A 57,671-nucleotide genomic window follows, 5' to 3' on the forward strand; every position below is an offset into this window, starting at 1 on the left:
CGAGCAGCCGCAGGTGACCGCCAGCGGCAAGCCGAGCAACGCACCGTCGACCGTCAAAGGCCAAGGGGAAAAAGTATGAGCCAGACCTATCGCCTCGCCAGCGGCGGTCGCATCGATCGCAGCAAGGTCCTGAACTTCACCTTCAACGGCAAGACCTACCAGGGCTATGCCGGTGACACCTTGGCCGCCGCATTGCTGGCCAACGGTGTCGACATCGTCGGCCGCAGCTTCAAGTACTCGCGTCCGCGCGGCATCATCGCCGCCGGTACCGAAGAGCCGAACGCCATCCTGCAGGTCGGCTCCAGCGAAGCCACCCAGATCCCCAACGTGCGTGCCACCCAACAGGCACTGTACGGAGGCCTGGTGGCCACCAGCACCAACGGCTGGCCGAACGTCAACAACGACGTCATGGGCATCATCGGCAAGGTCGGCGGCAGCATGATGCCGCCCGGGTTCTACTACAAGACCTTCATGTATCCCAAGTCGTTCTGGATGACCTACGAGAAGTACATCCGCAAGGCGGCAGGCCTGGGCCGTGCGCCGCTGCAGAACGATCCGGACAGCTACGACTACATGAACCAGCACTGCGACGTGCTGATCGTCGGTGCTGGCCCTGCCGGCCTGGCTGCCGCCCTGGCCGCGGCACGCAGCGGTGCCCGCGTGATCCTCGCCGACGAACAGGAAGAGTTCGGTGGCAGCCTGCTCGACAGCCGCGAGACCCTCGACGGCAAGCCTGCGGCCGAATGGGTGGCTGCGGTGGTCGCCGAGCTGGAAGGCCTGCCGGAAGTGACCCTGCTGCCGCGTGCCACGGTCAACGGTTACCACGACCACAACTTCCTGACCATCCACGAGCGCCTGACCGACCACCTCGGCGACCGCGCCCCGATCGGCCAGGTACGCCACCGCGTGCATCGCGTTCGCGCCAAGCGCGTGGTGCTGGCCGCCGGCGCCCACGAGCGTCCGCTGGTGTATGGCAACAACGATGTGCCGGGCAACATGCTGGCAGGCGCCGTTTCCACCTACGTGCGCCGCTATGGCGTGGCCCCGGGCCGCAAGCTGGTGCTGTCGACCAACAACGACCACGCCTACCGCGCCGCCCTGGACTGGCACGACGCCGGCCTGCAGGTGGTCGCCATCGCCGACGCCCGCCATAACCCACGTGGCTCGCTGGTCGAGGAAGCGCGTGCCAAGGGTATCCGCATCCTGACCTCCAGTGCGGTGATCGAGGCCCGTGGCAGCAAGCACGTGACCGGCGCCCGCGTGGCCGCCATCGACGTGCAGGCGCACAAGGTCACAAGCCCAGGCGAAGTGCTCGAGTGCGACCTGATCGCCACCTCCGGCGGCTACAGCCCGATCGTCCACTTGGCTTCGCACCTGGGCGGCCGCCCGGTGTGGCGTGAAGACATCCTCGGCTTCGTGCCGGGCGATGCACCGCAGAAACGTGTGTGTGTCGGCGGCGTCAATGGCGTCTACGCACTCGGCGACGTGATCGCCGATGGTTTCGAGGGTGGTGTCCAGGCGGCGACCGAGGCCGGCTTCAAGGCCACCGTCGGCACCCTGCCAAAAACCGTGGCGCGCAAGGAAGAGGCCACCGTGGCGCTGTTCCAGGTGCCCCACGACAAGGGCACCAACCGTGCGCCCAAGCAGTTCGTCGACCAACAGAACGACGTCACCGCCGCCGGTATCGAGCTGGCCACCCGCGAAGGCTTCGAGTCGGTCGAGCACGTCAAGCGCTACACCGCGCTGGGCTTCGGTACCGACCAGGGCAAGCTGGGCAACATCAACGGCCTGGCCATCGCCGCCCGTTCGCTGGGCATCAGCATCCCGGAAATGGGTACCACCATGTTCCGCCCCAACTACACGCCGGTGACCTTCGGCGCGGTAGCGGGCCGGCACTGCGGCCACCTGTTCGAGCCTGTGCGCTTCACCGCCCTGCATGCCTGGCACGTGAAGAACGGCGCCGAGTTCGAGGACGTCGGCCAGTGGAAGCGCCCGTGGTACTTCCCCAAGCCGGGCGAGGACATCCACGCCGCCGTGGCCCGCGAGTGCAAGGCCGTGCGTGACAGTGTCGGCCTGCTCGACGCCTCGACCCTGGGCAAGATCGACATCCAGGGCCCGGATGCCCGCGAGTTCCTCAACCGCGTGTACACCAACGCCTGGACCAAGCTCGACGTGGGCAAGGCCCGCTACGGCCTGATGTGCAAGGAAGACGGCATGGTCTTCGACGACGGCGTGACCGCCTGCGTCGGCGACAACCACTTCATCATGACCACCACCACCGGCGGCGCGGCTCGCGTGCTGCAGTGGCTGGAGCTGTACCACCAGACCGAATGGCCGGAACTGAAGGTGTACTTCACCTCGGTCACCGACCACTGGGCGACCATGACCCTGTCCGGCCCCAACAGCCGCAAGCTGCTGGCCGAGCTGACCGACATCGACCTGGACAAGGAAGCCTTCCCGTTCATGAGCTGGAAGGAAGGCCTGGTCGGCGGCGTGCCGGCGCGGGTGTTCCGTATCTCGTTCACCGGTGAGCTGTCGTACGAGATCAACGTGCAAGCCAACTACGCCATGGGCGTGCTGGAGCAGATCGTCGAGGCGGGCAAGCAGTACAACCTGACCCCGTACGGCACCGAGACCATGCACGTGCTGCGGGCCGAGAAGGGCTTCATCATCGTTGGCCAGGACACCGACGGCTCGATGACCCCGGACGACCTCAACATGAGCTGGTGCGTCGGGCGCAACAAGCCGTTCTCCTGGATCGGCCTGCGCGGCATGAACCGCGAGGACTGCGTGCGCGAGAACCGCAAGCAACTGGTGGGCCTCAAGCCGGTCGACCCGAACGTGTGGCTGCCCGAGGGTGCCCAGTTGGTGTTCGATCCGAAGCAGCCGATCCCGATGGACATGGTCGGCCACGTCACCTCCAGCTACAAGGCCAACTCCCTGGGCTATTCGTTCGCCATGGGCGTGGTCAAGGGCGGCCTCAAGCGCATGGGCGAGCGGGTGTACTCGCCGCAGGCAGACGGCAGCGTGATCGAGGCGGAGATCGTGTCTTCGGTGTTCTTCGATCCGAAGGGTGAGCGGCAGAACGTTTGACTCCGAGCCCTGTGGTGAGCCTGCTGGCCCCATCGCCGGCAAGCCGGCTCCCACAGGATCGATGCAGGCCGAGGGGCGATGCTGTACCTGTGGGCGCTGGCGTGCCAGCGATAGGGCCAGAGCATCCACCTCAGAGGCTCATCGTTTCGACGAACAAGAATTCAAGGCAGGTAAGAAATGAGCGCTATCAACGTCTTCCAGCAAAACCCCGGCGCCGACGCCCGGGCCGAGTCGCCACTGCACCACGCCGACCTGGCCAGCCTGGTCGGCAAGGGCCGCAAGAACGCAGGCGTGACCCTGCGCGAGAAGAAATTCCTCGGCCACCTGACCATTCGTGGCGATGGCCACGACCCGGCCTTCGCCAGCGGCGTGCACAAGGCCCTGGGCCTGGAGCTGCCGGTGGCCCTGACCGTGGTCGCCAACGAGCAGATGTCGTTGCAGTGGATGGGCCCGGACGAGTGGCTGCTGATCGTTCCCGGCGGCCAGGAGTTCGCCGTCGAGCAGAAACTGCGCGCGGCCCTCGAGGGCCAGCATGTCCAGGTGGTCAACGTCAGCGGCGGGCAGACCCTGCTCGAGCTGCGCGGTCCCAATGTGCGCGAGGTGCTGATGAAGTCCACCAGCTATGATGTGCACCCGAACAACTTCCCGGTCGGCAAGGCCGTCGGCACCGTGTTCGCCAAGTCGCAACTGGTGATCCGCCGCACAGCCGAAGACACCTGGGAGCTGGTGATCCGCCGCAGCTTCGCCGACTACTGGTGGCTGTGGCTGCAGGACGCTTCGGCCGAGTACGGCCTGGCGATCGAGGCATAAGGAGAATACGCATGAGTCGGGCACCGGACACCTGGATCCTCACCGCCGACTGCCCGAGCATGCTCGGCACCGTCGACGTGGTCACCCGCTACCTCTTCGAGCAGCGTTGCTACGTCACGGAGCATCACTCCTTCGACGACCGGCTGTCGGGGCGGTTCTTCATCCGCGTCGAGTTCCGCCAGCCGGACGACTTCGACGAGGCCGGTTTCCGTGCAGGCCTTGCCGAGCGCAGCGATGCGTTCGGCATGACGTTCGAGCTGACCGCGCCGAATCACCGCCCCAAGGTGGTGATCATGGTGTCCAAGGCTGACCATTGCTTGAACGACCTGCTGTACCGCCAGCGCATCGGCCAGCTGGCCATGGACGTGGTCGCGGTGATCTCCAACCACCCTGACCTCGAGCCCCTGGCCCACTGGCACAAGATTCCCTATTACCACTTCGCCCTCGACCCCAAGGACAAGCCCGCCCAGGAGCGCAAGGTGCTCCAGGTGATCGAGGAGACCGGCGCCGAGCTGGTGATCCTCGCCCGCTACATGCAGGTGCTTTCGCCCGAGCTGTGCCGGCGCCTGGATGGCTGGGCGATCAACATCCATCACTCCCTGCTGCCGGGCTTCAAGGGCGCCAAGCCCTACCACCAGGCTTACAACAAGGGTGTGAAGATGGTCGGCGCCACCGCCCACTACATCAACAACGACCTCGACGAAGGGCCGATCATCGCCCAGGGCGTCGAGACCGTGGACCACAGCCACTATCCCGAGGATTTGATCGCCAAGGGGCGGGACATCGAATGCCTGACCCTGGCGCGGGCGGTGGGGTATCACATCGAGCGGCGGGTGTTCCTGAACGCCAATCGGACCGTGGTGCTCTGACGATCCTGGGGCCGTAAAGCGGCCCCTGTTTTTTCCTGCCGTTAAAAGGCATATCCCTGTCGCATCCAGTCACCGCGACATCCCCCATCAGGCCCACAATTCCTCCCATTCCAGTAACACATGCCGCCCAAGGATGGCGGCGCTTTCCACCACCGCTGCATAAATACAAATCAAGCGAGGTAAGAGCATGTCTGGTAATCGTGGAGTGGTGTATCTCGGCGCCGGCAAGGTCGAGGTGCAGAAGATCGACTACCCCAAAATGCAGGACCCACGCGGCAAGAAGATCGAGCACGGCGTGATCCTCAAGGTGGTCTCCACCAATATCTGCGGCTCCGACCAGCACATGGTCCGTGGCCGCACCACCGCTCAGGTCGGCCTGGTCCTCGGCCACGAGATCACCGGCGAGGTGATCGAGAAGGGCCGTGACGTGGAACACCTGCAGATCGGTGACCTGGTCTCCGTGCCGTTCAACGTGGCCTGCGGCCGTTGCCGCTCCTGCAAGGAAATGCACACCGGCGTCTGCCTGACCGTCAACCCGGCCCGCGCCGGCGGTGCCTACGGCTATGTCGACATGGGCGACTGGACCGGTGGCCAGGCCGAGTACGTGCTGGTGCCGTACGCCGACTTCAACCTGCTGAAGCTGCCAAACCGTGACAAGGCCATGGAGAAGATCCGTGACCTGACCTGCCTCTCCGACATCCTGCCCACTGGCTACCACGGCGCTGTCACGGCGGGCGTTGGCCCGGGCAGCACCGTGTACGTCGCCGGTGCCGGCCCGGTCGGCCTGGCGGCGGCTGCCTCGGCTCGCCTGCTGGGCGCGGCCTGCGTCATCGTCGGCGACCTGAATCCGGCCCGCCTGGCCCATGCCAAGGCCCAGGGGTTCGAGGTGGTCGACCTGTCCAAGGACACCCCGCTGCACGAGCAGATCGCCGACCTGCTGGGCGAGCCGGAAGTGGACTGCGCGGTCGATGCGGTGGGCTTCGAGGCCCGTGGCCATGGCCATGAAGGTGCCAAGCACGAGGCGCCGGCCACCGTGCTCAACTCGCTGATGCAGGTGACCCGCGTGGCCGGCAAGATCGGTATTCCGGGGCTGTACGTCACCGAAGACCCGGGCGCGGTGGATGCGGCGGCCAAGATCGGCTCGCTGAGCATTCGCTTTGGCCTGGGTTGGGCGAAGTCGCATAGCTTCCACACTGGGCAAACCCCGGTGATGAAGTACAACCGCCAGCTGATGCAGGCGATCATGTGGGATCGCATCAATATCGCCGAGGTGGTCGGGGTGCAGGTGATCAGCCTGGATCAGGCGCCGGAAGGGTATGGCGAGTTCGATGCGGGTGTGCCGAAGAAGTTTGTGATCGATCCGCACAAGACGTTCAGTGCGGCTTGATGCCTAGGGCCGAGACAGGGACGGCGCCGCTGCCCCTGTCTCGGCTTGGTGTCGTGAAAGGGCTGCACCGCAGCCGATTTCCATATCAAGCAATGTGTATCACCATCGCTGGGAGAGCGCTTTAGCCCATTTATCCATGCATCATGGCACTGGTTTCGTCGGTTTAATTCGGGCTTCGAATCTGGCTAATAGTGTCTGAGTTGTAGAGTGAGTCAAAGCCTGTTGTTGGATGCTCCATTGGACCCGAAGGGATGCCGGTAGTTAGACCTAAAGGTTCTAACTTGTATTCAAGAGTCAAGAATTTAATTCGATTTTTATATACTTCGTGTAGGCGAAGTCTTTCTTTGAGGATTTCAGGTGGTACTGTTGTCAGGTCGTACGCTTTTGCTTCGGCTATGTCGCGCCTAACACGTCTGTGAAGATCAGCTCTCTCATGACGGGCCATACTCTGAATGAAAGGGTCTGGGGTGCGTTCACTATCAGTGCTCCGGTTATTTGGAGTGGCTGCTTGCGGCGGGCTCGACGTTGCCCTCTGTGACTTAGGTATTCTGCCAAAGAATCGCTTTTTAATGCCTTTGTAGAGGCTGCTCAACGGCTTGAGGAAAATCGGTACACGTCCTGATGGGTCAATTTTTCCAATGGGATCGCCATTGCAATACATGTATGAATTTATTCCGCCCGCAGCGAAAGGGCTCAGCTGGTCAGGGGAGTAGAAACGCATCAGGCTGGGATTGTAGATACGGTGCCCACTTCCGAGTAAATAGCTGTTCACCGAAGGTTCGATAGCTTCCCCGTTGAAGCCAAGCAGTGTCAGTAGCGCGGGAAGGGTTGAAGTTTGGCCATAGGGTGAATAGGTATGCGTTTCTTCATCATTGACGCTCTTGGCTCTGAGCACAGAACCTTTTTGGTCTGTCGCTAATAGCCCGTTGGTTGTCTTGTCAGTAAGTTGCTGCTCTACGAGTGGTAAATCAGGTGCTCGGAAGATCCTACGACTGTACTTATCTGTTCGTACGGAAGCGAGTTTGTCTTCCTGGTAGAAGCACAGAGTGATGATAGAGTTCTTTTTCATGGGCTGGTTCCCGTTCTCTGCCGAGGGGGAGGCAATTTCCCTACCGCAGAACCCAGTATCATGGCGATGCATTTTGTCGGCTACTGGCAGAAATGATAGGAGAACGCTACTGGAACGTTAGGCATGGCAGATTTCATACTCCTGTTGCCGAAATTTCCGACGTGCTGGCGCTGGTGCTTGCTGGTTCTAGGAAATACCCTACGAATTCTGTCGACTCCTATCTGATTGCCCCGGGAAACCTTGCTCTCTAGGCTCACTGGGTCGCTGAATCGTTCAGCGATCGGGTGTGGAAACCCGGTGGTACATGGAACTGCCTGTTACGGCGGCTGTGCGCGGGAGGTCTTCGGACCTACCGGGTTTGCCATGTGCCTGGTTTTCCACCCCGCGTACAGCTGCCACCCCTGATGTGTGGAAACGGAAGGGCGCAGCTCAGCCTACATGGTGCCGATATGAAAAAACTCGTCCCCGACCCACCCCACACCTTCGATCTGCCCAAGGGCACATCCCTCTCCCACGCCATCAACGACGGTATCGTTCCGATGGAGTTCGTGCTGATGAACGTCAGCCACTACTTGATGTTCGCCTACAGCGACAGCCGTCGTGCCCTTGAGCGCATCGAGGATGAAGAAACCCGGCAGTTATTGGCGCACGGCTTGCGGGCCATGCAGATTGCCTGGGGGCAGGCGGAGGCGCTGGCATTGGCGGTCGAAGGGCGCAGCAGCCCTCGATAGCTGGCCTGGAACAAAGCCCGATGTCGCCAGTCGAATGCCTCGTTTCCCGGCCATTCCGGCCGACGAGGTCCTTCCCGATGAAAGCATTCACCCTGGCAACCCTGATGACCCTGGCCGCAAGCCCGGCGTTCGCCTTCAACCTCAGCGATGCGGCCAATGCCGTGTCGGCGATGCAGAGCCAGCAGCAGGGCCAGGTGCAGGCGCCCGAGGCGTCGGCCAACCTGCTCAATACCCTGGGCAGCGAACTGAAGATCACCCCCGAACAGGCGGTGGGCGGGGCGGGTGCCATGCTGGGCCTGGCGCGCAACAACCTGAGCGACGCCGACTACGGCCAACTGACCAAGGCCGTGCCCGGCCTGGACCTGCTCGCTGGCGCCAACGCCCTGGGTGGGCTGAACGGCCTGGGTGAGTTGCTGGGCAAGAACAGCGAGAGCCAACCGGCGCTGAGCAATGCCTTGGGCAATGTCGAGAACCGCAACGACCTGGACAATGCCTTCAAGGCGCTGGGCATGGATACCGGCATGATCGGCCAGTTCGCCCCGCTGATCCTCCAGTACCTGGGCCAGCAGGGCATCGCCGGGTCGTTGTTGCAGAACCTGGGCAGCCTGTGGGCGACCCCGGCACCGTTGGCTCAACCCTCGGTCTGAAGGCCCCACACGCGCACCCTGTAAGCGCGTGTGCGGCGTTGGATCACGCGCTTTCCGAGAAGTCCACCAAGCGTACTGGGCGGCGGAAGCCGGCGGTCAGTACGGCCAGGTAAGCCAACCCCAGGGCGAACCAGCACAGGCCGATTACCAGGGTCAGCGCCGACAGGCTGGTCCACAGCCACAAGGTCAGGCTCAGGCCGACCAGCGGTACCAGGCCATAGCGCAGCAGGCCCTTGAGGTTGCGCTGGCTGGCATCGTGCATCAGGTGGGTTTTCACCACCGCCAGGTTCACCGCCGAGAACGCCACCAGTGCGCCGAAGCTGATCAGCGAGGCCAGGGTGGCCAGGTCGATCACCAGCGCCAGCAGGGAGAACGCCGACACCAGCAGGATGGCGAACACCGGCGTACCGAAGCGTGGCGACAGATAGCCGAAGCTGCGCTTGGGCAGCACCTTGTCGCGGCCCATGGTGAACAGGATGCGCGACACCGCCGCTTGAGAGGCCAGTGCCGAGCCCAGGCTGCCAGCGACGAACGCGGCGGTGAAGAAGTTGGCCAGGAACTGCCCACCCGCCTTGAACATCACCTCGTTGGCCGCCGCATCGGTATTGGCGAAGGTGCTGCCTGGCAGCACCAGCTGGCTGATGTAGGCCAGCACGGTGAACAGCAAGCCGGCAAACAGGGTGGTGAGGATGATCGCCCGCGGTACATCGCGGCGGGCGTCGCGGCACTCTTCGGCCAGGGTCGAGACCGCGTCGAAGCCCAGGAACGACAGGCACAGCACCGCTGCACCGGCCATCAGGGAACCGAAGCCTCGTGCGCTGCCATCGCCCACCAGCGGCGCGAGGAAGTCGACGGGCTGGCCGCTGCCCAGCGTCTGCCAGGACAGCGCCACGAACACCCCGATGAACACGATCTGCGCGCCGACGATCAGGTTGCTGGCCTTGGCCACCGAGTGGATGCCGATCACGTTGAGCACCGTCACCAGGGCGATCGAGGCCAGGACGATCGTCCATGCCGGGATGGCCGGGAAGGCGATGTTGAGGAACAGGCCGATGAGCAGGTAGTTGATCATCGGGATGAACAGGTAGTCGAGCAGCAACGACCAGCCTGCGAGAAAGCCGACATTGGGGCCGAAGGCGAGGTTGGTGTAGGAGTACGCCGAGCCCGCGACGGGGAAGCGCTTGACCATGAAGCTGTAGGACGTGGCGGTGAACAGCATCGCCAGCAGGGTGACGAGGTAGGCGCCGGCCGTGCGGCCGCCGGTGATTTCGGTGACGATGCCGTAGGTGGTGAAGATGGTCAGCGGGACCATGTACACCAGGCCGAAGAACACCAGGGCGGGCAGGCCCAGGACACGGCGGAGTTGGGCGGGTGCTGCCTCGGCAGCATTGCAAGGTTGATTTGCCATCGATCGATCCGGGCGTTTTGTAGTTGTTGATCGATTTTTATCCAGGTTGGAGGGTGATGACAAACAAAGATTTGTTTATCTCAATTATTAATGTGGATTTTAATCGGGCATCCGTGATGTTTTTTTGCGGGCCCATTCGCGCCGAACCGCCGCGAATGGGCCGTGCCAGGCAACGAAGACCTCAGCCCATCTGCGCCCGCAATGCCTCGATCCGCTGGTCCTTGTCCAGCCACAGCTGGTTCACCCAGTCCTGCACGGTCTGGCGAAACGCCGGGTCGTTCTCATAGTCGCCATTGCACAGCGCCGGATCCAGCTCGCGCACGCGGATGTCGATGATTACCCGGCTGATGTTGCCGCAGAGCAGGTCCCAGAACCCGGGGGCCTTGTCGCCGGGGTAGACGATGGTGACGTCCAGCAGGGCATCGAGCTGTTCGCCCAGCGCCGCCAGCACGAAGGCCACGCCGCCGGCCTTGGGCTTGAGCAGGTGGCGGTAGGGCGATTGCTGTGCTTCGCGCTTGGCTTCGGTGAAGCGGGTGCCTTCCAGGTAGTTGACCACGGTCACCGGCTGGCGCTTGAACAGCTCGCAGGCAGCCTTGGTGATCTCCAGGTCCTTGCCCTTGAGCTCCGGGTGCTTGTCCAGGAAGGCCTTGCTGTAGCGCTTCATGAACGGGTAGTCCAGCGCCCACCAGGCCAGGCCCAGCAGCGGCACCCAGATCAGTTCCTTCTTGAGGAAGAACTTGAAGAACGGCACCCGGCGGTTGAGGCTCTCGATCAAGGCGGGGATGTCGACCCAGCTCTGGTGGTTGCTCACGCACAGGTAGGAGGTGTCCTGGCGCAGTGTCTCGATGCCACGGATATCCCATTGGGTGGGGATGCACAGGGCGAAGATCGCCTTGTCGATTTCCGACCAGGTTTCGGCGATCCACATCACCGCCCAGGAGGCGTAGTCGCGGCCACGGCCCGGCAGTACCAGTTTGAGCAGGGCGAAGACCATCAGCGGGCCGATCAGCACCAGGGTGTTGAGCAGCAGCAGCAGGGTCGTGAGGATGCCGGTCAGCAGGCGACGCATAAGGGAACTCTTGTTGTGGGAATTAAGCGGGTGGCAATGATAAGCACGGCTTGGTCCTACGCCAAATTCGTTATGTAGCGGCAAGCTTCAAGCTGCAAGAAAAAGCGGGGCGGTGGGGGCTAATGCTGTTCACTTAAGCAATTGGGGCCGCTTTGCGGCCCTTCGCGGGCAAGCCCGCTCCCACAAGTACGCTGCAAGCCTCAAGGAATGCACGATCCTGTGGGAGCGGGCTTGCCCGCGAAGGGCTGCAAGGCAGCCCCTATCGATGTCACATCAGACTTAAGTGAACAGCATTAGGCGGTGGGGGCTGTGCTATCTGCCTTTACTTGCACTTCGTAGCTGGAGGAAACCTATCCTGCCCGAGTAGTCTAACCACTGTCCTCACTCAAGGAAGCGTAATCCGTGAAACCATTGCTTGCCCTGTTGTCACTGCTTGCACTGCCGGTCATGGCGGCTGAGCCGACTCTTTACGGCCGCTATGAGTACATCACCCTGCCGGAGATTGGCGAAACATTGAAGGCCAAGATGGATACTGGCGCCCTGACGGCTTCGTTGTCGGCCAGGGATATCGAGCGCTTTACCCGTGATGGCGAGCAATGGGTGCGTTTTCGCCTGGCGACCAAGGATGCCGATGGCAAGGTCTACGAGCACAAGCTGGCGCGTATCAGCAAGATCAAGGCCCGCTCCGACGAAGAGGACGACGAAGGCGAGACGCTGGAGGCTGCGCGCCGGCCGGTGGTCGAGCTGGAGCTGTGCCTGGGCGAGGTGAAGCGCACGGTGGAGGTCAACCTGGCTGACCGGAGTAACTTCAACTATCCACTGCTGATTGGCGCCAAGGCGCTGCGTGAGTTCAAGGCGGCGGTGAACCCGGCACGCAAGTTCACCGCAGGCAAGCCGGACTGCTGATTGGCCATTTGGGCCGCTTCGCGCCCCTTTCCGACCGGTATCGGGCCTGCCTGCGACAGCGCCTGTCAGGCCATCGGCACGGTAGCGACCATCGACGGTCGCTTGGCCACCTCGGCATACCAAGCTGCCAGCCCCGGTTGCCGCTCGCGCCAGCCGAACTGCGGCTGGCGCAGGTCCAGGTAGCCCAGCGCGCAGGCCACGCCGATAGCCGCGATATCGAAGGTCGAGGCCAGCTCGGCCAGGTGCGCCTGTTCCAGGTCGGCCAGGCTGCGGCGGATCTTGCCGGCCTGGGCCTGGACCCAGCCGTCCCAGCGCTTGTCCTCGGGGCGCAGGAAGGTCTCGTAGCGGGTCGAGACCGCCGCATCCATGATCGCATCGGCCTGCGACGCCAGCGTCAGCCGGCGCCAGCGCGCCGAACCCTCGCGGGGGACCAGCGGGTTGCCGACGTGCTGCAGGTCGAGGTACTCGCAAATCACCCGGCTATCATGCAGCACGGTGCCGTCCTCCAGGCGCAGGGCCGGGATCTTGCCGATCGGGTTGCCCTGGTTGAGCTGCTCGTCGTCGTTCACCGGGCTGATGTTGACCGCCTGCAAGGTCACGCGGTCGAGCTGCCCGGTTTCGTGCAGCACGACCATCACCTTGCGTACGAACGGCGAGAGCGGCGAGTGGAACAGGGTCATGGTCGCCATATGGCTGCCCTCAGTTGCCTTGCAGGCTGGGTGGCAGGCATACGCCAGTGCCACCGATGCCGCAGTAGCCGTCGGGGTTCTTGGCCAGGTACTGCTGGTGGTAGGCCTCGGCGAAGTACACGGTCGGCGCCTCGGCGATCTCGGTGGTGATCTCGCCGAAACCGGCCTTGGTCAGCTCGGCCTGGAACGCCTCGCGGCTGGCCTTGGCCTGCTCCAACTGCTCGGGGCTGGTGCAGTAGATCGCCGAACGGTACTGGGTGCCGATGTCGTTGCCTTGGCGCATGCCTTGGGTGGGGTTGTGCAGCTCCCAGAACATCGCCAGCAGCTCACGGTAGCTGACCTTGTCCTTGTCGAACACCACCAGCACCACTTCGGTATGGCCGGTCAGGCCCGAGCAGACTTCTTCGTAGGTTGGGTTGGGGGTGAAGCCGCCGGCGTAGCCGACCACGGTGCTGACCACGCCCTCGCGCTGCCAGAAGCGGCGCTCGGCGCCCCAGAAGCAGCCCAGGCCGAAGATGGCGAAATCGACGTTCTGGAAGAACGGACCCAGCAGTGGGGTGTCCTTGAACACGTAGTGCTTCTCGGGCAGGGCCATCGGGGTCTCGCGGCCAGGCAGGGCCTGCTCCGCAGTGGGCATGACGTTTTTGTTCACCAGGATTTCCGAACGCAGGACCATGGCCGCTCCTTGTGTTTATCAGTTGGATAGGTGGCGGAGCCATCGTCGGCAAGCCGGCGATAGGGCTCGAATGGGTTCTATAGTGCCCGAGGTTGGCGCCGCTGTCAGGCCAGAGGGCCACGTGGATAGCGCTTGAGCTTGTCGACCAGTTCGCGTCCGGGAATCGGCCGGTCGAACAGGTAGCCCTGGCCGACGTCGCAGCGGTGGCGGCGCAGGAACGCCAACTGCTCGGCGGTCTCGATGCCTTCGGCGACCACCTTGAGCTTCAGGTTATGGGCCATGGCCACCACCGCCGAGGTGATCTCCATATCGTCCTGGTTGTCGGGGATTTCGTTGATGAAGCTACGGTCGATCTTGATGATGTCGATCGGGAACTTCTTCAGGTAGCTCAGCGACGAGTAGCCGGTGCCGAAATCGTCCATGGCCAGGGTCAGGCCCAGGGCCTTGAGCTCGTCGAGCTGGCGGTGGGTGTCTTCGGTGGCTTCCAGCAGCAGGCCTTCGGTCAGCTCCAGCTCCAGCAGGTGTGGCGGCAGGGCTTCTTCCTCGAGGATGTTGCCGATCGACGACACCAGCTCCGGGTCGGAGAACTGCTTGGGCGAGAGGTTGATGGCCACGTGCAGGTTGCCCATGCCGGCTTCGCGCAACTGCTGGCTCATGCGGCACGACTGGCGCACCACCCATTTGCCGATGGGGATGATCAGGCCGGTTTCCTCGGCCACGCTGATGAACTGGTCGGGGCGGATCATGCCGCGCTCGGGGTGGTTCCAGCGCAGCAGCGCCTCCAGGCCGAGCAGGCGGCCGCTGCGCAGGCACAGCTTGGGCTGGTAGAACACCTCCAGCTCGTTCTGGGTCAGGGCGCGGCGCAGGTTGTTCTCGACGAACAGCTTGTAGCTGGCCTCGGCGTTGAGCACTTCGGTGAAGACCTGGACCTGGTGCTTGCCGTTGGCCTTGGCCTTGTGCAGGGCGAGCCCGGCGTTCTTCATCAGGGTCTGCGGGTCGCTGCCGTGCAAAGGTGCGCAGGCCAGGCCCACCGAGGCGGTGACGTTGATCAGTTGGTTGTCGACGAACATTGGCTTGTCGAGGGTGCGCAGCAATTGCTGGGCCACGCCCTGGCCATCTTCCAGGCTGGTGCCGTCGAGCAGCACGGCGAACTCGTTGCTGGCGAAGCGTGCCAGCTGGCCGCCGTTGTTCAAGCTGTTGCGCAGGCGCCGGGCCAGGCTGACCAGCAGCTTGTCGCCGGTCTGGTGGCCGAGGCTGTCGTTGATCCGCTTGAAGTTGTCGATGTCCACCAGCAGCAGGCAGGTTGGATGCTCGTCGTCGCGGGCGAAGCGCTCGTCGAGGTTGCGGATGAACGCCGGGCGGTTGCCCAGGTTGGTCAGGTTGTCGGTGTAGGCCAGGCGTTCGATGCGCTGCTGGGCCAGCTTGCTCTGGGTGATGTCTTCGTAGATGCCGATGTAGTGGGTCAGTTCGCGGTTGTCGCCATAGACCTTGGAGATCGACAGTTGGCCCCAGTAGGGCTCGAGGCTCTTGCGCCGGCTCTTGAACTCGCCTTGCCAGCTGTTGCCCATGGCCAGGCTGGATGGCGAGTCGAACAGCAGTTCGCTGAGGTTCTCCAGGGCTGGCAGTTCGGCCAGGTGGCGGCCTTGGACTTCCTCGGTGCTGTACTGGGTGATGGCGGCGAAGCTTGGGTTGACGTATTCCACCACCCCGTCGCGGTTGACCAGCAGGAAGGCGCTGGCGCTTTGCTCCACCGCGCGCTGGAACAGGTGCAGGGCGCTGGTGGCCGTGCGCCGGTTGTGGTTGGTGATGACCTGGGCGACCTGGTCGGCCAACTCGCCGGCGAAGGCGATCTCGTCGGACTGCCAGGCCCGGGGTGTGCCGGTCTGCTCCAGGCAGAGCACGCCCACCACCTGGCCGTCGACGCGGATGCTGGCATCGAGCATGGCGTTGTTGCCGCTGGGGTAGAGGCGCTGGACCATGTCGCGGGTGCGCGGGTCGTCGCTGGCATTGTGGGCGTCGATGGCGCGGCTGGCGTGCAGGGCGTCCAGGTAGTCGGGAAACTGGCTGGCGTCGATCGGCTCCGGCCTGTGGTGTCGCTGGTCGCGGTGATGCCAGGCGCTGATCGGTTCCAGGCGCTGGTCCTCGAGGTGCCAGATGCTGGCGCAATCGACCTTGTAGATCTCGCAGGCGCTGCGGGTGATCAGCTCGGCGGCTTCCTGCAGCGAGTTGCCGGCGCTGTAGCGCTGGCGTGCCAGGCGCAGGATCAGGTCCTGCTGGGCGCGTACCCGTTCCAGGTGTTCGAGTTGCTCCTGCTGGGCGCGCTGGTTCAGTTGCAGGGCCAGTTGCAGGCGACTGTTGCGCGACTCGAGGTCGTTGGCCGCCAGGTCCGGCCCGTCGTCCGGTTGCTCGTCGAGCACCGTGAGGTAGCCGCGCAGCAGTTGTCGGTTGTGCTGCTTGTAGGCTTCGCCGATCTCCAGCAAGCGCAGGGGCGCGGTGCTGGCGTGCAAGGTGTAGCGCACCCGGTAGTGGCTGCGTTGGGCCAGCTGCCGCTGGATCTCGTCGTGCAGTTGGTAGCGGGCCTCCGGCTCCATGAGGCTGGCATAGGGCGAGCCGACCAGGGCGCAGAGCTCGGCGGCGGGCAGGCCGAACTGGCGGTCGCAGGCCGGGTCGAGGTAGAGCATCGTCCAGCTGGCTTCGTTGAGCCTTTCGAAACGCAGCATGCCGAGCCGCGAAGGCACGGGAAGCTGCGTGACGACCTCGGCCGCCATACGGCTGGCGACATCGGGTTGGCTTTTCATCGAAGACTCGCTTGAAGAGGGCGGTTGGCGCGGCGGGCCACGGTCTATGCGGCGGTGCCTGGGGCAAGGTTGCATCATGTCCCAGGGGCTGGCAAGCCGCCATTGCTATGAGCAGGTTGTCGGCTGATCGGCGGGAATCTAAAGCTGCGAGCTTCGAGCTGATCGGCGCTGCTTGTCATGGCCGTGCTCGGCTCGCCAGGGCGCCGCCTGCTTTTTCTTGTCGCTTGTAGCTTGCAGCTTGCAGCTAAAAAAAGCCCCGCCAGAACGTGACGGGGTTGAGGTACGAGCGTGGCAGCTCGAAAGGGGGCCTGCCTCCCGTCGGGGAGGCAGGTAGCTGCGTTACAGCAGCAGGGTGCGGATGTCCGCCAGCAGGTCGCTCAGGCGCTTGGTGAAGCGCGCGGCGGCGGCGCCGTTGATCACGCGGTGATCGTAGGACAGCGACAGCGGCAGCATCAGGCGCGGCTGGAAGGCCTTGCCGTCCCAGACCGGCTGCATGGTGGCCTTGGACACACCCAGGATCGCCACCTCGGGCGCGTTGACGATCGGCGTGAAGCCGGTGCCGCCAATGTGGCCGAGGCTGGAGATGGTGAAGCAAGCGCCTTGCATGTCGTCGGCCGCCAGTTTCTTGGTGCGCGCCTTCTCGGCCAGGGCCGCAGCTTCGCCAGCCAGCTGCAGCAGGCTCTTCTGGTCGACGTTCTTGATCACCGGGACCAGCAGGCCGTCCGGGGTGTCCACGGCGAAGCCGATGTGCACGTACTTCTTGCGGATCACCGCCTTGCCGCTCGGCGCCAGGGAACTGTTGAAGTCCGGCAGTTCCTTGAGCAGGTGGGCACAGGCCTTGAGCAGCAGCGGCAGCACGGTCAGCTTGACGCCGGCCTTCTCGGCCACGGCCTTCTGCGCCACGCGGAAGGCTTCCAGCTCGGTGATGTCGGCGGAGTCGAACTGGGTCACGTGCGGCACGTTCAGCCAGCTGCGGTGCAGGTTGGCGGCACCGACCTGCATCAGGCGGGTCAGGGCGACTTCCTCGACTTCACCGAACTTGCTGAAGTCCACGGCCGGGATCGGCGGGATGCCGGCACCACCGGTCGCGCCGGCGCCTGCCGGAGCGTCCTTGGCCTTCTGCATCATGGCTTTGACGTAGACCTGCACGTCTTCCTTGAGGATACGGCCGTGTGGGCCGGTCGCGGCGACCGCGCCCAGGTCGACGCCGAACTCACGGGCCAGCATGCGCACGGCCGGGCCAGCGTGGACCTTGGCGTTGCTGCCGGCGGCAGGCGCGGTGGCCACAGGGGCCGCCGTGGCGGCCGGTGCAGCAGGCGCAGCGGCTGGAGCCGCTTCGGCCTTGGCTGGGGCAGGGGCGGCAGCGGCCGGAGCCGGGGCGGCAGCGGGGGCTGCGCCGGCGACTTCCAGCTTGAGGATCAGGTCACCGGTGCCGACTTCGTCGTCCAGCTTGGCGATCACTTCCTTCACCACGCCAGCGGCGGGCGAGGGGATTTCCATGGAGGCCTTGTCGGACTCCAGGGTAATCAGCGACTGGTCGGCTTCGACGGTATCGCCGGCCTTGACCAGGACCTCGATGATCTTGGCCTTGCCCGACGAGCCGATGTCCGGCACGTGGATGTCTTGCACGCTGGCGGCAGCCGGGGCTGCGGCAGGCGCCGGTGCGGCCTCGGCAGCCGCCGGTGCGGCGGCCGGTTGCTCTTCGGCGGCGGGGGCGGCCGGAGCCTCGGGCGCCGCGGCGGCGCCCTCGACTTCCAGGACCAGCAGCTCGTCGCCTTCCTTCAGGCGATCGCCCAGCTTGACCTTGAGCTCCTTGATCACGCCAGCCTTGGGCGCCGGGATCTCCATGGAGGCCTTATCGGACTCCAGGGTCAGCAGGCTCTGGTCGGCTTCGATACGGTCGCCGACCTTGACGAACAGCTCGATGATTTCACCTTCACCGCTGCCGATGTCAGGTACGCGAATGAGTTCGCTCACTTAAAAATACTCCTCAGCAGTCCAGTGGGTTGCGCTTGTCCGGATCGATGCCGAACTTGACGATGGCGTCGGCCACCACCTTCGGTTCGATCTCGCCACGGTCGGCCAAGGCTTCCAGGGCAGCCAGCACCACGAAGTGACGGTCGACTTCGAAGAAGTGACGCAGCTTCTTGCGGCTGTCGCTGCGACCGAAACCGTCGGTACCCAGGACCTTGTACTCCTTGCTCGGCACCCACTGACGGATCTGCTCGGCAAAGATCTTCATGTAGTCGGTCGAGGCCACGACCGGGCCCTTACGGCCGGCCAGGCACTGCTCGACGTAGGTCTGCTGCGGCTTCTGGCCAGGCTTGAGGCGGTTGGCGCGCTCAACGGCCAGGCCGTCGCGACGCAGTTCGTTGAAGCTGGTGACGCTCCACACATCGGCGCCGACGTTGAACTCCTCGCGCAGGATCTTCGCCGCTTCGCGGACTTCGCGCAGGATGGTGCCGGAGCCCATCAGTTGCACGTGGTGCGCGGCTTCGCGGGTGTCTTCCTCGAGCAGGTACATGCCCTTGATGATGCCTTCCTCGACGCCGGCCGGCATGGCTGGCTGGGTGTAGGCTTCGTTCATCACGGTGATGTAGTAGAAGACGTCCTGTTGCTCTTCGGTCATCTTCTTCATGCCGTCCTGGATGATCACCGCCAGCTCGTAGCCGTAGGTCGGATCATAGGTGCGGCAGTTCGGGATGGTGCCCGCCAGCAGGTGGCTGTGGCCGTCTTCGTGCTGCAGGCCTTCACCGTTGAGGGTGGTACGGCCGGCGGTGCCGCCGATCAGGAAGCCACGGGTGCGGCTGTCGCCAGCGGCCCAGGCCAGGTCACCGATACGCTGGAAGCCGAACATCGAGTAGAAGATGTAGAACGGCAGCATCGGCTGGTTGTGGTTGCTGTACGAGGTACCGGCGGCGATGAACGACGACATGGCGCCGGCTTCGTTGATGCCTTCCTCGAGGATCTGGCCCTTCTTGTCCTCGCGGTAGAACATCACCTGGTCCTTGTCGACCGGCTCGTACAGCTGGCCTACGGACGAGTAGATGCCCAGCTGGCGGAACATGCCTTCCATACCGAAGGTACGGGCTTCGTCCGGGATGATCGGGACGATGCGCTGGCCGATTTCCTTGTCCTTGACCAGCTGCGCCAGGATACGCACGAAGGCCATGGTGGTGGAGATCTCGCGGTCGCCCGAGCCGTCCAGGATCGCCTTCAGGGTTTCCAGCGGCGGGGTCGGGACGCTGAAGCTCTTGGCACGGCGCTGTGGCACGAAACCGCCCAGGGCGGCGCGGCGCTCGGCCAGGTACTTGGCTTCGGCGCTGCCTTCTTCGGGACGGAAGAACGGCAGGTTCTCCAGCTCGCTGTCCTTGACCGGGATGTCGAAGCGGTCACGGAACTGACGCAGGCTGTCGACGTCGACCTTCTTGGTGTTGTGCGCGGTGTTCTTGGCTTCGCCAGCACCGGTGCCGTAACCCTTGATGGTCTTGGCCAGGATGACGGTCGGCTGGTCCTTGTGGTTGACCGCCTGGTGGTACGCTGCGTAGACCTTGTACGGGTCGTGGCCGCCACGGTTGAGCTTCCAGATCTCTTCGTCGGACAGGTCTTCGACCATGGCCTTGAGTTCTGGGGTGTTGAAGAAGTGCTCGCGGACGTACGCACCGTCCTTGGCCTTGTAGTTCTGGTATTCGCCGTCGATGACTTCGTCCATGCGACGCTGCAGGGCACCGTTGGTGTCCTTGGCGAACAGCGGGTCCCAGAAGCGGCCCCAGACGACCTTGTTGACGTTCCAGCCACCGCCGCGGAACACGCCTTCCAGTTCCTGGATGATCTTGCCGTTGCCACGCACCGGGCCGTCCAGGCGCTGCAGGTTGCAGTTGATGACGAAGATCAGGTTGTCCAGCTTCTCGCGGCCGGCCAGGGCGATGGCACCCAGGGATTCCGGCTCGTCGCACTCGCCGTCGCCCATGAAGCACCAGACCTTCTGCTTGCCGGCCGGGATGAAGCCACGGGCTTCCAGGTACTTCATGAAGCGTGCCTGGTAGATCGCCTGGATCGGGCCCAGGCCCATGGAAACGGTCGGGAACTGCCAGAAGTCAGGCATCAGCCAGGGGTGTGGGTAGGAGGACAGGCCGTTGCCGTCCACTTCCTGGCGGAAGTTGTTCATCTGGTCTTCGCTGATGCGGCCTTCGAGGAAGGCGCGGGCGTAGATGCCGGGGGAGGCGTGGCCCTGGAAGAAGATCAGGTCGCCACCGTGCTCCTCGGTCGGAGCCTGGAAGAAGTAGTTGAAGCCGATGTCGTACAGGGTGGCACTGGAGGCGAAGCTCGAAATGTGGCCGCCCAGGTCCGAATCCTTCAGGTTGGTACGCATGACCATGGCCAGGGCGTTCCAACGCACCATCGAGCGAATGCGGCGTTCCATGAACAGGTCGCCGGGCATGCGTGCTTCGTGGGTGACAGGGATGGTATTGCGGTATGGCGTGGTGATGGCATACGGCAGCTGGGAGCCACTACGGGTGGCCAGCTCGCCCATGCGGGTCATCAGGTAGTGAGCGCGGTCTTCGCCTTCTTTGTCGATGACCGACTCCAAGGCATCCAGCCATTCCTGGGTTTCGACGGGATCGAGGTCTTGCATGGCTTGCTCCAGGGCGGAAAGGCCACCAGAATCGATGGCCTGAGTTTGCGACTGGCCTTTTGGGCAGACGTCGTGAATTCTTGGATTTACCGGACAGTCATCCGGCGCCGTGTAGTTTTACTACAAATGATTTGGCATTTCATGCTTTTGCACCGCCGGGGTAGTAGTAAAACTACAGAAAAACGGCTTTTGGCCGCCTTCCGGGTTGTGGAGAAAAACGTTCCCGTTGGTTGGGACTGTGTTCTGAAGAGGTGAATCTTGATGTTTCTTGCCAATGATTCGTTTTTTTCAGCTATTTCCAACTTTTGTATGACAGTCCAACCGTGGTCCGGCTTCCCCTTGACCGTACCTACCCCTCACCGACTCGCCGATCAAGGATAGACCATGCGCCTGCCTTTGCCGTCCGATCTGCCCGCCGCCCTGCAGCCACTGGCCGCTCGCAACCGACAATCCCTGCTGGAGGCCGTCGCCGGCCTCGAAGGGCTGGACCTGGACAGTTGGAGCCCGGTGCATCGGCAACAGTTCGACCAGGTCGCTGCCGCCAGCGACTTCGTCCTCGACCAGGCCCTGCGCGAGCCGGCCATGCTCTTCGAGCTGCTGGCCAGCGGCGAGCTCGAGCAGCGTTTCGGCCCCGGCCAGCTAAGCGCGCGCGTCGCCACCGCGGCCCAGACCGCGCAGAGCGAGGAGGAACTGGCGCGCAACCTGCGCCGCGAGCGCAACCGCCAGCAACTGCGCATCATCTGGCGCGATATCACCCGCCAGGCCGCGCTCGGCGAAACCTGCCGCGATCTTTCCGACCTGGCCGACGCCTCCATCGACCAGGCCTACCAGTGGCTGTACCCACGCCATTGCCAACAGTTCGGTACACCGATCGGCAACCGCAGTGGCCAGCCGCAGCACATGGTGGTGCTGGGCATGGGCAAGCTGGGGGCGGTGGAGCTGAACCTCTCGTCGGACATCGACCTGATCTTCGCCTTCCCCGAGGGCGGTGAAACCGAAGGAGTCAAGCGTTCGCTGGACAACCAGGAGTTCTTCACCCGCCTGGGCCAGCGGCTGATCAAGGCGCTGGACCCGGTCACCGTCGACGGTTTCGTGTTCCGCGTCGACATGCGCCTGCGCCCCTACGGCTCGGCGGGTGCCCTGGTGCTGTCGTTCAATGCCCTGGAGCAGTACTACCAAGACCAGGGGCGCGACTGGGAGCGCTACGCCATGATCAAGGCGCGGGTGGTGGCCGGCGACCAGGTGGCAGGTGCCCAGTTGCAGGACATGCTGCGCCCGTTCGTCTACCGCCGTTACCTGGACTTCTCGGCCATCGAGGCGCTGCGCACCATGAAGCAGCTGATCCAGCAGGAGGTGCGCCGCAAGGGCATGGCCGAGAACATCAAGCTTGGTGCCGGTGGCATCCGTGAAGTGGAGTTCATCGCCCAGGCCTTCCAACTGATCCACGGCGGGCGCGACCTGAGCCTGCAGCAGCGACCGCTGCTCAAGGTCCTGGCCACCCTCGAGGGCCAGGGCTACCTGCCGCCGGCGGTGGTCGCCGAGCTGCGCGAAGGCTACGAGTTCCTGCGTTATACCGAGCATGCGATCCAGGCCATCGCCGACCGCCAGACGCAGATGCTGCCGGACGATGCCACGGACCGCGCGCGCGTTGCCTATATCCTCGGCTTTGCCGACTGGTCGGGCTTCCACGCGCAACTCATGCATTGGCGTGGGCGTATCGACTGGCACTTCCGCCAGGTGATCGCCGACCCGGACGATGAGGACGGCGAGGGCGAGCTGGTGGTTGGTGGCGAATGGTCGCCGTTGTGGGAGCAGGCTCAGGACGAGGAGGCCGCCTGCCGCCAATTGGAAGAGGCCGGCTTCAAGCAGCCGGCCGAGGCCCTGCGGCGGCTGGCCGGGTTGCGCGCCAGCCCGCAGTTGCGCTCGATGCAACGTATCGGCCGCGAGCGGCTGGATGCCTTCATTCCGCGCCTGCTGGCCCAGGCCGTCGAGCACGACGACCCGGACCTGGTGCTGGAACGGGTGCTGCCGCTGGTCGAGGCGGTGGCACGGCGTTCCGCCTACCTGGTGTTGCTGACCGAGAACCCCGGCGCCTTGCGCCGCCTGCTGACCCTGTGCGCAGCCAGCCCGTGGATCGCCGAGCAGATCGCCCGCTTCCCGCTGCTGCTCGACGAACTGCTCAACGAAGGCCGCCTGTTCAGCCCGCCGCTGGCGCCGGAGCTGGCTTCGGAGCTGCGTGAGCGGCTGACGCGCATCCCCGAGGACGACCTGGAGCAGCAGATGGAAGCCCTGCGCCACTTCAAGCTGGCCCACAGCCTGCGCGTGGCCGCCTCGGAGATCACCGGCAACCTGCCGCTGATGAAGGTCAGCGACTACCTGACCTGGCTGGCCGAGGCGATCCTCGACCAGGTGCTGGCCCTGGCCTGGCGCCAGACCGTGGCCCGTCATGGCCAGCCCAGGCGCAGCGACGGCAGCCTGTGCGACCCGGGCTTCATCATCGTCGGCTACGGCAAGGTCGGCGGCATCGAACTGGGCCATGGCTCGGACCTGGACCTGGTGTTCATCCACGATGGCGACCCCCAGGCCGAGACCGATGGCGCCAAGCCGATCGACAGTGCGCAGTTCTTCACCCGCCTGGGCCAGCGCATCATCCATATGCTGACCACCCAGACCAACTCCGGCCAGCTCTACGACGTCGACATGCGCCTGCGCCCGTCCGGGGCCTCGGGGCTGCTGGTCAGCTCCCTCGGTGCCTTCGAGCGCTACCAGCAGAACGAAGCCTGGACCTGGGAGCACCAGGCGCTGGTGCGGGCCCGCGTGCTGGTGGGCTGCAAGCAGGTGGCGACGGCCTTCGAGGCGGTACGCGCCCGTGTGCTCGGCCAGGCCCGCGACCTGGACAAGCTGCGCAGCGAAGTGAGCGAGATGCGCGCCAAGATGCGCGACAACCTCGGCACCAAGGTCACCGCCGCAGGCACCGCGGGCAACGCCTTCGACGCCGGCCAGCCCTTCGATATCAAGCAGGATGCCGGCGGTATCGTCGATATCGAATTTATGGTGCAATACGCCGCTTTGGCCTGGTCCCACGACCATCCGGCCTTGCTGCGCTGGACCGACAACATCCGCATCCTCGAGGAGCTGGAGCAGGCCGGCCTGGTGCCTGCCGGCGACGCGGTGCTGCTGCGCGAGGTGTACAAGGCGTTCCGTTCGGCTTCGCACCGCCAGGCCCTGCAGAAGCAGGCTGGGGTGATCGACGCGGCGCAGTTCGCCGATGAGCGCCGCGAGGTGCGGCGGATCTGGGGGCAGTTGGGTCTGACGTGAGGCCCAATCGCCGGCGTGCCGGCGATTGGGGAACAGCATGGACCTGGGTGATACACTGTCCGCCACATAGCCTGAATATAAAGAGGGGAGGCCAGGCTGTACCGCAGCCTGCAGCCTCCCCGAGCGTTTCTGGACTAAGCATGAGAATACTGATCATTGGGCCCAGCTGGGTTGGCGACATGGTAATGGCGCAAACCCTGTTCCAGTGCCTGAAACAGCAGCACCCCGAATGCGTGATCGATGTGCTGGCGCCCGAATGGAGCCGGCCGATCCTCGAGCGCATGCCCGAGGTGCGCCAGGCCTTGAGCTTCCCGCTCGGCCACGGCGTGCTGGAGCTGGCCACGCGCCGGCGCATCGGCAAATCGCTGGCCGGCCAGTACGACCAGGCGATCCTCCTGCCCAACTCGCTGAAATCGGCGTTGGTGCCGTTCTTCGCCGGCATCCCCAAGCGCACCGGCTGGCGTGGCGAGATGCGCTATGGCCTGCTCAACGATGTGCGCACCCTGGACAAGGCGCGCTATCCCCTGATGATCGAGCGCTTCATGGCCCTGGCCTATGCGCCAGGCGTCGAGCTGGCGCAACCTTATCCACGGCCGACCCTGCAGATCGAGGCGCAGAGCCGCGATGCCGCCCTGGCCAAGTTCGGCCTGGAGCTGGACCGGCCGGTGCTGGCGCTGTGTCCGGGCGCGGAGTTCGGCGAGGCCAAGCGCTGGCCGGCCGAGCATTACGCCGAGGTGGCCGATGCGATGATCCGCCAGGGCTGGCAGGTCTGGCTGTTCGGTTCGAAGAACGACCACCCGGTGGGCGAGTCGATCCGCGACCGGCTGATCCCAGGTTTTCGTGAGGAGTCGACCAACCTGGCCGGTGAAACCTCCCTGGCCGAAGCCATCGACCTGTTGTCGTGCGCCGCTGCAGTGGTGTCCAACGACTCCGGCCTGATGCACGTGGCTGCCGCGCTCAACCGCCCGCTGGTGGCGGTCTATGGCTCGACCTCGCCGGGCTTCACCCCGCCGCTGGCCGAACAGGTGGAGATCGTGCGCCTGGGGATCGAATGCAGCCCCTGCTTCGACCGCACCTGCCGCTTCGGCCACTACAACTGCCTGCGCCTGCTGGAGCCGCAGAAAGTGATCGCCGCCCTGCACAGCCTGGGCGGGCCGAACCTGATCGATACCGTGACCGAGGTCGACTAAGTGCGGGTCCTGATCATCAAGACGTCGTCGCTGGGCGATGTGATCCACACCCTCCCGGCACTCACCGATGCCGCCCATGCCATCCCTGGGATCCGCTTCGACTGGGTGGTGGAAGAAGGCTTCGCCGAGATCCCCAGTTGGCATCCGGCCGTCGACCAGGTGATCCCGGTGGCCATCCGCCGCTGGCGCAAGAACATCTGGCAGACCCTCAAGAGCGGCGAATGGCGGGCGTTCAAACAACGCCTGCGGGCGCAGCGGTACGACCTGGTGATCGATGCCCAGGGCCTGGTCAAGTCGGCCTGGCTGACCCGCTACGTCAAGGCGCCGGTGGCCGGGCTGGACCGCTATTCGGCCCGCGAAGGCTGGGCCAGCCGCTTCTACGACCGGCGCCTGTCGGTCGCCGTCGGCCAGCATGCGGTGGAGCGGGTGCGCCAGCTGTTCGCCCTGGCCCTGGCCTACGACCTGCCGGAAGGCCTCGGCCGCTACGGCCTGGACCTCGACCGCTTGCAACTGCCGCCCGCCGCACCCTACGTGGTGTTCCTGCATGGCACCACCTGGGCCACCAAGCACTGGCCCGAGGCCTACTGGCGTGAACTGGCCGAGCGCATGGGCCGGCGCAAGCTGCAGGTGTGCCTGCCCTGGGGCAACCAGGCCGAGAAGGACCGCGCCGAGCGCATCGCCCAGGGCCTGGACAACTGCCAGGTGCTGCCGCGCCTGAACCTGGCCGGCGTCGCCCGCGTGCTGGCGGCGGCCAAGGCCTGCGTGGCGGTGGACACCGGCCTGGGCCACCTGGCCGCGGCGCTGGACGTGCCGACCATTTCGCTGTTCGGCCCCACCAACCCTGGCCTGACCGGTGCCTACGGACGTGCCCAGGTCCACCAGGCCAGCGATTTTCCCTGCGCGCCCTGCCTGCAGAAGAAATGCACCTACAAGCCGAGCGCCGAGGACCTGCGCCGGTTCGATCTCAAACGCGAGTGGCCGCTGTGCTTCACTCGCCTGAATCCCGAGCATGTGGCGAGCCGCTTGAGCGCGTTGCTGCTGGCTGAGGATGTTCGTTGATGCAACTGGCTTTCGTGCTTTACAAATACTTCCCCTTCGGCGGGCTGCAGCGCGATTTCATGCGCATTGCCCTGGAGTGCCAGAAGCGAGGCCACCAGATCCGTGTCTACACGCTGATCTGGGAGGGCGATGTTCCACCAGGCTTCGAGGTGCTGGTGGCACCGGTCAAGGCGCTGTTCAACCACCGCCGCAACGAGAAGCTCAGCGCCTGGATGGCCGAGGACCTGGCAAAGCGCCCGGTCGATCGCCTGATCGGCTTCAACAAGATGCCGGGCCTGGACGTCTACTACGCCGCCGATGGCTGTTTCGAGGACAAGGCCCAGACCCTGCGCGGCGGCCTGTACCGGCGCTGGGGCCGCTACCGGCATTTCGCCGAGTACGAGCGTGCGGTGTTCGCCAAGGAGGCTGCCACCGAGATCCTGATGATCTCCGAGGTGCAGCAGCCGTTGTTCATCAAGCACTACGGCACGCCGCAGGCGCGTTTCCACCTGCTGCCGCCGGGCATCTCCCAGGACCGCCGGCGGCCGGCCGACGCCGATGCGATACGCGCCGAGTTCCGCAAGGCATTCGGCCTGGGTGACGACGATTTGCTGCTGGTGCAGATCGGTTCGGGCTTCAAGACCAAGGGCGTCGACCGCAGCCTCAAGGCCCTGGCCGCGCTGCCGTCGGCCCTGCGCAAGCGCACCCGGTTGATGGTCATCGGCCAGGACGACCCCAAGGTGTTCCAGTTGCAGAGCGCCACGTTGGGGTTGGGCGAGCAGGTGCAGTTCCTCAAGGGGCGCAGCGATATCCCACGCTTTCTGCTCGGCGCTGACCTGCTGATCCACCCGGCCTACAACGAGAACACCGGCACCGTGCTGCTGGAGGCCCTGGTGGCCGGCCTGCCGGTGCTGGTCTCCCAGGTCTGCGGCTATGCGCACTACATCGCCGAGGCCAATTGCGGCCTGGTGCTGGACGAGCCTTTCGAACAGCAGCAACTCGACACCTACCTGCAACGCATGCTCGAGGATGGCCAGGCCCGTGCCGCCTGGTCGCACAATGGGTTGGCCTTCGCCGACAGCGCCGACCTGTACAGCATGCCGCAGCGTGCTGCCGACGTGATCCTGGGTCAGGAGACCGCATGAAGCTGATACTGGCCGAACCCTTCAAGCGCCTGTGGGCCGGGCGCGACCCCTTCGATGCTGTGGAGGCCCTGCAAGGCCAGGTGTTCCGTGAGTTGGAGGGGCGCCGTACCTTGCGCACCGAGGTCGAGGGCGAAGGCTACTTCGTCAAGATCCACCGTGGCATCGGCTGGGGCGAGATCTTCAAGAACCTGTTCAGCGCCAAGCTGCCGGTGCTCGGTGCTGGCCAGGAGTGGCGGGCCATCCAGCGCCTGCACGAGGTCGGCGTGCCGACCATGACCGCCGTGGCCTATGGCGAGCGGGGCAGCAACCCGGCGACCCAGCACTCGTTCATCGTCACCGAGGAACTGGCGCCGACCATCAGCCTGGAAGACTTCAGCCTCGACTGGACCAAGCAGCCGCCACCCGTGCGCCTGAAGCACGCGCTGATCGCCGAGGTGGCGCGCATGACCGGTGCCATGCACCGTGCCGGGGTCAACCATCGCGACTGCTACATCTGCCACTTCCTGCTGCACACCGACCGCCCGGTGACGCCCGAGGACCTGAAGCTCTCGGTGATCGACCTGCACCGTGCCCAGACCAGGGCCCGCATCCCTCGCCGCTGGCGCGACAAGGACCTGGCGGCCCTGTACTTCTCGGCCCTGGACATCGGCCTGACTCGCCGCGACAAGCTGCGTTTCCTGCGTGGCTACTTCCAGCGCCCCCTGCGCCAGGTCCTGGCCGACGAAGCCGTGCTGCTCGCCAGGCTCGAGCGCAAGGCGCAGAAACTCTACGATCGCAAGCAACGCTATGGAGACGCGCTCTGATGGCGGGATGGACACTGGCGCCAGGCTACGAGCGCCTGGCGGCGGACTTCGGCAGCCTCGAGGCGGTGTTCGCCCTCGAGGGCGAACGCCTGACCCATGACCCGCTCAGCGAGGTCATCCGTATCCAGCGCGAAGGGGTCAACTACTACGTCAAGCGCTACACCGGTGCCGGCAAGGCCCTGCGTCGCTACATGGGGCGGCCGCGCATCAAGGCCGAGTGGCAGAACCTCAAGCAGTTCGCCAAGTGGGATATCCCGACCGCCGAGGTGGTGGCCTGGGGGCTGGAGCGCAAGGGCCTGGCCTTCGGCCGCGGGGCGATGATCACCCGCGAGCTGCCGCGTACCGAAGACCTCTCGGCGCTGGCCGAACGCAACGACCCGCGCCTGGCTGACCGCGCCTGGGTCGACCATGTCAGCCGCCAGCTGGCACGGCATACCCGGGTCATGCACGATCACCACTTCGCCCATAACGACCTGAAGTGGCGTAACCTGCTGGTCGACGACCAGGCCACGGTGTTCTTCATCGACTGCCCGACCGGTGATTTCTGGCGTGGCTTCATGTTGCGCCACCGGGTCATCAAGGACCTGGCATGCCTGGACAAGGTCGCCAAATACCATCTGTCGGCAACCCAGCGGTTGCGCTTCTACCTGCAATACCGCGGGCACGAGCGGCTCAACGCACGGGACAAGCGGCGCATCCGCCAGGTGGTGAGATTTTTCGAGGGAAGGGAATGACCGATTACCTGGCCAGTGCCGACGAGGCGCTGCTGCAACGGCATGGCCTGAGCGACTTCGAGGCGCTGTGGGCGCTGCAGCTCGATGCCGTGGACGAACCCAATACCGGCCGTGGCGGCTGGAGCAGCGTCTTTCGCCTGGAGCTGGAAGGCAAGGGGTTCTACCTCAAGCGCCAGAGCGACTACCTCACGCGCACCCTGTACCGCCCCTTCGGCGAGCCGACCTTCGCCCGCGAATTTCGCAACATCAGCCGTTACCGGAAACTGAACATCCCGGCCTTGCAGGCCGTCTTCTACGGCGAGCGCAAGGGTAACGGCCAACACCGCGCCATTCTCATGACCCGCGCCCTGGACGACTGGAGCGACCTGGAAAGCCTGTTGGCCCAGTGGCCGCAACTGCAGCCGGCAACACGCCAAGGCATCCTCCAGGCCTGCGGCACCCTGGCGCGCACGCTGCACGCCGCCGGGCAGTTGCATGGTTGCTTCTACCCCAAGCACATCTTCCTGCGTGAGCGCCGCGAGGGCTGGCAGGCACAGCTGATCGACCTGGAGAAGACCCGCCCGCTGCTGTTCGGCATGCGTGACCGGCTCAAGGACCTGGAGCCGTTGCTGCGCCGTGCCCGGGCCTGGAGCGAGGCGGACGTGCGTACCTTGCTGGCGGCCTACCTGCAGCAGCCGGCCGACAGTTCGCTGGTCGATACCTGGTTGCAGCGCCTAGGGCGCCGCCGTCGTGAAAAGGAGGCCCGCTGATGCGTTTGCCTGAACTGAAGGACGCCGGGCGCAGCCCGACGCTGCCCCTGACCGTGACCCTGGCCGATGCCGCTGGCAGCGCTGACCTGCAATTGCTCAGCCTGCTGCGCGTGTTGCCGGGCCAACGCTATGTCGGCGCCGGCATCTGGCGTGGCACGCCGGTGCTGGCCAAGCTGCTGGTCGGCAACAGCGCCGCCCGGCATTTCCAGCGTGAGCTCGAAGGCGCCCGGCTGATGGCCGCCCAAGGCCTGACCACCCCGCAGCTGCTGGCTGACGGCCTCAAGGAGGGCGAGGGTGGTTGGCTGCTGTTCGAGTTCCTCGAAGGCGCCGAGAGCCTGGCCGATGCCTGGGCCAAGGTGCAGGACCTGCCCGTGCTGGCCGACGAGCAGCAACAGGTGCTCGGCGAGGCGCTCGCCGCAGTCGCGCACATGCATGCCAAGGGGTTGTGGCAGGAAGACCTGCACTTGGACAACCTACTGCGCCATGACGGCCGGCTGTACCTGATCGACGGTGCTGGCATCAAAGCCGAGACGCCGGGCCAGCAACTGTCGCGCCAGCGGGTGCTGGAGAACCTCGGGGTGTTCTTCGCCCAGTTGCCCAAGCGCCTGGAACCGTTCATCGAAGAGCTGCTGGTGCACTACCTGCTGGCCAACGCCGAGCACGCCTTGCCGCTGGAAGCCCTGCAGAAGCAGGTGGACAAGGTGCGCAGCTGGCGCCTGAAGGATTACCTGGAGAAGGCCGGGCGCGAATGCACGTTGTTCAGTGTCGAGCGCAGCCTGTCGGGGCTGCGGGCGATCCGCCGGGCTGAGGTGGACGCCATGCTGCCGGTGCTGGCCCAGGCCGATGCACTGATCGACCAGGGCCACCTGTTCAAGACCGGTGGGGCCGCCAGCGTGGCACGCATCGACGTGGGCGGTCGTGCGCTGGTGCTCAAGCGCTACAACATCAAGAACACTGCCCATTGGTTCAAGCGCTTCTGGCGCCCGAGCCGGGCCTGGCATTCATGGATCGAGGGGCACCGCCTGGCGTTTCTCGACATCGCCACGCCACGGCCGCTGGCAGTGCTGGAGCAGCGGGTCATGGGCCTGCGCAGCCGGGCTTACCTGGTCACTGAATATGCCGATGGCCCGGACTTGATCGAGTGTTTCCAGCCCTATGTGGAAAGCGGCGAAGCGCCCGAGGAGCAGGTGCAGGCCCTGGTGCACCTGATGCAGCAGTTGGTCCGTGAGCGCATCAGCCATGGTGACATGAAGGGGCACAACCTGTTCTGGCTGGATGGGCAGTGGTCGTTGATCGACCTCGATGCCATGTGCCAGCACGCCACGCAGCTCAGCTTCGCCCCAGCTTATGCCCGGGACCGGGCGCGGTTGCTGCGCAACTGGCCGAGCGGCAGTGCCTTGCACCGGCGCCTGGATGAGGTGTTGCCGCGATTGGGGGCGTGAGGTTCCTGCTGGATCGTGGGGCCGCTTCGCGGCCCCAATGGGCGCCAAGACAGCGAGCCTCCCCAAGGCTCATCCCCGTCGCCACAACCCGCGCACCCCCAGCACCGCCGGTATCCCCAGCCCCAGCCAGGACAGCACGTCCCACCCACCATCCCCCAGCAGCGCGGCGAACAGCCCCACGGCGCCGAGCACGGCGATCAGCGCCGGCCAGGCGAAGATCCGTCGGCTCGACTGCGACCTGTGGCTCATGCCTGCACCTCCCGAGCCTTGCGCTGCTTGCCCCACCACAGGTACAGACCGCTGCCGAGCACGACGATGGTCAGCACATCGAGCACTGCCCAGAGGATCTGCATCGGCCGCCCGCCGTAGTCGCCGAAGTGCAGTGGCTGCGACAGGCCCATGGCGTCCATGTACCAGGGGCGGTCGCCCACGGCGGTGACCTGCAGGGTTTGTGCATCGATCAGCACCGGGGTCAGCAGGTGCGAGGTCAGGTGCGTGGCGCCTTTCATGAACACGGCGTAGTGGTGCTCGCTGGAAAAGCGTGTGCCGGGGAAGGCGATGAAGTCCGGGTGCATGCCCGGGGCGGCCTCGGCGGCGATGTCCAGCAGGCGGTCGGCCGGGGCGCGCGCGGTGAGCGGCGGCGCATCGCGATAGGGGGCGACCATCGCTGCCAGGCTTTCGTTGCGCCAGGCGGCGATGACCAGGTCGGCACAGGCGCTGATCACCCCGGTGACGCCGACCACCAGGGCCCAGGTCAGGGTGACGATGCCGATCAGGTTGTGCAGGTCGAGCCAGCGCAAGCGCCGCGACTTGTCGTGGCGTACCGTGGCGAACGCCAGACGGCGCATGAACGGTGCGTAGAGCACGGTGCCGGAGACGATCGCCACGACGAACAGCACACCCATGAAGGCCAGCAGCAGCTTGCCCGGCAGGCCGGCGAACATGTCCACGTGCAGGCGCAGCATGGTCATCATGAAGCCACCGTTGGCGGCCGGCATGGCCACCGCCTCGCCGGTGCGGGCATCGAGCATGAAGGTGTGCGAGGCGTTGGGCTCGGTGCCGGCGGTGGCCGCCATGATCGCCACCACGCCGTTGCGGTCGTCCTCGTCGTAGCCGAAGTACTGCATCACCTCGCCGGGGCGATGGGCCTCGGCCTTCAGGACCAGCTGTTGCAGGTCCAGGTGCGGGGTGTCTGCGGGCATTTCACGCAGTTCGGGGGCATCGCCCAGCAGGTGTTCCAGCTCATGGTGGAAGATCAGTGGCAGGCCGGTCAGCGCCAGTAACAGCAGGAACAAGGTGCAGACCAGGCTGCTCCAGGTATGGATCACGGACCAGCGGCGGATGGTTCGGCTTTTCATCACGGCTCCGGGGTGTCGCGAAAAGGGGCGCAACGCGCCCCCGCCTTCAGAACTTGTAGTTGACGCTGGCCACCACGTTGCGCTCGTCGCCGTAGTAGCACCAGTAGCCATCACAGTTGGACAGATAGTCCTTGTTGAACAGGTTCTTCGCTTCCACAGCTACGCTCAGGCCTTTCATGCTGTTGTCCAGGCGGCCCAGGTCGTAGTGGACCGAGGCGTCGTACACCGTGTAGGAGCTGACATGGGCAAGCTCAGTGTTGGCCGTGTTGCCGTAGGTATCGCCGACGTAGCGCACGCCGCCGCCGATGCCGAAGCCGTCCAGCAGGCCGCTGTGCCAGGTGTAGTCGGCCCACAGGGTGGCCTGGTTGCGCGGGATCAGGGCCATGCGGTTGCCTTTCTCGGTGGCTAGGCCTTTGCGGATCTCGGTGTCGGTGTAGGTGTAGGACGCGACGGTCTTGAAGTTCTCGGTCAGTTGGCTGGTGGCCTCCAGTTCCAGGCCGCGCACCTGCAGCTCGCCGACCTGGCGGGTGATGCTGCCTTCAGTGACCCGCACGTTCTTTTGGCGCAGGTCATAGACGGCGGCGGTGAGCAGGGTGTCGCTGCCCACCGGCTGGAACTTCACCCCCACTTCGTACTGGCGGCCTTCGGTGGGCTCGAAGGATTGGGCTGAGTCGACGTTGGCGCCGCTGGCCGGTTGGAACGACTCGGTGTAGGAGACATAGGGGGTCACGCCGTTGTCGAACACGTAGCTCAGGCCGACGTTACCGCTGAAGGCCTTGTCACGTTGGGTGTTGGTGGCGTCGGCCTTGTTGTGGAACACGGTGCCGGTGTGCACCCAGTCCTCGCGCCCGCCGAGGGTCAGGCGCCAGTTGTCCAGGGCCATCTGGTCCTGGATATAGACGCCGGTCTGGTAGGTTTTCTGACCGAAGTCCTGCATGGCGAAGTAGGTGACATTGGACATGTCGGCGCCGTAGATCGGGCGCACGACATTGATCGGTGGCACGCCCAGGCCATACAGCCATTGGTAGTTGGTATTCGAGCGCTGGTGGTCCAGGCCCATCAGCAGGGTGTGATCGACGGCGCCCGTCTGGAAGTTGGCCTGCAGGTTGTTGTCCACGGCGAACTGGCTGATGTCTTCATTGACGATGCCGGACTCGCGGTTGACGTTGCCATCGGCGTCGATGTTGTTGACCGTAGCAACGTTGACTGCCTGGAATTCCAAGTCGCTCTTGGTGTAGCGCAGGTTCTGGCGGAACTGCCAGGTGTCGTTGAAACGGTGCTCGAAGCCATAGCCCAGGGCGTAGTAGGTGCGGTCGTAGAAGTCCCAGTCCGGCTCGCCCAGGTTCTTGTGGTGGGAGATCTTGCCCACCGGCGAGCCCAGCTTGGTGCCCTGCAGCGGCAGGAACTGCCCGGTGATGCCAGTATCGTCGCGGGTGTACTGAGAGATGAAGGTCAGCTTGGTGTCTTCATCGATGTTCCAGGTCAGGCTGGGGGCGATGTTGTAGCGCTTGTCCGGGATGTGGTCGATGGGCGAGTTGCTGTCGCGCACCACGCCACTGACGCGGTAGAGAAAGCGGCCTTCGTCGTCGATCTTGCCGGTGCTGTCGAAGTTGATCTGCTTGTGCTCGTTGCTGCCGACCTGGGCCTCGATCTGGTGGGCACGTTCGGCCTGCGGGCGGCGGCTGACCATGTCGAGCATACCGCCGGGTGGCGTCTGGCCGTAGACGGATGATGCCGGGCCACGCAGCACGGTGATGCGTTCGAGGTTCCACGGCTCGACCTTGGGGTTGGCGAAGGAGCCTTTGGGCAGCGGCAGGCCGTCGAGAAACTGAGTCGGGTCGAAGCCGCGCACTCGCAGCCAGTCGGCACGGGAGTCGGAGCCGTAGCCGCTGCTCTGCACGCCGGCGGTGTAGCGCAAGGCGTCGTTGAGGTTGAGGACCTGGCGGTCGTCCAACTGCTGGCGGGTGATCACCGACAGCGAGCGGGGCGTCTCGACGATAGGTGTGTCGGTCTTGGTGCCGGCGGCAGTGCGGGTGGCCGCGTAGCCGCTGGATGCGCCCCAGGCGCTTTCATAGTCGCCGGTGGCGTTGATGGCGGTTTCCGGCAACGCCAGGCTGCCTTCGGGCGTGGCCACCAGGCTGTAGCTGCCGACGCTGCTCTGTTGCAGTTGCAGGCCGGTGCCGCGCAGGGCGGCCTGCAGGGCGCCGAGGGCATCGTACTGGCCGTTGACCGGCGCTGACTGGCGGCCGCTGACCAGGGCCGGGTCGATGGCCAGGGCGATGCCGGCCTGGCTGGCGATCTGGTTCAGGGTGCTGGCCAGCGGCGCGCTGGGCAGGTCGTAGGCGTGCATGCCGGACTGTTCGGCGGCGTGTAGGGCAGGGCTGGCCAATGGGCTGGCCAGGGCGATGGCCAGGGCCATCAGGCTGGGGCGCAGGAATGAATCAACGGCACGGGACATGCAGCGGCTCCTCGACGGATAAGTGCTAACTGCTTCCTTGCCGAACGAGATTGGGAAAGTGACAGGGGTGGTGGAAAAAAAGTTGCGAGTGGCGAGTTGGGCGCTGTAAGAGGGCAGGGACAATGCCGTTTCAGCTGCCAGGGGGCTGCAACGCAGCCCCAATACCGCGGGTGTTTATTTTTTGACCACTGTCACCCACCAGGGTGTATGCCGCTCGATCTTCACCGGCAGTGCCGGCAGCAGCGAGGCCAGGGCCAGGTCGGTGTCGGTCAGTGGGAAGCTGCCGGTCACCCGCAGGTCGGCGACTTCGGCGGCGACGCCCAAGTGCCCCTTGCGGTAACGGCCAAGCTCGGCCACCAGGTCGGCCAGGCGTACGTTGTCCACCACCAGCATGCCGTGGGTCCAGGCATCGGCGCCGATGGCCACTGGGTTGACCTGGCCGAGGCCATCGCTGGTCATCAGTACCTGCTGGCCCTCGCGCAGGACCTGCTCGTCGCCGCTGTTCGACGGGCGTGCGGCCACCGAGGCTTGCAGCACCTCCAGGCGGGTACCCTGCTCCTCGCGCTTGACCAAGAAGCGTGTACCCAGCGGCCGCAGGCGGCCGTCGTCGGTGCGCACCAGCAACGGGCGGCTGTCCTGGTGGCCGGTTTCGACGGAAATCTCCCCCTGGTGCAGGACGATCAGCCGCTGTTCGCCGGCATAGTCGATGTCCACCGCGGTATGGGTGTTCAGGCTCAGCAGGGTGCCGTCCTCCAGGCGCAGGGTGCGCAGTTCGCCGGTGCCGGTGCGCTGGTCGGCCAGCCAGTAGCCCGGCGACAGCGACGGTGCGCCGGCCCAGGCCAGCAGCACGCCCACCAGCAGCATGCCGGCCAGCCCACCGCCGAGCTTGGCGACCCGCCGCCGCAGGCCGGCGCGCGACTGCAGCAGGGCATGGCGCGCAGGGCCGGCGGCGGCACTGACACGCTGGTCGAGCATGCCCAACTGGCGCCAGGCGCGGGCATGCTCCTCGCTGGCGGCATGCCAGCGCATGAATTCGCTGCGCTCGTCGGGGCTGCCGTTGCCTTCGTCAAGGCACAGCTTCCAGGCAATGGCGGCATCCAGGACCTTGGCCGAGACCGGCGTGGTATTCACGTCGGCTCCCCGTAGAGCGCGACGTAGCACTGGCGCATGGCCTGGGCGATGTACTGGCGCACCCTCGACACCGAAACCCCCAGGCGTTCGGCGATCTCGGCATGGCCCATGCCGTCCAGGCGGTTGTGCAGGAAGGCCGCGCGCGCCTTGCTCGACAGCTTGCCGAGCAGGCGGTCGATGGCCTTGAGGTCTTCGAGGATCAGGTGCTGGGCTTCCGGGGACGGTTGCTCGGCCTCCGGCAGGCGTGCCAGCTCCGCCAGGTAGGCCTGTTCCAGGGCCGCGCGGCGGAAGTGGTCGAACAGCAGCCCCTTGGCCACTGCCACGAGGAAGGCGCGGGGTTCGCGGGGCGCGGCCAGTTGCTCGCGGCCGAGCAGGCGCACGAAGGTGTCCTGGCTCAGGTCTTCGGCGCGCTGGCGGCAGGCGGTGCTGCGTTGCAGCCAGGCCAGCAGCCAGCCGCGATGATCGCGGTACAGCGTACCGACCAGCTCGGCGTGTGGGCTCTGCGCAGACGACAAGAAGCGTCCCCCCGGAACGAATGCGTTAACTAACGATAATTATTCGCGATTGTCGCAGAGCTTAGGGGCGCGGTGCAATTGACGCTTATCGGATTGCCATCACCCACCCTGATGCTGGGCGTTGCGCCGACGCCACTGCTGCAGGCGCAAGTTCAGTTGCAGCGGGCTGTCGAGCTGCTGGCGGCGGGCCTGGCTGAACAGGATAAGCGCCAGTTCGGCGGTGACCTGGGCATCGGCGCTGGCGTGGTGGCGTTCTTCCACCTGCAGGCCGAAGCGTGCGATCCAGTCGTCGAGGCTGGCCTCGCGCAATACGGTGTCAGGGTTGAGCATCGGCGCCAGTTCGGCCACGTCGAAGAAGGGATGCTGCAGACGATAGCCGAGGCTGTCTTTCAGGGCCCGGGCCAGCATGCGCTGGTCGAAGGGGGCATGGAAGGCGAGCACGGGGCTGTCGCCGATGAACGCCAGCAAGTCGAGCAGGGCCTCGGCCGGATCGCAGCCAGCGGCCAAGGCGCTAGGCCCAAGGCCATGGATCAGCACGCTGGGGTTGGTCTTCTGGTCCGGGCGGTGCAGGGTGCGTTCGAACTGCTGGCGGAAATCGATGGCGCCGTCCTCGATGGCCACGGCGCCGATCGACAGCACCTGGTCGCGGTTGACGTTCAGGCCGCTGGTTTCCAGGTCGAGCACCACCCAGCGTTGTTCGCGCAGCGATTTCACGCTCAGGGCCGGGGCCTTGGGCAGGCGTGCCAGGCGTTGGCGCAGGTGGTCGTCCAGGGCGGGCGAGGATGGGCGCAGCCAGGCGAACAGATTCATAGCTGGTACCGCAGGGCCAGGCTGCTCTGCAGGCGCTGGGCCTGGCGTAGGGACTCGCGCAGGATACGCCGGTCCAGGTGGTTGAGGCTGTCCGGGTCGAGCCGGTTGGAGTAGGGCAGGTTGTCGCGGGTCTGGCGCTGGTGCTGTTGCATGCGGGTCTGCTGGATGAAGTGGTAGGCCTCCTCGTAGGCGGCGCCATCGAGCGGGTCGATGACACCCCGGGCCACCAGCTGGCGAAGGCGCTCCAGGGTGTTGCAAGCCTCGATGCCGTTGGCCAGGGCCAGCAGCCGCGCGCCATCGACGAAGGGCGTCAGGCCCTGGACCTTGAGGTCGAGGGTGGCGGTCTTGTCGTTGCCCTGGCGGGTCAGCACGAATTCGCGCAGGCGCCCCACGGGCGGGCGCTGGCGCAGGGCGTTGTTGGCCATCATGCGCTGGAAGAGGCGGTTGCCCTGGACCTGCTCGAGGATCCCCTGGCGCAACTGCGCGCAGCCCTGTTCGTCGCCCCAGACCACCCGCAGGTCGAAGTAGATGCTCGAGCCGAGCAGGTTCTCGGGGCTGGCCTCGCGGATGAAGCCGGCGAAGCGCCGCGCCCATTCGCTGCGAGACAGGCACAGCTCGGGGTTGCCGGCCATGACGTTGCCCTTGCACAGGCTGAACCCGCACTGGGCCAGGCACTGGTTGATGTATTGGGCCAACGGCAGCAGGCGTGCGCGGATCGCGTCGGCCTCGGCGCTGTCGCGGGCGTCGAAGAGAATGCCGTTGTCCTGGTCGGTGTGCAGGGTCTGCTCGCGCCGCCCTTCGCTGCCGAAGCACAACCAGCTGAACGGCACGCCAGGGTCGCCGCGCTCGGCCAGGGCCAGCTCGATCACCCGGCACACGGTGTGGTCGTTGAGCAGGGTGATGATCTGGGTGATCTGGGTCGAGGAGGCGCCGTGGGCCAGCATGCGCTCGACCAGTTGGCCGATCTCGCCGCGCAGCGACACCAGGGTGTCCAGGCGTGGCGCGTGGCGGATGGTGCGGGCCAGGTGAACCAGATCGACCCGCTGCAGGGAGAACAGGTCGCGCTCGGAAATCACGCCGCACAGGCGCAGGTTTTCCACCAGGCAGACGTGGGCGATGTGCCGCTCGGTCATGGCCATGGCGGCATCGAAGGCGCTGGCCTGGGGGCTCAGGTAGAACGGCTTGGCCGTCATGTAGCGATCGATCGGCGCGGACAGCTCGGCGCTGGCATCGGCCACCACCTGGCGCAGGTCGCGCAGGGTGAAGATGCCGATCGGGAAACGCTGCGGATCGACGATGACGATGCTGCCGACCTGCTGTTCATGCATCAGGTGCACGGCCTCGCGCAGGGGCATGTCCGGGGCGCAGACCACCGGGTGGCGCATGGCCAGTTCGCCCAAAGGCGTGTTCAGCGAATACTGGTTGCCCAGGGTTTCCACGGCGCGCTGGCGAACCTGCTGGTTGACCTGGTCGAGCAGGCTGCTGACGCCGCGCAGGGCGAAGTCGCGAAAGGCCTCCGAGAGGGAGAACACGCGGATGAAGGCGGCCTTGTCCAGTTGCAGGCAGAAGGTGTCCTCGCCGGCCAGGTGTTCGGTGCGGGTGGCCCGCTCGCCGAGCAGGGCGGCCAGGGGGAAGCATTCGCCACTGGCGATCTCGAAGGTGGTCTCCACACCAGGCTTGGTGACGTGCTGGCGTTCGCCGATCACACGGCCCTGCTTGACGATGTAGAAGTGCTCCACCGGGCCGTCGGCGGGCTTGATGATGCTTTCGCCGCTGGCGTAGAAGCGCAGTTGGCATTGCTCCACCAGGTAGGCCAGGTGGCTGTGCTCCATCTGGTTGAAAGGCGGAAAACGCTGGAGGAACTGCAGGGTACCTTGAATGTTCTGCAGCACCGCCGTTCTGCCGGCCTGGCTGTAGGCGTCCTTTTTGCTCATGGAACTACCGCATAGGTGTGTCGGCGTAAGTAGACGCCGACCTTGTTGTTCTAAGGCTCCATGGTCGGCCGGCAGCCCTGTGGTGCCCATTGGACGTAAGTCTATAGGACGCGGTGCGACCTGCCGGAATGTGTCGGATGTCAAATAGCCGACAAAAGGCAGCTTGCATAGCGTTGTTTTGCGGTCTGAACTGGGTAAGTGGGATTTTTTTGACGAGATGGACATGGTCGAGCATGAAGACATCCTGAGTGACGCCGAGCGCGAAGCATTGGCCGTGGTGACTGCCCCTCCTGCACCGGCCCAGCAGGTGCTGGTGGTGGACGACAACGCGCTCAGTCGCGAGGCATTGTGCCTTTACCTGAAGAGCAAGGGGATCGAGTGTGTCGACGCCGAGGGTGTCGCGGCGGCGCTCCGGCAACTCAAGCGCAACCCCCGTATCGGCCTGGTGATCACCGATTTGCGCATGGCGCCCACGGATGGCCTGGAACTGATCCGGCGAATTCGTGAATCGGAGCGGGCGGCGCTGTCGATCATCGTGGTGTCGGGCGACACCGATGTGAAGGAGGCGGTGGACGTGATGCACCTGGGAGTGGTGGATTTTTTGCTCAAGCCGGTGGACTTGGGGAGGGTGCTGGAACTGGTGAGGAAGGAGCTGGGGATCGAGTAGATTCATCCAAGTGGGGCCGCAACGCGGCCCCCGGTACGAAGATGTTGCTTACAGCCCATTACGCGCCTTGAACTCGCGGCGACGACGGTGCAGCACCGGCTCGGTATAGCCATTCGGCTGCTTGGCACCCTCGACCACCAGCTCGACTGCCGCCTGGAACGCGACGTTGTCGTCGAAGTTCGGCGCCATCGGGCGGTACTGGGCGTCACCGGCGTTCTGCTTGTCCACCACCGCGGCCATGCGCTTGAGGCTTTCCATGACCTGCTCCTGGCTGACGATGCCATGGCGCAGCCAGTTGGCCAGCAACTGGGCGGAAATCCGCAGGGTGGCGCGGTCTTCCATCAGGCCGACGTCGTTGATGTCCGGCACCTTGGAGCAACCCACGCCCTGGTCGATCCAGCGCACCACGTAGCCGAGGATGCCCTGGGCATTGTTGTCCAGCTCGTTGCGGATCTCCTCGGCCGACCAGTTGGTGTCGGCGGCCAGCGGGATGGTCAGGATATCGTCCACCGATGCGGGGGTACGCTTGGCCAGTTCCGCCTGGCGCGCCTGCACGTCGACCTTGTGGTAGTGCAGGGCATGCAGGGTGGCGGCGGTTGGCGATGGTACCCAGGCGGTGTTGGCTCCGGCCAGCGGGTGAGCGATCTTCTGCTCGAGCATGGCGGCCATCAGGTCGGGCATGGCCCACATGCCCTTGCCGATCTGCGCGCGACCTTGCAGGCCGGTGGCCAGGCCGATGTCGACGTTGTTGTTCTCGTAGGCGCCGATCCACTTCTCGTTCTTCATGGCGCCCTTGCGCACCACGGCGCCGGCTTCCATGGAGGTGTGGATCTCGTCGCCGGTGCGGTCGAGGAAGCCGGTGTTGATGAACACCACGCGCTCGGCGGCGGCCTTGATACAGGCCTTGAGGTTGACCGTGGTGCGGCGCTCCTCGTCCATGATGCCGACCTTCAGGGTGTTGCGTGGCATGCCCAGCAGGTCTTCGACACGGCTGAAGATCTCGGCGGCGAAGGCCACTTCCTCGGGGCCGTGCATCTTCGGCTTGACGATGTAGACACTGCCGGTGCGGCTGTTCTTGCGGCTGGTGTTGCCCTTGAGGTTGTGCAGGGCGATCAGGCTGGTGAACAGGCCGTCCTGGATGCCTTCGGGGATCTCGTTGCCCTGGGCGTCGAGGATCGCCGGGTTGGTCATCAGGTGGCCAACGTTACGCACGAACAGCAGCGAGCGGCCGTGCAGGGTGACGCTGCCGCCGTTTGGCGCGGTGTATTCGCGGTCCGGGTTCATGGTACGGGTGAAGGTCTTGCCACCCTTGGTCACGTTCTCGGCCAGGTCGCCCTTCATCAGGCCCAGCCAGTTGCGATAGACCAGGACCTTGTCGTCGGCATCGACGGCGGCGACCGAGTCTTCGCAGTCCATGATGGTGGTCAGCGCCGATTCCATCAGGATGTCCTTGACGCCCGCGGCATCGGTGCTGCCGACCGGCGTGCTGGCATCGACCTGGATCTCGAAGTGCAGGCCGTTGTGCTTGAGCAGGATGGCGGTCGGAGCCGCGGCGTCGCCGTGGTAGCCGATCAGTTGGGCGTCGTCGCGCAGGCCGCTGTTGCTGCCGCCCTTGAGGGCGACGACCAGCTTGCCGCCTTCGATGCGGTAGCCGGTGGAGTCGACGTGGGAGCCGGCGGCCAGGGGCGCGGCTTCGTCGAGGAAGGCGCGGCCGAAGGCGATGACCTTGTCGCCACGGACCTTGTTGTAGCCCGGGCCTTTCTCGGCGCCGCCTTCTTCGCTGATGGCATCGGTGCCGTACAGCGCGTCATACAGCGAACCCCAGCGGGCGTTGGCGGCGTTGAGGGCGAAGCGGGCGTTCATCACCGGCACCACCAGCTGTGGGCCGGCCATGCGGGCGATCTCTTCGTCCACGTTCTGGGTGGTGGCCTGGAAGTCGTCGACCGGGGGCAGCAGGTAGCCGATTTCCTGGAGGAAGCTCTTGTAGGCCGCGGCATCGTGGGCCTGGCCTTTGCGCGCTTGGTGCCAGGCGTCGATCTTGGCTTGCAGTTCGTCGCGCTTGGCGAGCAGGGCTTTGTTCTTTGCAGCGAGGTCGTTGATGATCTTTTCCGCACCGGCCCAGAACTGCTCGGCGACGATGCCGGTCCCTGGAATGGCTTCGTCGTTGACGAAGTCGTACAGGACCTTGGCGACCTGAAGGCCACCGACTTGAACGTGTTCAGTCATTGCTTGCCTCACTCTGCTCAGCTATTTCGCTCTTCTGTATTAAGCCTGTAGCGCTTCTCTAAACACGGCACCAGTACTTGCCCTCGTCGTATAACCCCGAGCGCGGCTGGGTGCGGCCTGCCAGACGGGCCGGCGGGCGGTTGCGTATTTTCACAGGCGCCTTGGCAGACATCCAAACGACGTTTTGTAGTCCGCGCCGGCGCATACTACATGAAGCAGCAGGCAGGTGAAAATCAGACTAAAAGCGTCGCTGTGCGACCAAGAGGCCGCATCGGGTCACGCTGGGAGGCATTATGTTCGCAAAAAACAGGTGGATTGTTCCAGATAAATCTTGAAACAGTACACGATTAGCTGTGCGAACCGCCCTGCGGCAGGTTGCCGCGCCTTGCCTATACTGATTCGATCCCCCGTATTTCGCCGCGCGCGGCGGCGCCGGCGATTGAAAACAGCGTAGAGGAGCGGCCCGTGGACCATCTCGTACTGACAGTGATCGCCCCCGACAAGGCCGGGCAGGTCGAACGCATCGCTCAATGTATCGCCGAGCATAATGGCAACTGGCTGGAGAGTCGCATGTCGCGGATGGCCGGGCAGTTCGCCGGGATCCTGCGGGTGGCGGTGCCGGCCGAATCCTATGACGACCTGGTGGAAGCCCTGCATGGGCTGGCCAGCCATGATATCCGCGTGCTGATCGCCGAAAGTGGCATCGAGCCGTCCTGCACCTGGAAGCCGATCGCCATGGAGCTGGTGGGCAACGACCGGCCGGGCATCGTGCGCGATATTACCCGCTTGCTGGCTGAGCAGGGGGTCAACCTTGAGCGTTTCACCACCGAGGTACGGCCTGCGCCGATGAGCAGCGAGCCGTTGTTCCATGCCGATGCGCTGCTGGCGCTGCCCCTGACGCTGTCGCTGGATGAACTGCAGCAGCGGCTGGAGAGCCTGGCGGATGACCTGATGGTCGAACTGAAGCTGCGGCCGGAGGAATAGTGCATTGTCATCAGGGCCGCTTCGCGTCCCATCGCCGGAAAGCCAGGGAATGGGTTATCCCGGTTTCGCGGGGACGGCGCTGTGGATAACCTGGGGGCGTTCGCCTGCAGCCCAGAAGCGGCGCGGCCTCCCCGGTTTTGAGCAAAAAACGTCCAGAAATCATCCGCTTGTGCACAAAGCACGGGGACGAGGGTGTGGATAACCTTTGGAGACCTTGCTGCAGGCCAAGTATTCCATGGCCTGCAGAGTTTTGATCGTTTCTTGATCAAACCCGCTTGCGCAGGCTCAACCAGGCATCGACGCTGTAGATCGCCAGGCCCGCCCAGATGAACATGAAGGCCAGCAAGGTGCTGGACGACAGGTGCTCGCCGAACAGCAACACCGCCTGCAGCAGCACCAGGGTCGGTGCCAGGTATTGCAGGAAGCCCAGGGTGGTATAGGGCAGGTGACGGGCGGCGGCGTTGAAGCACACCAGCGGCACCAGGGTGACCGGGCCGGCAGCCATCAGCCAGAGGGCTTCGCTGCTGGTGTAGAAGTCGCCCTGGGCGCTGCTCGCGGCCGGGTGCAGGAGCAGCCAGCCGGCGGCCAGGGGCACCAGCATCCAGGTTTCCACCACCAGGCCGGGCAGGGCCGCCACCGGCGCCTGCTTGCGGATCAGGCCATAGAAGCCAAACGACAGCGCCAGCACCAGCGATACCCAGGGCAGGCTGCCGACCTGCCAGACCTGCTGGGCCACGCCTACCGCCGCCAGCCCCACCGCCAGCCATTGCAGGCGGCGCAGGCGTTCGCCGAGCAAGAGCATGCCCAGCAGCACGTTGACCAGCGGATTGATGTAGTAGCCCAGGCTGGCTTCGAGCATGCGGCCATTGTTCACGGCCCACACGTAGGTCAGCCAGTTGCCGGCGATCAAGGCGCCGCTCAGGGCCAGGACCGCCAGGCGACGTGGGTTGTCACGCAGTTCGCGCCACCAGCCGGGGTGCTTCCACACCAGCAGCAGGAGCGAGCCAAACAGCGCCGACCAGAGCACCCGATGGACGATGATTTCCACCGCCGGGACGTTCTGGATGGCTTTGAAGTACAAGGGGAACAAACCCCAGATGATATAGGCGCCAAGGCCCAGGATGTACCCGCGACGCGGGTTTGCAGCGTGCATGCAGATTCCTTGCTTAGGTAGCTAAATACAGCATGCCTATTGTAGACAGACCGGCTTGGGGTTCTAGAACAATTTCAGGGGTTCTTCATCCAGGGCGGCGATCTGCTCGCGCAGGGCGAGGATCTGGTCGCCCCAATAGCGTGGCTGGCCGAACCAGGGGAAGCTCGGCGGAAACGCCGGATCGTCCCAGCGCCGGGCCAGCCAGGCGCTGTAGTGCAACTGACGCAGGGCACGCAGCGGCTCGATCAGGGCCAGCTCGCGCGGGTCGAAGTCGTGGAACTCGTTGTAGCCGTCGATCAGCTCGGCCAACTGGCCCAGGCGCTCCTCGCGGCTACCGGCGAGCATCATCCACAGGTCCTGCACGGCCGGGCCCATGCGGCAGTCGTCCAGGTCGACGATATGGAAGGTTTCGTCGCGGTACATCAGGTTGCCGGGGTGGCAGTCGCCATGCAGGCGGATGACCTGGTGCGGGGTTCGCGCATAGAGGGCCTCGACCCGTTGCAGCAGGTCGCGGGCCACGGACTCGAAGGCCGGCAGCAGGTCTTTTGGGATGAAGTCGCCGGCCAGCAAGGTCTCGAGCGAGGCATGGCCGAAGTTGTCCACCGTCAGGCTTTCGCGGTGCTCGAACGGGCGTGCGGCGCCCACGGCATGCAGACGGCCGAGCAACTGGCCGAGCCGGTAGAGCTGGTCGAGGTTACCGGGCTCTGGCGCGTAGCCGCCCCGGCGTGGGAACAGGGCGAAACGAAAGCCTCGATGTTCGAACAGGCTGCGGCCCTGGTGTTGCAGCGGTGCGACCACGGGGACTTCGCACTCGGCCAGCTCGCTGCTGAAGCGGTGTTCCTCGAGGATCGCGGCATCATCCCAGCGGCCTGGGCGGTAGAACTTGGCGACCAGCGGTTGCTCCCCTTCGATGCCCACCTGGTAGACGCGGTTTTCGTAGCTGTTGAGCGCCAGGACCCGGGCATCGCTGAGAAAGCCCAGGCTTTCCACGGCATCCAGGACCAGGTCGGGGGTGAGGGTATCGAAGGGGTGGGACATGAAGGCTCCAGGGCGCGGACGGCATGGGCGCATGGTAGCGCATTCCAGGCAGGCCATTCGCGGGACAAGCCCAGTGATCTCGAGAGTGGTGCGGTCCCTGTGGGAGCGGGCTTGCCCGCGAACCGGGCGCGCAGCGCACGGCCAGGCTACACGGGCACCCCAAGCAGCACATGGGACGGATGGAACTGCACCCTCACTCCACAACCCTGGCCAACCTTCCTTTGTGCCAGCCAATCCACTTCGGCGAAGGCACACAAGGTCTGCCCATTGCCCAGCGCCAGGCGCACCTCGCTGGGCCCGCCTTGATCCGCCAGCACTTCCTCGACCGTGGCCTTCAGGCAATTGCTGCCAGCCTCGACCTCGTCGGCATCACCGAGCAACTGCACCCAACCGGCCTTGAGCAAGGCCACCACCGTGGTCCCCAGCCCAAGCTCCAGGCGTTCGGTGCTGCCCCGGGTGATCAACGCCTCGATTTCCAGGCCAGCGCCCAGGTCGAGGCTGACGCGGTCATGCCGCCCCTCGCGACGCAGGCCGCTGATCTTCCCCTGCAACTGGTTGCGCGCGCTGGTGCGCAGCATCAGGCGGCCGAGCAGGTCGAGGTCGCTGCTCTCCTCGGCGGCCTCGAGGATTTCCGCTTGCAGGGCCTGCAGGCGCTGGTACAGGCGCAGTACCCGCTCACCTTCGACCGACAGCCACGCCCCACCGCCGCCGCGGCCCCCGGTGCTGCGCTCCACCAGGGGGCGGCTGGCCAGGTTGTTGAGTTCGTCGATGGCATCCCAGGCGGCCTTGTAGCTGATGCCGGCAGCCTTGGCGGCGCGGGTGATCGAGCCTTGCTCGGCAACGTGCTGCAACAGGGCGATGCGTTGTGGGCGGCGGGCGATGTGCTGGGTGAGCAGGGCGGGTAGGGACATGGGCAGTGCCGGGAACGGATGGCGATGCAGCGACGGTGCCTCCCGCTCCTGGGCAAGTCAAGTTCCGTGCTGCCGGGCAACCCGCTCATGCCTGCCCCGGCTTGGGCGTGCGCGCCAGGCAGTACACATCCACCCGCCGCGCACCGGCCTTGCGCAGCAGGCTCGCCAAGGCCTGGACGGTGGCGCCGGTGGTCAGCACATCGTCGACCAGGGCCAGGTGCTGGCCCTCCACAGCGGCATCTGGGGCGAGTGTGAAGGCTTGGCGCAAGTTGCGCTGGCGTGCCTTGGCGTCCAGGGTCTGCTGTGCAGGTGTCTCGCGCACCCTTCGCAGCAGCTGGTCATCGCTGGGGATGGCCAGTTGCGTGGACAGCCAGCGGGCCAGCATGCCGGCCTGGTTGAAGCCGCGTTGGCGCAGTCGACGCATGCCCAGGGGGACGGGCAACAGCTGGTCAGGCCTTGGCAGGCCCTGGGCGAAGCGGTGCTGCAAAGCATGGCCCAACAATTGGGCCATCAGCCGGCCCAGCGGCCATTGGCTGTGGTGCTTGAAGCGCGCGATCAGGGTGTCGACCGGGAAGCCATAATGCCAGGCCGCCACGGCCTGTTCGAACGCCGGGGGCCTGCGGCTGCATTGGCCGCAGGTCAGGTCGTCCATCGGCAAGGGCAGGGCGCACCGGGTGCAGTGCTCGTCCAGCCAGGGGAGTTCCAGCTCGCAAGCCATGCACAGGGGGTAGGCCTGTGCGGCGGGCTCGTCGCAGAGCAAGCAGTATTGGTTGATATTTGTACACTTGTAAACCAGTGTTTTGAGTGGTGGTTGACAGTCCATGGGCCTTCCGTGACTATGCGGGCTATCCGTGATGCGCCTGTCCCGGCGCCAGTCAGAGCCTAAACAAGGAAACGCCGATGAGCGCCAGCACAACTGCAACAACACGTCACGACTGGACCCTGGCCGAGGTCAAGGCGCTGTTCCAGCAACCGTTCAACGACCTGCTGTTCCAGGCGCAGACCGTGCACCGCGCGCACTTCGACCCCAACCGCGTGCAGGTTTCCACCCTGCTGTCGATCAAGACCGGCGCCTGCCCGGAAGATTGCAAATATTGTCCGCAGTCCGGCCACTACAACACCGGGCTGGAAAAACAGAAGCTGATGGAAGTGCAGAAAGTGCTGGAGGAGGCCGCCCGGGCCAAGGCCATCGGTTCGACCCGCTTCTGCATGGGCGCGGCCTGGAAGCACCCCTCGGCCAAGGACATGCCCTACGTGCTGGAGATGGTCAAAGGGGTCAAGGCCATGGGCCTGGAGACCTGCATGACCCTCGGCCGCCTCGACCGCGAGCAGACCCAGGCCCTGGCCGAGGCCGGGCTGGACTACTACAACCACAACCTCGACACCTCGCCGGAGTTCTACGGCAACATCATCACCACCCGCACCTACGGCGAGCGCCTGCAGACCCTGGCCTATGTGCGCGATGCCGGCATGAAAATCTGCTCCGGCGGCATCCTCGGCATGGGCGAGTCGCTCGATGACCGTGCCGGCCTGCTGATCCAGCTGGCCAACCTGCCCGAGCACCCCGAGTCGGTGCCGATCAACATGCTGGTCAAGGTCGCCGGCACGCCGTTGGCCGACGAGGAAGACGTGGACCCGTTCGACTTCATCCGCATGCTGGCGGTGGCGCGGATCCTCATGCCCAAGTCCCATGTGCGCCTGTCCGCCGGCCGCGAGCAGATGAACGAGCAGATGCAGGCCCTGGCCTTCATGGCCGGCGCCAATTCGATCTTCTACGGCGAGAAGCTGCTGACCACCGCCAACCCCCAGGCCGACAAGGACATGCAACTGTTCGCCCGCCTCGGTATCCAGCCGCAGGCGCGCGAAGAGCACGCCGACGAAGTGCACCAGGCGGCCATCGAGCAGGCGCTGGTCGAGCAGCGTAGCAGCGAGCTCTTCTACAACGCCGCGTCGGCCTGAACATGGCCTTCGACCTGGCGGCGCGCCTGGCCGAACGGCGCGCCGCGGACCTGTACCGGCAGCGGCCGCTACTGCAAAGCCCCCAGGGGCCGGAGGTGGTGGTCGATGGGCAGCGGCTGCTGGCCTTCTGCAGTAACGACTACCTGGGCCTGGCCAACCACCCGCAGGTTATCGCCGCCTGGCGCGCCGGAGCCGAGCGCTGGGGCGTCGGTGGCGGTGCCTCGCACCTGGTGATCGGCCACAGCGCGCCGCACCATGCGCTGGAAGAGGCGCTCGCCGAGTTGACCGGGCGTCCACGGGCGCTGCTGTTTTCCACAGGCTACATGGCCAACCTCGGCGCCATCACCGCGCTGGTGGGGCAGGGCGACAGCGTGCTGCAGGACCGCCTCAACCATGCCTCGCTGCTCGACGGTGGGCTGCTCAGTGGTGCGCGCTTCAGCCGTTACCTGCACAATGACCCGGCCAGCCTGGCCAGCCGCCTGGACAAGGCCAGCGGCGATACCCTGGTGGTCACCGACGGGGTCTTCAGCATGGATGGCGACCTGGCCGACCTGCCGGCCCTGGCCGCGGTCGCCCGGGCTCGTGGCGCCTGGCTGATGGTCGATGACGCCCATGGCCTGGGCACCCTTGGCGCCAACGGTGGCGGAGTCGTCGAGCATTTCGGCCTGGGACTGGACGACGTGCCGGTATTGATCGGCACCCTCGGCAAGGCCTGCGGCACCGCGGGTGCCTTCGTGGCCGGCAGCGAGGCGCTGATCGAGGCCCTGGTGCAGTTCGCCAGACCGTATATCTACACCACCAGCCAGCCACCGGCGCTGGCCTGTGCCACGCTCAAGAGCCTGGAGCTGTTGCGCCGTGAAACCTGGCGGCGCGAGCACCTGGCTGCCCTGGTCAGCCAGTTCCGCCGGGGCGCCGAGCAGATCGGCCTCGAATTGATGGACAGCCAGACGCCGATCCAGCCCATCCTGGTTGGCGACAGTGCACGGGCCCTGCGCCTGTCGCAGATGTTGCGCGAGCGAGGGCTGTTGGTCACCGCGATCCGTCCGCCGACCGTGCCGGCCGGTGCCGCCCGTCTGCGCGTGACCCTGAGCGCGGCGCACAGTGAGGCTCAGGTCCAGCTATTGTTGAATGCATTGGCAGAATGCTATCCATCGTTGGAGTCCGCCGATGCGTAACCGACTGATCCTCCTGCCCGGCTGGGGGCTGGGCACTGCCTCGCTGGAACCGCTGGCCGCAAGCCTGCGGGCCCAGGACTCGCGCCTGCAGGTCGAGCTGATGCCGCTGCCGGAGCTGGCCGAGGCCAATGTCCAGGCCTGGGTCGAGTACCTCGACCGCAAGCTGCCCAACGACACCTGGCTGGGCGGCTGGTCGCTCGGCGGCATGCTCGCCAGCTTGCTTGCGCACAAGCGCGGCGACCACTGTTGCGGCCTGCTGACCTTGGCCAGCAACCCCAGCTTCGTCTGCCGGCCGGATTGGCCCCACGGCATGGCGGTGGACACCTTCGGTACCTTTCTCGACGGTTGCCGCAGCCATCCCCAGGTGACCCTCAAGCGCTTTCGTACCCTATGCAGCGAAGGCGCACAGATGCCGCGCACCCTGCTGCGCCAGTTGGGTGTCGGTGTGCCGGACACCGACCCGCTGTACCTGGCCACTGGCCTGGAGCTCTTGGCCAGCCTCGATACACGCACTGCCCTGGAGCACTACGGCGGGCCCCAGTTGCACCTGTTCGCCGGCAGCGATGCGCTGGTCCCGGCGGAGGTGGCCAAGGCCCTGAGCGAACTGCTGCCGGACGTGGAAGTCGGCCTGGTCGAAGACAGTTCCCACGCCTTCCTGCTGGAATACCCACAGGAGCTGGCGGCGGGCATCAAGAGTTTCCTGCATGAGAGTGGCGATGACTGACCTTTCCCGTCCGAACCTGCCCGGCACGCTGCCGGACAAGCGCCAGGTGGCGGCCTCGTTCTCCCGCGCGGCGGCCAGCTATGACAGCGTGGCGGCCCTGCAGCGGGCTGTGGGCCTGGCCCTGCTCGACCGGTTGCCGGACGACCTGGCACCGTCGCACTGGCTCGACCTGGGCAGTGGCACGGGCCACTTCAGCCGTGCCCTGGCCGAGCGCTTCGACACGGCGACCGGCGTGGCGGTGGACATTGCCGAAGGCATGTTGCGCCATGCCCGTGAGCAGGGCGGCGCCGGCTATCACGTGGCAGGCGACGCCGAGCGCCTGCCGTTGCGCGATGAAAGCGTCGACCTGGTGTTCTCCAGCCTGGCGGTGCAATGGTGCGGCCAGTTCGCCAGTGTGCTGGGTGAGGCGCGGCGGGTGCTGCGCCCGGGTGGCGTGCTGGCCTTCAGCAGCTTGTGCGTCGGTACCCTCGACGAGCTGCGCGCCAGTTGGCAGGCCGTGGATGGCCTGGTCCACGTCAATCGCTTCCGGTGTTTCGAGGACTACCAGCGGCTGTGTGGCGAGAGCGGGTTGCGGGTGCTTGGCCTGGAGCGGCGCCCTCAGGTACTGCACTACCCGGACGTGCGCAGCCTGACCCACGAACTCAAGGCCCTGGGGGCGCACAACCTCAATCCCGGCCGGCCGTCCGGGCTGACCGGGCGGGCGCGGATGCAGGGCCTGCTGCAGGCCTATGAGCGCTTCCGCCAGCCCGAAGGCCTGCCAGCCACCTACCAGGTGGTCTATGGCGTGTTGCGCAAACCCATGGCAGACGAGGCGTGAGATGAGCCAGGCCTATTTCATCGCGGGCACCGACACCGATGTAGGCAAGACTACCATCGCCGCTGGATTGCTCCACGCGGCGCGGTCGCAGGGCCTGAGCACCCTGGGCGCCAAGCCGGTGGCCTCCGGCTGCACCTTGGGCGCCAAAGGCTTGCGCAATGCCGATGCCCTGGCGCTGATCGCGGAAAGTTCGGTGAAGCTGCCCTACGAGCAGGTCAATCCATTCGCCTTCGAGCCGGCGATCGCCCCGCACGTGGCGGCGCGGGAGGCCGGGGTGAGCCTGGAGGTGTCGACGCTGCTGGCCGCCATGCAGCAGGTGTTGGCCCAGGGCGCCGACTTCACCTTGGTGGAAGGCGCGGGGGGCTGGCGGGTGCCGTTGTCGGGCCAGGCCAACCTGTCGGACCTGGCGATCGCCTTGAAGCTGCCGGTGATCTTGGTGGTGGGGGTGCGCCTGGGGTGCATCAACCATGCCCTGCTCAGCGCCGAGGCCATTGCGCGCGATGGGCTGCAGTTGGCCGGCTGGGTGGCCAACATCGTCGATCCGCGTACCTCACGGCTGGAGGAGAACCTCGCCAGCTTGGCCGAGCGGCTGCCAGCACCTTGCCTGGGGCGGGTGCCGAGGCTGAAGGTGGCCAGTGCCGACGCGGTGGCGGCGCATCTGCAGCTGGATTTGCTGGATTAGCCCTATTGGGGCCGCGCAGCGGCCCCAGCGTGTGTCAACCCCACTGGAGGGCCAGGAATATTGCCGGTCTATTGGATGGCACTAGGCTATTAGTCATTTAAACGGGCCTTTTTACCCCTCAACTGCTTTAATGAGGCCTGTTTCATCATCCCGCGTCCTCGGAGTCCTGACATGGAAATCACCGGTAGCTCTGCCTATTACGCAGGCCTTGGCGCCATCCAGGCCGGCCAGCAGCGCATCGACCCGGCCGCCAGCCAGATCGCCAACGGCACCGTAGAGCGTGCCGCCACCAGTCAGACCAGCGACTATCAGGCCGAACGCCTGCGTGCGGTCGACCGCAGCCAGCAGATGGACCTGGCCACCAGCACCGTGCAACTGGCGCTGGGCAAGCATGAAGTCGAACTGGGCGTGAAAGTCGCCAAGGCTTCGGACGAAATGCTCGGTCGGTTCATCGACACCTACGCCTGACTTGCCTTTCCCTGGGCTGCCGCCCATCGCCGGCAAGCCGGCTCCCCAAAGCCTTGGCATGACACAGGATGCGTGCCCCTGTCGGGGCGCCGAACCGCCGCGAATGCGCCCGCCCAGACAACGCCGTTGCCAAGTCGCTCTCCCCGCAGCGGGAAACACAAGGCGCTCGTGCAGCCGATTGGCGTGTATGCCATGTTTCGCGGCATGAATGGCACCATAGTCCATCCTTGACATTGCCCGGAGCTAAACGTAAGTTTCAAACAACTGTTTGACCGAAAGCCGGCAAGAGCTGGTCGGTACCAGCGGTCTCCCCACCGGACTCATCACAGAGGTTCATCGCTATGCCTGATTACAAAGCCCCCTTGCGTGATATTCGCTTCGTTCGCGACGAGCTGCTCGGCTTTGAAGCGCACTATCAGAGCCTGCCGGGCTGCCAGGACGCCACGCCCGACATGGTCGACGCGATCCTCGAGGAAGGCGCGAAGTTCTGTGAGCAGGTACTGGCTCCGCTGAACCGTGTCGGCGACCAGGAAGGCTGCACCTGGAGCGAGTCGGGCGTGAAGACCCCTACTGGCTTCAAGGAAGCCTACAAGCAGTTCGTCGAAGGCGGCTGGCCGAGCCTGGCCCATGACGTCGAGCACGGCGGCCAGGGCCTGCCGGAGTCCCTGGGCCTGGCCATCAGCGAGATGGTCGGCGAGGCGAACTGGTCCTGGGGCATGTACCCGGGCCTGTCCCACGGCGCCATGAACACCCTGTCGGCCCACGGCACCGCCGAGCAGCAGCACACCTACCTGAGCAAGCTGGTGACTGGCGAGTGGACCGGCACCATGTGCCTGACCGAGCCACACTGCGGCACCGACCTGGGCATGCTGCGCACCAAGGCCGAGCCCCAGGCCGATGGTTCCTACAAGGTTTCCGGCACCAAGATCTTCATCTCCGCCGGCGAGCACGACATGGCCGACAACATCGTCCATATCGTCCTGGCCCGCCTGCCCGATGCCCCGGCCGGCACCAAGGGCATCTCGCTGTTCATCGTGCCCAAGTTCCTGCCCAACGCCGAAGGTGGCGTGGGTGAGCGCAACGCCGTGTCCTGCGGCTCCATCGAGCACAAGATGGGCATCCACGGCAACGCCACCTGCGTGATGAACTTCGACGGCGCCACCGGCTTCTTGATCGGCCCTGCCAACAAGGGCCTGAACTGCATGTTCACCTTCATGAACACCGCCCGCCTGGGCACCGCGCTGCAGGGCCTGGCCCATGCCGAGGTGGCCTTCCAGGGTGGCCTGAAGTATGCCCGCGAGCGCCTGCAGATGCGTTCCCTGACCGGCCCGAAGGCGCCGGACAAGGCCGCCGACCCGATCATCGTGCACCCGGACGTGCGGCGCATGCTGCTGACCATGAAGGCCTTCGCCGAAGGCAACCGCGCCATGGTCTATTTCACCGCCAAGCAGGTGGACATCGTCAAGTACAGCCAGGACGAAGAGGCTCGTAAGAAGGCCGACGCCCTGCTGGCCTTCATGACCCCGATCGCCAAGGCCTTCATGACCGAGGTCGGCTTCGAGGCCGCCAACCATGGCGTGCAGATCTACGGCGGCCATGGCTTCATCGCCGAGTGGGGCATGGAGCAGAACGTGCGCGACAGCCGTATCTCCATGCTGTACGAAGGCACCACCGGCATCCAGGCCCTGGACCTGCTCGGCCGCAAGGTGCTGATGACCCAGGGCGAGGCGCTCAAGGGCTTCACCAAGATCGTCCACAAGTTCTGCCAGGCCCAGGAAGGCAACGAGGCCATCAAGGCGTTCGTCGAGCCGTTGGCTGCGCTGAACAAGGAGTGGGGCGAGCTGACCATGAAGATCGGCATGGCGGCGATGAAGGACCGCGAGGAAGTCGGTGCCGCCTCGGTGGACTACCTGATGTACTCCGGTTACGCCTGCCTGGCCTACTTCTGGGCCGACATCGCCCGCCTGGCCGCCGAGAAACTGGCCGCCGGCACCAGCGAGGAGGCGTTCTACACCGCCAAGCTGCAGACTGCACGCTTCTACTACCAGCGCATCCTGCCGCGCACCCGCGCCCATGTGGCGGCGATCCTGTCCGGTGCCGACAACCTGATGGCCATGAAGGAAGAAGACTTCGGTCTGTCCTGCTAAGCCAACCGGCTGTAGAGAAAAACCGCCTGCCTTCACCGGCAGGCGGTTTTTTTCGTCTGGAATTCGCCCGGTTGAGCCTTGGGCTGTCATTTGGGGTCGCTTCGCGCTCCAGCCGGCACTCAATGCATTCATCTATTCATGTGCGCTGCCGATGAGCTAGAGGCACAATGCCATTATCGATCTGCCGGGTCGGAGATTTCTCTTGTTTCGTCTATCCGCTGTACGCACGAGCCACTTCCTGCCTTCACTGATCCTGTTGCTGTCGGGGCTCGCGGCGGCTTACGTAAGAGACCTCAACGTCTTCTTCACTTCGCTGTTCAATGTCCTGCCCACCCTGGTCCTGTTGCTGGGTGGCGCCTACTGCGCGGTGTATCGCCGTCAGCGCGAACTGTTCCTGATGGTCACGGTGTATATCGCTTATTTCCTGCTCGATACCCAGACCGACTTCTACCGCGACCATGGCCGGGTTCGTGAGGACGCGGCAGTGGTCTTTCACCTGGTCTGCCTGTTGCTGCCCGCCTTGTTCGGCCTGTTCGGCGCCTGGCAAGAGCGCACCCATCTGGCCCAGGACATGCTCGCCCGCTTCGCCGTGCTGTTCGCCGTCGGCAGCGTGGCGCTGGCGCTGGAGCAGCGTTACCCCGAGGCATTGCTGGCGTGGTTGGCGGAGATCCGCTGGCCGTCGCTGCACGGTCAGTGGATGAGCCTGATCCAGATCGCCTATCCGCTGTTCCTGGGCATTTTCATCCTCCTGGTGGTGCAGTACCTGCGCCAGCCCAGGCCCCTGCATGCGGCGCAGATCATCGGCCTGGTCGGCATCTTCTGGATGCTGCCCAAGACCTTCATCCTGCCTTTCACCCTGAACATCATGTGCAGCCAGGTGATGCTGATGATCGCCGCGGCGGTAGCCCACGAGGCCTACCAGATGGCGTTTCGCGACGAGCTGACCGGGCTGCCGGGCCGCCGTGCGCTGAACGAGCGGATGCAACGCCTGGGGCGCAACTACGTGATCGCCATGACCGACGTGGACCACTTCAAGAAATTCAACGACACCCATGGCCACGATGTCGGCGACCAAGTGCTGCGCCTGGTCGCCAGCCGGCTGGCGCGGGTGACGGGTGGTGGGCGGGCCTACCGCTACGGTGGCGAGGAGTTCGCCCTGGTGTTCGCAGGCAAGAGTGCCGAGGAGTGCGTACCGCACCTGGAGGCGGTGCGGGAGGTGATCGCCAATTATGCGATCCAGTTGCGCGACCCGCAGAACCGGCCCCAGGATGACTCGGCGGGGCGCCAGCGCCGTGGCGCGGCTGCTGGCAGCACGGTCTCGGTGACCATCAGTATCGGCGTCGCCGAACGCCAGGCCGAACACCGTAATCCGGATGCCGTGCTCAAGTCGGCCGACCAGGCGCTCTACAGCGCCAAGGGCGCGGGGCGTAACTGCGTCATGGTTTGCGGTCAGCAGTCGAAGCGTGGGGCGGTGCGCATGGCGTGACTGAATGAGACCATGCGGTCTGTTGATGACCCTATGTCTCGCAAAAGTTGTTCGGTTACACTCCTTCCAACCCCGTGCCGCGGTCCTCCAGGATCGCCCCGCCCCTGATAGCGAGAGGTTGTGATGGCTGACTATAAAGCGCCCCTGCGCGATATGCGCTTCGTCCTGAATGAAGTCTTCGAGGTGGCCAGGCTCTGGTCGCAACTGCCTGGCCTGGCCGAGGCGGTCGACGAAGAAACCGCCATGGCCGTGCTGGAGGAGGCGGGCAAGGTGACCGGCAAGACCATCGCTCCGCTGAGCCGTGCCGGCGACGAGGAAGGCTGCCATTGGGACAACGGTGCCGTGCGTACCCCAGCCGGTTTCATCGAGGCCTACAAGACCTACGCCGAAGGCGGCTGGGTCGGCGTGGGTGGCGACCCGCTGTTCGGCGGCATGGGCATGCCCAAGGCGATTTCCGCCCAGGTCGAGGAGATGGTCAACGCCTCCAGCCTGGCCTTCGGCCTGTACCCGATGCTGACCGCCGGGGCCTGCCTGTCGATCAACGCCCATGCCAGCGAGGCGCTGAAGGAAAAGTACCTGCCCAACCTGTACGCCGGCATCTGGGCTGGCTCCATGTGCCTGACCGAGCCCCACGCCGGCACCGACCTGGGCATCATCCGCACCAAGGCCGAGCCCCAGGCCGATGGCAGCTACAAGGTCAGCGGCACCAAGATCTTCATCACCGGCGGCGAACACGACCTGACCGAGAACATCATCCACCTGGTGCTGGCCAAGCTGCCGGACGCACCGGCAGGGCCCAAGGGCATCTCGCTGTTCCTGGTGCCGAAGTTCCTGGTCAACGAAGACGGCAGCCTGGGTGCGCGCAACCCGGCCAACTGCGGTTCGATCGAACATAAGATGGGCATCCAGGCCTCGGCCACCTGCGTGATGAACTTCGACGGCGCCACCGGTTACCTGGTGGGTGAGCCGAACAAGGGCCTGGCGGCCATGTTCACCATGATGAACTACGAGCGCCTGGGGGTTGGCATCCAGGGCCTGGCGTCGGCCGAGCGCTCCTACCAGAACGCCGTCGAGTACGCCCGCGAGCGCCAGCAGAGCCGCGCGCCCACGGGCCCGCAGGCCAAGGACAAGCAGGCCGACCCGATCATCGTCCACCCAGACGTGCGTCGTATGTTGCTGACCATGAAGGCGCTGATCGAAGGTGGTCGTGCGTTCTCCACCTATGTGGCCATGCAACTGGACAGCGCCAAGTACAGCGAAGATGCCACCACCCGCAAGCGCAGCGAGGAGATGGTGGCGCTGCTGACGCCAGTGGCCAAGGCGTTTCTCACCGACCTGGGCCTGGAGTGCGCGGTGCATGGCCAGCAGGTGTTCGGCGGCCACGGCTACATCCGCGAGTGGGGCCAGGAGCAACTGGTGCGTGACGTGCGCATCACCCAGATCTACGAGGGCACCAACGGTATCCAGGCCCTGGACCTGATGGGCCGCAAGGTGGTCGGCAGCGGTGGGGCGTTCTACCGCCTGTTTTCCGACGAGATCCGCCAGTTCATCGCCGGTGCCGGCAGTGACCTGGAAGCGTTCGCCAAGCCGCTGGCGGCTTCCCTGGACCAGCTCGATGAGCTGACCGCCTGGGTGCTGGAGCGAGCCAAGGGCAATCCCAACGAGATCGGTGCCGCCTCGGTGGAATACCTGCACGCCTTCGGCTACGTGGCCTATGCCTACATGTGGGCGCTGATGGCCCGGGCGGCGTTGGCTGGCGAAGGTGACGAGGCGTTCTATGCTGGCAAGCTGGGGACTGCGCGTTTCTACTTCGCTCGCCTA

The 57,671-nt window shown here is 65.4% G+C and carries 47 protein-coding genes (2 of these 47 running past the window's edge); 27 read left to right on the forward strand and 20 right to left on the reverse strand.

All coding sequences use genetic code 11. The features are described 5' to 3' along the window. From NJF35_RS04325 to fdhA, 5 genes are all read left to right on the forward strand, one after another. Positions 1 to 79, forward strand: partial view of a sarcosine oxidase subunit delta gene (locus NJF35_RS04325; protein WP_225786522.1) — the 3' portion only. Its footprint begins 257 nt before the window's first position; the window shows 79 of its 336 coding nt (coding positions 258–336); the start codon falls outside the window, past its left edge; its stop codon occupies positions 77 to 79. Beyond that, a complete protein-coding gene (locus NJF35_RS04330; RefSeq protein WP_253090706.1) occupies positions 76 to 3,093 on the forward strand; it encodes a sarcosine oxidase subunit alpha in 3,018 nt (1,005 codons plus the stop codon). Before NJF35_RS04325 ends, NJF35_RS04330 begins: the two co-directional genes overlap by 4 nt. A 177-nt stretch (positions 3,094 to 3,270) precedes the next feature. Continuing rightward, entirely contained in the window at positions 3,271 to 3,903 is a 633-nt protein-coding gene (locus NJF35_RS04335; protein WP_225786520.1) for a sarcosine oxidase subunit gamma, read from the forward strand. Between the two features lie 11 nt (positions 3,904 to 3,914). Next, the gene (gene purU / locus NJF35_RS04340; protein ID WP_225786519.1) at positions 3,915 to 4,772 is read left to right on the forward strand and encodes a formyltetrahydrofolate deformylase; all 858 of its coding nucleotides are present in this window, start codon (positions 3,915 to 3,917) and stop codon (positions 4,770 to 4,772) included. 187 nt (positions 4,773 to 4,959) lie between these two features. Beyond that, positions 4,960 to 6,159 carry a formaldehyde dehydrogenase, glutathione-independent gene (gene fdhA / locus NJF35_RS04345; RefSeq protein ID WP_225786518.1) on the forward strand — a complete coding sequence of 400 codons (1,200 nt, stop codon included), beginning with the start codon at positions 4,960 to 4,962 and terminating at the stop codon, positions 6,157 to 6,159. A gap of 163 nt (positions 6,160 to 6,322) precedes the next feature. Here fdhA and NJF35_RS04350 read toward each other — a convergent pair whose 3' ends face one another. Further along, entirely contained in the window at positions 6,323 to 7,228 is a 906-nt protein-coding gene (locus NJF35_RS04350) for an RHS repeat-associated core domain-containing protein (protein WP_253090707.1), read from the reverse strand. A 449-nt stretch (positions 7,229 to 7,677) separates the two neighbouring features. On the opposite strand from NJF35_RS04350, the gene NJF35_RS04355 reads away from it, so the two are divergent. Both NJF35_RS04355 and NJF35_RS04360 read left to right on the forward strand, forming a co-directional pair. Beyond that, entirely contained in the window at positions 7,678 to 7,959 is a 282-nt protein-coding gene (locus NJF35_RS04355; protein ID WP_225786516.1) for a hypothetical protein, read from the forward strand. A gap of 77 nt (positions 7,960 to 8,036) precedes the next feature. Then, positions 8,037 to 8,606: a DUF2780 domain-containing protein gene (locus NJF35_RS04360; RefSeq protein ID WP_225786515.1), complete on the forward strand. Its 570-nt coding sequence runs from the start codon at positions 8,037 to 8,039 to the stop codon at positions 8,604 to 8,606. Between the two features lie 43 nt (positions 8,607 to 8,649). On the opposite strand, the gene NJF35_RS04365 is transcribed toward NJF35_RS04360, so the two are convergent. After that, positions 8,650 to 10,014 (reverse strand): APC family permease, encoded by a 1,365-nt coding sequence (locus tag NJF35_RS04365; protein WP_225786514.1) that lies wholly within the window; start codon positions 10,012 to 10,014, stop codon positions 8,650 to 8,652. Positions 10,015 to 10,195: 181 nt separating this feature from the next. Further along, positions 10,196 to 11,083, reverse strand: coding sequence for an acyltransferase (locus NJF35_RS04370; RefSeq protein WP_225786513.1), 888 nt, complete (start codon positions 11,081 to 11,083; stop codon positions 10,196 to 10,198). A 402-nt stretch (positions 11,084 to 11,485) separates the two neighbouring features. On the opposite strand from NJF35_RS04370, the gene NJF35_RS04375 reads away from it, so the two are divergent. After that, positions 11,486 to 11,989: an ATP-dependent zinc protease gene (locus tag NJF35_RS04375; protein WP_225786512.1), complete on the forward strand. Its 504-nt coding sequence runs from the start codon at positions 11,486 to 11,488 to the stop codon at positions 11,987 to 11,989. Between the two features lie 65 nt (positions 11,990 to 12,054). Here the strand turns inward: NJF35_RS04375 and NJF35_RS04380 are convergent, their stop codons facing one another. From NJF35_RS04380 to aceE, 5 genes are all read right to left on the reverse strand, one after another. Next, entirely contained in the window at positions 12,055 to 12,678 is a 624-nt protein-coding gene (locus tag NJF35_RS04380) for a glutathione S-transferase (protein WP_253090708.1), read from the reverse strand. 10 nt (positions 12,679 to 12,688) lie between these two features. Further along, complete coding sequence (msrA, locus tag NJF35_RS04385; protein ID WP_225786510.1) at positions 12,689 to 13,354, reverse strand: peptide-methionine (S)-S-oxide reductase MsrA; 666 nt, start codon at positions 13,352 to 13,354, stop codon at positions 12,689 to 12,691. A gap of 104 nt (positions 13,355 to 13,458) precedes the next feature. Further along, positions 13,459 to 16,152, reverse strand: coding sequence for a putative bifunctional diguanylate cyclase/phosphodiesterase (locus NJF35_RS04390; protein ID WP_253090709.1), 2,694 nt, complete (start codon positions 16,150 to 16,152; stop codon positions 13,459 to 13,461). A 339-nt stretch (positions 16,153 to 16,491) separates the two neighbouring features. After that, positions 16,492 to 18,129, reverse strand: a complete 1,638-nt coding sequence (gene aceF / locus NJF35_RS04395) for a dihydrolipoyllysine-residue acetyltransferase (RefSeq protein WP_225786508.1) — start codon at positions 18,127 to 18,129, stop codon at positions 16,492 to 16,494. Between the two features lie 13 nt (positions 18,130 to 18,142). After that, complete coding sequence (gene aceE / locus NJF35_RS04400) at positions 18,143 to 20,788, reverse strand: pyruvate dehydrogenase (acetyl-transferring), homodimeric type (RefSeq protein ID WP_253080216.1); 2,646 nt, start codon at positions 20,786 to 20,788, stop codon at positions 18,143 to 18,145. Positions 20,789 to 21,172: 384 nt separating this feature from the next. Here aceE and glnE point away from each other — a divergent pair, with 384 nt between their 5' ends. From glnE to NJF35_RS04440, 8 genes are all read left to right on the forward strand, one after another. After that, on the forward strand, positions 21,173 to 24,106 hold the full coding sequence (gene glnE / locus NJF35_RS04405; protein WP_253090710.1) for a bifunctional [glutamate--ammonia ligase]-adenylyl-L-tyrosine phosphorylase/[glutamate--ammonia-ligase] adenylyltransferase: 2,934 nt from the start codon (positions 21,173 to 21,175) through the stop codon (positions 24,104 to 24,106). 140 nt (positions 24,107 to 24,246) lie between these two features. Then, the gene (gene waaF, locus NJF35_RS04410; protein WP_253080215.1) at positions 24,247 to 25,296 is read left to right on the forward strand and encodes a lipopolysaccharide heptosyltransferase II; all 1,050 of its coding nucleotides are present in this window, start codon (positions 24,247 to 24,249) and stop codon (positions 25,294 to 25,296) included. After that, a complete protein-coding gene (waaC, locus tag NJF35_RS04415) occupies positions 25,297 to 26,355 on the forward strand; it encodes a lipopolysaccharide heptosyltransferase I (RefSeq protein WP_253090711.1) in 1,059 nt (352 codons plus the stop codon). Beyond that, a complete protein-coding gene (locus NJF35_RS04420; protein WP_225786503.1) occupies positions 26,355 to 27,479 on the forward strand; it encodes a glycosyltransferase family 4 protein in 1,125 nt (374 codons plus the stop codon). The genes waaC and NJF35_RS04420 overlap by 1 nt, the downstream gene beginning before the upstream one ends. Continuing rightward, the gene (gene rfaP, locus NJF35_RS04425; protein ID WP_225786502.1) at positions 27,476 to 28,282 is read left to right on the forward strand and encodes a lipopolysaccharide core heptose(I) kinase RfaP; all 807 of its coding nucleotides are present in this window, start codon (positions 27,476 to 27,478) and stop codon (positions 28,280 to 28,282) included. Before NJF35_RS04420 ends, rfaP begins: the two co-directional genes overlap by 4 nt. Then, entirely contained in the window at positions 28,282 to 29,016 is a 735-nt protein-coding gene (locus tag NJF35_RS04430; RefSeq protein WP_225786501.1) for a lipopolysaccharide kinase InaA family protein, read from the forward strand. The genes rfaP and NJF35_RS04430 overlap by 1 nt, the downstream gene beginning before the upstream one ends. Beyond that, complete coding sequence (locus tag NJF35_RS04435) at positions 29,013 to 29,765, forward strand: lipopolysaccharide kinase InaA family protein (RefSeq protein WP_225786500.1); 753 nt, start codon at positions 29,013 to 29,015, stop codon at positions 29,763 to 29,765. Before NJF35_RS04430 ends, NJF35_RS04435 begins: the two co-directional genes overlap by 4 nt. Further along, on the forward strand, positions 29,765 to 31,207 hold the full coding sequence (locus NJF35_RS04440; protein WP_253080214.1) for a lipopolysaccharide kinase InaA family protein: 1,443 nt from the start codon (positions 29,765 to 29,767) through the stop codon (positions 31,205 to 31,207). Before NJF35_RS04435 ends, NJF35_RS04440 begins: the two co-directional genes overlap by 1 nt. Positions 31,208 to 31,276: 69 nt before the next feature. On the opposite strand, the gene NJF35_RS04445 is transcribed toward NJF35_RS04440, so the two are convergent. From NJF35_RS04445 to NJF35_RS04475, 7 genes are all read right to left on the reverse strand, one after another. Beyond that, complete coding sequence (locus NJF35_RS04445; RefSeq protein ID WP_225786498.1) at positions 31,277 to 31,456, reverse strand: DUF4175 domain-containing protein; 180 nt, start codon at positions 31,454 to 31,456, stop codon at positions 31,277 to 31,279. Beyond that, complete coding sequence (locus tag NJF35_RS04450) at positions 31,453 to 32,565, reverse strand: PepSY-associated TM helix domain-containing protein (protein ID WP_225786497.1); 1,113 nt, start codon at positions 32,563 to 32,565, stop codon at positions 31,453 to 31,455. Before NJF35_RS04450 ends, NJF35_RS04445 begins: the two co-directional genes overlap by 4 nt. 46 nt (positions 32,566 to 32,611) lie before the next feature. Further along, positions 32,612 to 35,023: a TonB-dependent siderophore receptor gene (locus tag NJF35_RS04455; protein WP_253080213.1), complete on the reverse strand. Its 2,412-nt coding sequence runs from the start codon at positions 35,021 to 35,023 to the stop codon at positions 32,612 to 32,614. Positions 35,024 to 35,197: 174 nt separating this feature from the next. After that, positions 35,198 to 36,154 carry a FecR domain-containing protein gene (locus tag NJF35_RS04460; protein WP_225786495.1) on the reverse strand — a complete coding sequence of 319 codons (957 nt, stop codon included), beginning with the start codon at positions 36,152 to 36,154 and terminating at the stop codon, positions 35,198 to 35,200. Beyond that, positions 36,151 to 36,669, reverse strand: coding sequence for an RNA polymerase sigma factor (locus NJF35_RS04465; RefSeq protein WP_225786494.1), 519 nt, complete (start codon positions 36,667 to 36,669; stop codon positions 36,151 to 36,153). The genes NJF35_RS04460 and NJF35_RS04465 overlap by 4 nt, the downstream gene beginning before the upstream one ends. 99 nt (positions 36,670 to 36,768) lie before the next feature. Further along, complete coding sequence (locus tag NJF35_RS04470; protein WP_253090712.1) at positions 36,769 to 37,479, reverse strand: PolC-type DNA polymerase III; 711 nt, start codon at positions 37,477 to 37,479, stop codon at positions 36,769 to 36,771. After that, entirely contained in the window at positions 37,476 to 39,413 is a 1,938-nt protein-coding gene (locus tag NJF35_RS04475; RefSeq protein WP_253090713.1) for a DUF294 nucleotidyltransferase-like domain-containing protein, read from the reverse strand. Before NJF35_RS04475 ends, NJF35_RS04470 begins: the two co-directional genes overlap by 4 nt. Before the next feature lie 223 nt (positions 39,414 to 39,636). On the opposite strand from NJF35_RS04475, the gene NJF35_RS04480 reads away from it, so the two are divergent. Then, positions 39,637 to 40,080 (forward strand): response regulator, encoded by a 444-nt coding sequence (locus NJF35_RS04480; RefSeq protein ID WP_410045249.1) that lies wholly within the window; start codon positions 39,637 to 39,639, stop codon positions 40,078 to 40,080. Positions 40,081 to 40,128: 48 nt separating this feature from the next. Here NJF35_RS04480 and NJF35_RS04485 read toward each other — a convergent pair whose 3' ends face one another. Continuing rightward, on the reverse strand, positions 40,129 to 42,306 hold the full coding sequence (locus tag NJF35_RS04485) for a malate synthase G (RefSeq protein ID WP_225786490.1): 2,178 nt from the start codon (positions 42,304 to 42,306) through the stop codon (positions 40,129 to 40,131). A 465-nt stretch (positions 42,307 to 42,771) separates the two neighbouring features. On the opposite strand from NJF35_RS04485, the gene NJF35_RS04490 reads away from it, so the two are divergent. Beyond that, positions 42,772 to 43,290, forward strand: coding sequence for a glycine cleavage system protein R (locus NJF35_RS04490; RefSeq protein WP_225786489.1), 519 nt, complete (start codon positions 42,772 to 42,774; stop codon positions 43,288 to 43,290). Positions 43,291 to 43,555: 265 nt separating this feature from the next. On the opposite strand, the gene rarD is transcribed toward NJF35_RS04490, so the two are convergent. The 4 genes from rarD to NJF35_RS04510 form a co-directional block, all read right to left on the reverse strand. After that, a complete protein-coding gene (gene rarD, locus NJF35_RS04495; RefSeq protein WP_253080209.1) occupies positions 43,556 to 44,443 on the reverse strand; it encodes an EamA family transporter RarD in 888 nt (295 codons plus the stop codon). 63 nt (positions 44,444 to 44,506) lie between these two features. Beyond that, positions 44,507 to 45,481, reverse strand: a complete 975-nt coding sequence (locus tag NJF35_RS04500) for a serine/threonine protein kinase (RefSeq protein ID WP_225786487.1) — start codon at positions 45,479 to 45,481, stop codon at positions 44,507 to 44,509. A 146-nt stretch (positions 45,482 to 45,627) separates the two neighbouring features. After that, positions 45,628 to 46,392 carry a TOBE domain-containing protein gene (locus NJF35_RS04505; RefSeq protein WP_253090714.1) on the reverse strand — a complete coding sequence of 255 codons (765 nt, stop codon included), beginning with the start codon at positions 46,390 to 46,392 and terminating at the stop codon, positions 45,628 to 45,630. Positions 46,393 to 46,477: 85 nt separating this feature from the next. Next, positions 46,478 to 47,215 carry a ComF family protein gene (locus NJF35_RS04510; RefSeq protein ID WP_253080208.1) on the reverse strand — a complete coding sequence of 246 codons (738 nt, stop codon included), beginning with the start codon at positions 47,213 to 47,215 and terminating at the stop codon, positions 46,478 to 46,480. Between the two features lie 77 nt (positions 47,216 to 47,292). Between NJF35_RS04510 and bioB the strand changes: the two genes are divergently transcribed. The 9 genes from bioB to NJF35_RS04555 all read left to right on the forward strand — a co-directional run. Continuing rightward, complete coding sequence (gene bioB, locus NJF35_RS04515; RefSeq protein ID WP_225786484.1) at positions 47,293 to 48,351, forward strand: biotin synthase BioB; 1,059 nt, start codon at positions 47,293 to 47,295, stop codon at positions 48,349 to 48,351. Between the two features lie 2 nt (positions 48,352 to 48,353). Further along, positions 48,354 to 49,526, forward strand: a complete 1,173-nt coding sequence (gene bioF, locus NJF35_RS04520) for an 8-amino-7-oxononanoate synthase (RefSeq protein ID WP_253090715.1) — start codon at positions 48,354 to 48,356, stop codon at positions 49,524 to 49,526. Then, a complete protein-coding gene (locus NJF35_RS04525) occupies positions 49,519 to 50,250 on the forward strand; it encodes an alpha/beta fold hydrolase (RefSeq protein WP_253090716.1) in 732 nt (243 codons plus the stop codon). The genes bioF and NJF35_RS04525 overlap by 8 nt, the downstream gene beginning before the upstream one ends. Continuing rightward, positions 50,243 to 51,067: a malonyl-ACP O-methyltransferase BioC gene (gene bioC, locus NJF35_RS04530; protein ID WP_253090717.1), complete on the forward strand. Its 825-nt coding sequence runs from the start codon at positions 50,243 to 50,245 to the stop codon at positions 51,065 to 51,067. Before NJF35_RS04525 ends, bioC begins: the two co-directional genes overlap by 8 nt. A gap of 1 nt (position 51,068) precedes the next feature. Next, on the forward strand, positions 51,069 to 51,749 hold the full coding sequence (gene bioD, locus NJF35_RS04535) for a dethiobiotin synthase (RefSeq protein ID WP_225786480.1): 681 nt from the start codon (positions 51,069 to 51,071) through the stop codon (positions 51,747 to 51,749). A gap of 171 nt (positions 51,750 to 51,920) precedes the next feature. Then, positions 51,921 to 52,217: a pyrroloquinoline quinone biosynthesis protein PqqE gene (locus NJF35_RS04540; protein WP_225786479.1), complete on the forward strand. Its 297-nt coding sequence runs from the start codon at positions 51,921 to 51,923 to the stop codon at positions 52,215 to 52,217. A gap of 341 nt (positions 52,218 to 52,558) precedes the next feature. Then, positions 52,559 to 54,364, forward strand: coding sequence for a phenylacyl-CoA dehydrogenase (locus NJF35_RS04545; protein ID WP_225786478.1), 1,806 nt, complete (start codon positions 52,559 to 52,561; stop codon positions 54,362 to 54,364). A gap of 202 nt (positions 54,365 to 54,566) precedes the next feature. Beyond that, complete coding sequence (locus tag NJF35_RS04550; RefSeq protein ID WP_253080205.1) at positions 54,567 to 55,850, forward strand: sensor domain-containing diguanylate cyclase; 1,284 nt, start codon at positions 54,567 to 54,569, stop codon at positions 55,848 to 55,850. A 123-nt stretch (positions 55,851 to 55,973) separates the two neighbouring features. Then, positions 55,974 to 57,671: the 5' portion of an acyl-CoA dehydrogenase C-terminal domain-containing protein gene (locus NJF35_RS04555; RefSeq protein WP_253090718.1), read on the forward strand. 81 nt of this gene lie beyond the right edge of the window; only the first 1,698 of its 1,779 coding nucleotides appear in the window; the start codon lies at positions 55,974 to 55,976; its stop codon lies off the right edge, out of view.

This window comes from Pseudomonas guariconensis, from assembly GCF_024127895.1.
Classification (GTDB): Bacteria; Pseudomonadota; Gammaproteobacteria; order Pseudomonadales; family Pseudomonadaceae; genus Aquipseudomonas; species Aquipseudomonas guariconensis_B.

Bases quoted from the DNA above. Each gene is read 5' to 3' on its own strand.
- NJF35_RS04330 (WP_253090706.1), top strand. From the start codon at position 76: ATGAGCCAGACCTATCGCCTCGCCAGCGGCGGTCGCATCGATCGCAGC.
- NJF35_RS04335 (WP_225786520.1), top strand. From the start codon at position 3,271: ATGAGCGCTATCAACGTCTTCCAGCAAAACCCCGGCGCCGACGCCCGG.
- purU (WP_225786519.1), top strand. From the start codon at position 3,915: ATGAGTCGGGCACCGGACACCTGGATCCTCACCGCCGACTGCCCGAGC.
- fdhA (WP_225786518.1), top strand. From the start codon at position 4,960: ATGTCTGGTAATCGTGGAGTGGTGTATCTCGGCGCCGGCAAGGTCGAG.
- NJF35_RS04350 (WP_253090707.1), bottom strand. From the start codon at position 7,228: ATGAAAAAGAACTCTATCATCACTCTGTGCTTCTACCAGGAAGACAAA.
- NJF35_RS04355 (WP_225786516.1), top strand. From the start codon at position 7,678: ATGAAAAAACTCGTCCCCGACCCACCCCACACCTTCGATCTGCCCAAG.
- NJF35_RS04360 (WP_225786515.1), top strand. From the start codon at position 8,037: ATGAAAGCATTCACCCTGGCAACCCTGATGACCCTGGCCGCAAGCCCG.
- NJF35_RS04365 (WP_225786514.1), bottom strand. From the start codon at position 10,014: ATGGCAAATCAACCTTGCAATGCTGCCGAGGCAGCACCCGCCCAACTC.
- NJF35_RS04370 (WP_225786513.1), bottom strand. From the start codon at position 11,083: ATGCGTCGCCTGCTGACCGGCATCCTCACGACCCTGCTGCTGCTGCTC.
- NJF35_RS04380 (WP_253090708.1), bottom strand. From the start codon at position 12,678: ATGGCGACCATGACCCTGTTCCACTCGCCGCTCTCGCCGTTCGTACGC.
- msrA (WP_225786510.1), bottom strand. From the start codon at position 13,354: ATGGTCCTGCGTTCGGAAATCCTGGTGAACAAAAACGTCATGCCCACT.
- NJF35_RS04390 (WP_253090709.1), bottom strand. From the start codon at position 16,152: ATGAAAAGCCAACCCGATGTCGCCAGCCGTATGGCGGCCGAGGTCGTC.
- aceE (WP_253080216.1), bottom strand. From the start codon at position 20,788: ATGCAAGACCTCGATCCCGTCGAAACCCAGGAATGGCTGGATGCCTTG.
- glnE (WP_253090710.1), top strand. From the start codon at position 21,173: ATGCGCCTGCCTTTGCCGTCCGATCTGCCCGCCGCCCTGCAGCCACTG.
- waaF (WP_253080215.1), top strand. From the start codon at position 24,247: ATGAGAATACTGATCATTGGGCCCAGCTGGGTTGGCGACATGGTAATG.
- NJF35_RS04420 (WP_225786503.1), top strand. From the start codon at position 26,355: ATGCAACTGGCTTTCGTGCTTTACAAATACTTCCCCTTCGGCGGGCTG.
- rfaP (WP_225786502.1), top strand. From the start codon at position 27,476: ATGAAGCTGATACTGGCCGAACCCTTCAAGCGCCTGTGGGCCGGGCGC.
- NJF35_RS04430 (WP_225786501.1), top strand. From the start codon at position 28,282: ATGGCGGGATGGACACTGGCGCCAGGCTACGAGCGCCTGGCGGCGGAC.
- NJF35_RS04435 (WP_225786500.1), top strand. From the start codon at position 29,013: ATGACCGATTACCTGGCCAGTGCCGACGAGGCGCTGCTGCAACGGCAT.
- NJF35_RS04440 (WP_253080214.1), top strand. From the start codon at position 29,765: ATGCGTTTGCCTGAACTGAAGGACGCCGGGCGCAGCCCGACGCTGCCC.
- NJF35_RS04445 (WP_225786498.1), bottom strand. From the start codon at position 31,456: ATGAGCCACAGGTCGCAGTCGAGCCGACGGATCTTCGCCTGGCCGGCG.
- NJF35_RS04450 (WP_225786497.1), bottom strand. From the start codon at position 32,565: ATGAAAAGCCGAACCATCCGCCGCTGGTCCGTGATCCATACCTGGAGC.
- NJF35_RS04455 (WP_253080213.1), bottom strand. From the start codon at position 35,023: ATGTCCCGTGCCGTTGATTCATTCCTGCGCCCCAGCCTGATGGCCCTG.
- NJF35_RS04470 (WP_253090712.1), bottom strand. From the start codon at position 37,479: ATGAATCTGTTCGCCTGGCTGCGCCCATCCTCGCCCGCCCTGGACGAC.
- NJF35_RS04475 (WP_253090713.1), bottom strand. From the start codon at position 39,413: ATGAGCAAAAAGGACGCCTACAGCCAGGCCGGCAGAACGGCGGTGCTG.
- NJF35_RS04480 (WP_410045249.1), top strand. From the start codon at position 39,637: ATGGTCGAGCATGAAGACATCCTGAGTGACGCCGAGCGCGAAGCATTG.
- NJF35_RS04485 (WP_225786490.1), bottom strand. From the start codon at position 42,306: ATGACTGAACACGTTCAAGTCGGTGGCCTTCAGGTCGCCAAGGTCCTG.
- rarD (WP_253080209.1), bottom strand. From the start codon at position 44,443: ATGCACGCTGCAAACCCGCGTCGCGGGTACATCCTGGGCCTTGGCGCC.
- NJF35_RS04500 (WP_225786487.1), bottom strand. From the start codon at position 45,481: ATGTCCCACCCCTTCGATACCCTCACCCCCGACCTGGTCCTGGATGCC.
- NJF35_RS04505 (WP_253090714.1), bottom strand. From the start codon at position 46,392: ATGTCCCTACCCGCCCTGCTCACCCAGCACATCGCCCGCCGCCCACAA.
- NJF35_RS04510 (WP_253080208.1), bottom strand. From the start codon at position 47,215: ATGGACTGTCAACCACCACTCAAAACACTGGTTTACAAGTGTACAAAT.
- bioB (WP_225786484.1), top strand. From the start codon at position 47,293: ATGAGCGCCAGCACAACTGCAACAACACGTCACGACTGGACCCTGGCC.
- bioF (WP_253090715.1), top strand. From the start codon at position 48,354: ATGGCCTTCGACCTGGCGGCGCGCCTGGCCGAACGGCGCGCCGCGGAC.
- NJF35_RS04525 (WP_253090716.1), top strand. From the start codon at position 49,519: ATGCGTAACCGACTGATCCTCCTGCCCGGCTGGGGGCTGGGCACTGCC.
- bioC (WP_253090717.1), top strand. From the start codon at position 50,243: ATGACTGACCTTTCCCGTCCGAACCTGCCCGGCACGCTGCCGGACAAG.
- bioD (WP_225786480.1), top strand. From the start codon at position 51,069: ATGAGCCAGGCCTATTTCATCGCGGGCACCGACACCGATGTAGGCAAG.
- NJF35_RS04540 (WP_225786479.1), top strand. From the start codon at position 51,921: ATGGAAATCACCGGTAGCTCTGCCTATTACGCAGGCCTTGGCGCCATC.
- NJF35_RS04545 (WP_225786478.1), top strand. From the start codon at position 52,559: ATGCCTGATTACAAAGCCCCCTTGCGTGATATTCGCTTCGTTCGCGAC.